Raw genomic sequence first — 57,252 nt, 5'->3', positions numbered from 1 at the left:
TGTTCCGCGATCCACGCATCGGCGCGGGGATCAACCTCGACGGCAGCATGGGCGTCGGCAAGCTCGGCGAGGTCGTGCGCCACGGCGTGGATCGGCCGTTCATGCTGGTCGGCGCCGACGGTGTGCACCCGGAGACGAAGCGTGAGTTCGAGCATTCGCACGTGGACGACATGGATCCGAGCTGGCGCGAGTTCTGGACCAATCAGCATGGCTGGAAACGGGATCTGCACTTCGACGGCGCCGCGCACAACAGCTTCACCGATTTGCAGGTCGCGGTGCCACAGTGTGCCAGCCTGCTGTCGCCGGAGACCCGGCAGCGCGAAGTCGGCACCATCCATCCGGCCCGGTCGGTGAGCGCGCAGCAGGACTACATCGCGGCCTTCTTCGACCTGCACCTGAAAGGCCTCCCCAGCGACCTGTTCGACGGGAACGATCCGCGCCACCCCGACACCCGGTTCATCCCCTGACCAGCGCCGCCGACCGGGCGGGTATCGGGGCTCACCTAAGCTCCTGGACTTATGGCCCTTCCCGCAACACTGCACAACTTCGCCGTCCAACTGGCCGACGTCGACCGCGACGTGTACCAGGACCTGGAGTTGCGGATCGCGCGCCACCCGTCCGAGACCGCCGAGTTCATGGTGACCCGCCTGCTCGCCTACTGCCTCGAATACCAGGACGGTATCGCCTTCAGCGAGGGTGGCGTCTCGTCCACCGACGAGCCCGCAGTTGTGGTGCGCGACCTCACCGGCCGCCTCACCGCCTGGATCGAGGTCGGCGCGCCCGACGCGGAACGTCTGCACCGCGGCAGCAAACTCGCTGGCCGCGCCGCCGTCTACACCCATCGCGACCCGGCCAAGGTGCTGGCCCAACTCGCAGGCAAACGCATCCATCGCGCCGAAGCCATCCCCCTCTACAGCTTCGACCGCGCCTTCATCGACGCCGCCGTCGCCGCGGTGGACCGTCGCAACACCGCAACCCTGTCGATCACCGAACGCTCCCTGTACCTGGACCTCAACGGCACCAACCTCACGTCCTCGGTCACCGAACACGCACTCGGCTGATCCCTACAGTCGCAGTGACCCGAGTACGCGCGGATCGACAAGCTGATCTCCGGTAACCGTTTGCCATGGTTCGGGGTCGGGCGCTAGCCGTTCGAACGTCACCGCACAGTGGGGATTTCAGACAATTGCGGGCTGCTTGCCAGGCAGTGGCTGATGGGCACTTGCAGATGCATTGCTGACCCGATGACCGGGGAATATCGGGCCTGTGCGGTCGAAATCACTTGTAGCCCAATGTTTTGGGTGGGCGTGTGGGGTATTCGGGTAGTGGTGCAACGTCGCGCCGCCCAGCAGCGTCAATGTTAAGGACGAGATCTTCATGAGCACACGCGACATCACTACCTTGCTGGCGCAGTTACGCGCCGTCCGCGATCTGACCAACACCGAAATCCAGGTGGCGGAGACCCGTATCGCGCAGGCGCGAACGGAGGCGGTGCGCCGCGAGTTGTCCGAGAACGCCGACAACGCCCGCGCCCGCGCCGAGGCCATCGAGTCCGCCATCCGCGAACTCGGAGGTGTCCCCGCGGTGATCGGCCCGTTCATCGGCCGGGCCGCCGCTGCGGTCAAGACCATGGGCGAACAGGCCCAGCCGTTCGACGAAGCCTTGCTCGGCGACCTCAACCTCGAGCACCAGCTCCTTGATCGGGCCCGCTACATCAAGGCCCTCGCTACCACCGCCCAGCGCACCGACGTGGTGGTGTTGGCCGAGCGTTTGATCACCGCGCACTCGGCGACCGTCACCTGGCTGACCACCGTACTGGCCGAGGAAGCCCTCGGCGGTCCGGCGGCACTGCGCCGCACCCCGCTCCAGGCGGCCAGCGGAACCGTGGTCAAGCTGGCCACCATCCCGGTCACCTGGTCCGCCCGCGGCCTGGACCGGGCGCTGGACACCTTCCGTTCCGCCCCGCCCGCGCTCAGCGAGTTGCTGGCCCGGGGTGCGCGCGTGGGCGATGTCGCGGTGAAAACCTTCACCGCCTCGCGTGACGCTGCCCTGGAAACCGCCGAGCAGGTCACCCGCCGCGAAGGTGCGGACGGCACCGCCGACACCCTGCACTCGTTCCGCACGGCCACCGGCGTCCTCGAATCTCGTGAGCTGCCCATCGGCGACTACGACGATTTGAACGTCAGCCAGGCGGTCGCGGCGATCAAGGAACTGACCGACCCCGCCGACGTGCGCGCGGTGATCGCGTACGAGGAAACGAACAAGAACCGGCATGGTGTCGTCTCGGCCGCCCAGACGCGGCTCGCGGCGATCGCCCAGGACGTCACCGGTCTCAACTGAGTCCTGCCCCGCTGGACGGCCCCGTACTCGATGGCATGAGTGCGGGGCCGTTGACGTGCGCGCCGACGATATCGGCGGCAAAATCGTTCAGGCAGTGAAGGAATGCGGACCGAAGCGGCCCCATGCGATGAAAACCGCAAGAGCGATATAGAGCAGATTCACCACCGCGAACTTGACACCACCGTGGCGCAGATGAACGATCATCGCGCCGATCATCAGCACCACCCAGCAGACGGCGGTGACCGGTACCAGGACCGGCACGATATCGAGCACGGCGGGCAGGATCAGTCCGACCGCGGCCAGGATTTCGAGGACGCCGAGCGCCTTCATGAACCCGGCGCCGAAGTCCTCGATCCATTCCCCACCGGAGGTCGCGGCCACCTTCTCCAGCGGTACGACCATCTTGATGACGCCGCTGGCGAGGGCAACCGCGGCGAGCAGTCCGGCGGCGATCCACAGTGCGAGGTTCATGGGGTTCTCCTAAGTTTTCACTGGTTCGGCCACAAGACACCGGGCGCTCGATCCTTGTGACACCAGGTGAGCCAGATCACCCCCTCCGGATAGCCTGTGCTGCCGTCCATTTCGCCCAGTAATTCGCGAAATCTCCCCACTTCCACTGGGGAGATCCGGTGCGCGTGTTTCGTGTCACTATTCACAAAGTTGTTCAGAAATGACGGCGTACCCCACGGCCGTCAGCTGGGAAACACTCTCGCACAGCGGTTCTCGGTTTTCGCTCGGCCATACCCTGCGACGCCCCACTCACTGCGAGCACATAGCAAATTCCCCAGCGTCCACCGGTCACGGGTTCGTCTGACTGTTCAGCCCATTGCCCCTGCACATCCCCTCCGAAGCGAGGCACCCCGTGAACCGCAAACGTCTTTTACCCATCGTCACCGCCTGCTTGATCCTGTCGCTCGGGACCGGCTCGGTGGCGGAGGCAGTACCGGTACCGAGCGGCGACAACGCCGACCCGGTGGCCGCCGCACCGTTCTGTTACGAAGAGCCCAACACACCGCAGGCCGATATCAGCGACCTCAAAGCGCGCTTCTCCCGGTCGAATTGGATGCCGACCCTGCAGGCCATGTACAAACGCCGCTGGCCGAGCGGGGAGAAGCTGGCGATCGCCCAGGCCAAGGACCCGTACTGGAATCAGTTCGTGGAAACGAGCAGTTTCGAGGCGTTCGCCGAGTCGATGATGGTGGCGATCCACGAGGAGACCCACATGTGGGACCTGGACGGGTCACGCACCGAATGGGACAAGTACACCGCGTCCTGGATCAATGCCTCGCAGCAGATGACCGCCATCCCGCTGCACGGCGGCTTCCCGCGCAAAGAAATCCTGCCGTTGATCACGGACAAGCTCAGCGACGACATGGACGGCATCTATCTGCGCGATCGCGAGCAGGGCAACTATCGCATGCAAGGGGTGACCGCCGAGTTGAACGCCGGCCTGATGGGCCTGCCCGCCGCCACCGTGGTGCAGGAATACATCAAGGGAATCGGTGCCAGCAACTCCCGGGATATCGCCGCGACCAATCTCCGTTATCTGCTGTTGTACTTGCGCGTAGCCAAGAGCAAGCACGCCGACTACTGGGCAAAGATCAAGAACGAGCCCAAGCTCCGCGACCTGGTGCTCACCCAATTCCTGCGCACCGCCTATTGGCTGGAGAAATCCGCACCCTACGGCAGCAAGCTCGGCAGCCCCGACGCCGATAAGATCACCGCGAAGAACTACGCCCCCGAGAACATCGCCATTCTCGAGGAGTTCACCGGCCGCAAGGTCCGCACCGACGCCCAAAAGAATTGCACTGCCTGATATTCCGGCACCCAACGGGATTGCCGCCTGCCCGGCTGCAGGCGGCGATCCCGGCACGCGCAGAGCGCTGGTGGATATGATCTTCGGCATGGGCCGACCGGGCCCGCTGAGACCGAGATTGCCGCGATGCCTGCACACCCCGATCTGGCCGATGTGATCGAGGCCCTGCACTCGGACCTTGCCGAGTGGATGGGCTCGAATGCGCCACCGAAGGTGTTCGACCGGTTCGCCAATGCGTTGGACGAGAAGTTTTCGTCGGTGACCACGGTGGGGCAGGTGATCGATCGGGACACGTTGCTGGCGGGGGTGTGGTCGGCGCGTAACGCGCAGCCGGGGTTCGACATCGCGATCACCGGCGTCGAGGAGATCGCGCAGAGCGGCAGCATTGTCACCGTTCGGTTCATCGCCGAGAACCGGTTGGGCGAGAGCCGGACTCGTCGGCTGGTCACCGCGATACTGCTCAGGACCGACCACGGGTACATGTGGCGGTCGGTCCACGAGACGGCTGCGGCGGCATGAGTTCGCCGTTGTGCCGCCGAGCTACGGCACTTTCTCGATCAGTCGCATGACGCCGGTCAACGTCGCGGCGTAGCTGGGCTCGGTGGCGTACCCGGCCGCAGCCACTTCGCGGGCGAAGGCGTAAGGGTCGGCGGTGTGCGCGAAGGCTTTGGCGTAGCGCGGCGCGAGCAGTACGCGTGCGTGTCCGTCGAACGACTCCGCCGGCGAAGCGAAGGCGCGGAACCAGGCCTTCACGACGTAGGTGTAGCGGCCGTCGGGGCGCGGCGTCACGGAGACGACCTCGGGGTAGCTCCGCACGTTCGGGGTGGCGTGCACCTCGGTGGTCGTGCAGAGTCTGCGCTGGGACTCCGGCAGGCTCGGCGCCGCCTTGATGCCGAAGAAGTTGTTTCCGCAGGCTTTTGCGCCCCAGCCGGTTTCGAGCGCGGCCTGGCCGAGGGTGACCAGCCAGGGGATGCGGCTGCGGGTTTCGTTCGCCTGCGCGTGCGGGCGGTACTTCCGTACGAACTCGACGACGTGTGCCGGGATGCGTCCCGCCGGCTTCGGAACAGGTCTCGGCACAGGGGTCGGCGTCGGTACGGGCGTCGGTGCGGCATTCCCGCCGAGGCCCGGAACCGGCCCGGCGAACAGCGGACTCGGCGTCCGTGCACCCTCCCAGCTGAGATCGACGTGGATGTGATCGGTGTGCGGATTGCTGCCCCCGTACGGCCGCCATCCTTTGGCGCGGAACTGCCAACCCCACTGCCTGCGATTCCAGATGATGTAGGCCACTTGCAGTTCCACAGCATTGGCTTGCAGCCACGAAAGGTAAGCGTCGACCTGCGCACGCTGCGTCGGGTCCGCCGCGTTCGCGTACAGATCGATCGCCCGGCCCTCCCCGTGCAGCGACGGGGTGCCGAATGTGGTGGAGCGGCAGTTGAATGTGCCTGCCTTCCGGCCGGTCAACCGCTTCCATTGATCGGCCATCGCCCGTGCTCCGGGCTGCTCGCCCGTCGCGCATTTGGTGAAGGTGCCGCGACGGACGATGCCTGCGGCACGATCGGGCGTCCGAGTCGGCGTTGGCGTAGGGACCGGCTTAGGCGTTGGTGCGCTGCGGTTTCGGCGATACTGCCGCACATGGGCAAGCGCGGCCGCATTGGCTTTGCCCGACATATAGGTCCAGGTGTCCGGCCGTCCCCGCACATCGATGTGCGCGAAATTCCCACCGACACCGAGGGCGATGTCATTGCCACAGGCGTCGATCGCGAGTTCGGCGATCTGTAGCCCGGTCAGGCCGGCAATGCTGATGTCGGCGGCTTGTCCGCTGCAATGCCTGCTGAGCGTCGGCTGTTTCCCACGAGCCCGGTACACGGCGACGTTGCTCGCCCACGAGCGGTACCCCGAGCTGATCTTCACCGGCCGCCCGGCGCGCTCGCGGATGGCCTGCAGGCAGCGCACGAGGGCGGGCGAGATACGAGCCCGGTCGGCGGGTCGTCCACCGCTGCTGACGAGTTCACCGACGGTGAAGTTCGGCGCCAGCTTCTTCTTGCGTACCTCCGGGCCGGTGTCATAGAGCGGCAGACCGGTGTTGTTCGGATCCCAATGCTCTTGACCGGCGCCCGACGGGCCGGGTCTGGCCGTGAGCACCAGCCCCGAGGGGAAGGCCTCGGCTTCGAAGAAGGCATCGGCGAAGGCTTCGTCGAACTCGTGCTGTTCGACCGCGCCGGACTCCTCGGCCGCGCCGACCACCTCGTCACCGAAATCCTCGGCATCGATGTCCTCGGAGTCCACCTCGTGGTCGTATTCGGCAGTGCCCGGATAGTTTTCGCGGACAGGCCACTCGGCATAGGTCGTCATGACTTCGCCTCCGATCGCGTCAGTAGGTGTTCTGGTAGACCACGGTGCGGCGCTGTTTGGGCCGCGCGGGTGCCGGTGCTGGGGCACGCGCCCCGAGGTCGGCCAGGGTGACCACCGCGCTTCCGCTGGTCCAGAAGTTCTTCGCCTGCCCGCGCGCCACGAGTTCCACGCATGCCGCGTGCGCGCATTGGCTCACACCCGGCCTGGCTGGATGGAATTCGTAGTAGTCGAGCATCGAGATCTCGATCCGGGTGCCTGGCTTCTTACGCCAATCCTTCGCGACGGGCGGCAGCACCCGCCACTGCACGCAGTCGATGGCGCCGTAGGCGAATTGCAGTTCGCTGTCGCGGTATTCGCTCTGCTCGATCCGGGTCACGCCGGACGAGCCGCCGCGCGCCATCGACTTGCGGATCTTCTCGCGCACGCCGGCCGACCGCTTGATCATGTCGGCGACATCGATGGTGACCTCGGTGCCGCTGGCGCCGAGGAAATGGGCGAACAGCCGCGCCGCAAGCGGGCCCGCAGCCACCACGCGCGCCATCGAGAAGATCGCCACATCGCGGGGATCACCGAATGCGCACGCACAGTCGATCGCTGATTTAGGGTCGAGGCGATGTGTGGTCAAGCTGCAACGCTTGCGGAACCGCTTCTGCATCTCGCTCCACGGTGCCTCCGGCTTGCAGTCGTCCTGCGCGGGCCTGCACTTTCCGAGGCTGCGGCGCGAGGGTTTTGCCGGGCACGGCGCTTCGGAGGACTCGCTTTCCTTGCCCCGGCAACCGCACTCGTGCGATGACGACTCACCTAGGTAATCCTCTGCTTCCCAGGCAGTTTCGCCCCAGTACTCGCCATCGCCCTCCTGCGGCGTCCACAGCTCATCGCTGCTCTCGCCGGCCAGTACTCCCCCACGCAAGTCGGCGGAGGCGTCGGCCAGCAGCTGCCAGCCGAAGCGACGAGGAATGTCGTTGTGCGGCACTCGTGTTCGCTCTACTCGGAAGTTCGGCGAAGCCGCGCCCCGGACCGCCGCTGCGACCCGCTCACTCGCCCGCGCGGTGCCCTCACCTGGGCGGTACAGCACACGCAGCACACCGGTGCCCGCCGCCATGCGCTTGCGCGCCCAGGCGATCAGCGCCTGCGGGTCGTTGTACAACGCGTCGAAGCTGTGCACCTCATCGGGATCGGTATGGCCGAGAATGGCCATCAGCGCGGCACCCCCACCGGAGTGTGCGGTCAGGATCAAACGGTTGCGTCGCACGGTGGTCCCGGTCGCGGCACCGAACCGGGCCAGGGCATCGTCGATCAATCGTTGCAGCGCACCGGGTTTGGTGAGCGCCGGGAACGTGTATCGCGCCGGATTGCCCTTCGGCTGGTGATGGCCGCGCGGCAGGATCAGCAGCGTCGGGGTAGTGCGCCCGGTGACCGACGGCTTGGCGGGGTCGGTGAAATCCAGTCCGCTGATGGGCTTCTTGTGCTTGACGATGTTCATGGCCGCACCCTGTCCGGCGTAGCCGTGCAGGTGGACGACGACGTCGACCACCGAGGGTTCGACCATGCCGTTCCACTCGACGAGCAGGTCCGGTGGCGTGCCCGCGTGAGCGCGAAGCAGCGGATGACGTTTGACGATCAACCGGCCCGGCGTCACCGGGGTCGGTGGGGCGTCCTCGTAATCGGCGTCCTCGTAATCGGCTTCCCCGTAATCGGCGTTCTCATAGTCGGCGTTCTCATAGTCCGCCTCCGCGTAGTCAGCCGCCGCATAGCCGCCGACTTCGTAGCCGGCAGACTCGTAGCCCGCGGCTTCGGAGTCGGCAATCTCGTAGCCCGAGGCTCCGGGGTCAGCGTCCTCGTACTCAGCCGCCTCGTACCCGTAACTCGCGGCTTCGGGCTCGGCGTCCTCGTAGCCCGAGTCTTCGTACCCGGTGTACTCGGACCCGGCTTCGGGATCAGTGGTCTCGTAACCGCTGGCTTCGTACCCGCCGTACTCGGAGTCCACAGCTTCTGGCTCAGCATCCTCGTAGTCAGCCGCTTCGTACCCGGCATACTCATCGCCCGCGGCTTCGAAGTCAGCATCCTCCGCCGCGCGGTCAGCAGCATCCTCGAAATAGACAACCTCATTCTCGGCTTCGAGATCCCCATCCTCCTGGCCGTAGGCGGCTTCGTAGGTAAAGCTCTCGCTGGACTCCGTGTCACCCACATCCTCGGCGAACACATCTTCGCGAGTGGGCCACCCGCCGGGATCAGGCGTCGATTCGGGCGAGGCGAAGATCGACGATTCGGCAACGGTACTCATATCAGGCTCCCTCGTTATCGCGCGGTGGCGAACGACTCGGCGTCCCAACGGCTCAGAGCCGAGGGGCGACTCGTCGATGTCCGTTCGTCACCGGGGCCGCCGGTGCGGTGGCGCCGGAAAGCACGCCTGCGGGCAGCAGTTTCGCCGGTTGCGCGGAACGGACCTGGTTCGTGCTGCGGCGCACGGTGACAGCGAGGTCCTTGACCCGCTCGCCCGTCGCCGACTGCCACAGATCGATGATTCGGTTCATCGTCTGCGCGGGGCCGGGCCCCGGCACCCCGGTGGAGCGATAGAGCAGCTCGGCTTGCGGCTGCTCGTCGAACACACCGAGCTCGATCGCCCACAGCAGCGGCGACACCAGGGACGCGAGTTCGAAGAGCTCACGCGCCTGACGAGAGGGCGCGACGCCGACCCTGGCACCGACGGTGGCGAGGCGGTCGGCGGGATTGCCGCCCGCGATGCCCGCGTTCGCGCTGAGGTCGCGCACCACCGCGCTTTCGTAGTCGACGGTGAGGTGGAACCAGTTCAGCAGGCAGGAGTAGCTGAACTCTTCGCGCGAGAGCATCCCGCCGAGGCGGCGCAGCCGCAGCATCTCCGCGAGGGTCTGGCACAGGTAGCCGATGTAGCTGGCGTCGGTCGGATTCGAGCCGGAGGTGTTGCGCTCGTTCTCGATACCGAGCCAGATCTGGCGCAGCAGTTCGTTCCAGATCTCGATGAACCGAATGTTGCTCGCGGCACCGGTATCTCGCTTCCATGCCTGACTGTCGGCACCGGGTGCGGGATGGGGCAGGTCGAGTCCGAACATGCGCCAGTAGGCATTGCGCCGGTTCACCCGGGCGTCCGGTCGCAGCTGACTGGTCAGCCCGCCCACCCGGAACAGCGGCGGATCACGGAAGAACAGTTCTTCGGTGGCCCGCACCCAGGTCATGGTCTCCACCGAGGGCGCGGGCAGTGTTTCGCCGACGACGTAGCGCCGCACCACTTCCGCGAAGATCTCGACGACGCCGGTGCTCTCCACCAGGTACGCGTAGAACATGTGGTCCCAGAGCGGCACCACCTGTGGGTCGGTGGTCGGGTTGTAGCCCAGCGGCGGAGTGAACGGCGGTGTCCCCGTAGTCGGCCCGTGCACACCGGACTTGAACGATTCCCGGATCAGGTTGTCCGGGAGCTGCGTCATCCGGACCGCGGCCGGGTCGCCGAGCGGTACCTGGGTCTGGTTGAAGACCTTGGGCCAGCTGGTGATTCCGCCTTGCGCCCAGACCTCGTCCAGCCATCGGCTCAATTGCTCGGGATGGAATGTGAAGACCGCGTCGGCCGGCGTGAGCGAGCCGGTGAGCGGGGGGAGCTTGGTAGCCAACTGTCGGAACATGGCGCTGCCTTCCTTAAATTGCTTGCGGCGAGTCGGAGTTCACGGCGACGTGGACGCCGCCACCGGTGTCGATCGGCGCGAACGTCACGAAGCTCACGAGCCGGATCCGCTCGTGGCAGTCCTGGATCTGCACGGCGAGCGCCTCGTGGGGATGTGCGAGGTCGAACGTCGTCGCCGTATCGCAATCGCCGCCGTTGCCGCCGTCCCTGCTCTCCTGGTCGTAGACGTAGTGCACCTCGGGAGCGAGGTTGCCGCGGTGGATGACCACGACCCGCTCCGCGTAGCGCGGCAGCTTCCGCTTGAAGAACAGCATCTTGCGTTGCACATCGACCTGCGCGGGCAGCGCCTGCGCCACCGGCCCTTTGGACGAGAGGTTGCGCGATTGCAACGCGTACTGCAGCTCCGAGAAGATCGACAGCGTCAAGTCGTTGCCGTCGTGGAGCGTGTTCGTCTCGGGGCGGTCGGGTTGCCGGTACTGCTGGAGTACGCCGGTGAACAACTGGATCAGCTGATCCACGTCCACCGTCGCCTTGCCTGGCTCGTTATCCATCTCGGTCTCCTATCTGTGCGTTCAGGCGGCGACGCGGTCGCCGCCACCCATCCGTCGCAGCCATGTCTCCATTTCCGATGGCGCGGTGGACGATTCGAGACCGCGCAGCACGGTCAGCGCCAGGATTCGCATCGGCTCGACCCGTTGCAGGTGGGTCGAGGTGTACAGCGAGGCCCCCGCGCGATCGGCCAGTCGAGTGAGCTCGCCCGGCGACACGCGTCGCGGGTCGGCCAGGGTCGACAACGGCACTCCGTGGAAGGCGCGCATCGGCATTCGTGTGCACACGTCGACGATCGCGGGCAGCAGCGGCATGCTGGCCGCCATGATCGCGGCGACATCCGAAGGGGCCTGCGTGAGTGGGTGTCTGGCCTGCCAGCGGGCGGCGAGCGCGTCCCACGGCCCCTGGCCGAACCAGGCCCGGCACAGCGCGGCGTTGAACTGCACGCGCAGCGCCGAGACCGGATGCGGGTCACCGAACGGCATCCGGAACACCTGGCTCGACGGACCGTCCACGACGGTCGCCAGGGCAGGTACCGGCGCGTAGCCGAGCAAGCAGAAGGCATATACGTCGGCCGCTACTTCGGACGCCCAGCTCTGCCACGCCTCAGCGGCGATCGGGCTGTGCGGGGCGAGCGCGGCGTGCAGCGCGGCCGCCAATTCCTTTGTCCAGCCGGTCAAATGGGCTACCTGGTGGCCGGTCTCGTGCACCAGTGAGGTGGGCTGCCACAAGTTGTGCCGCGTGATCTTGATGGCGGCGGCCGGCGACAGCGAAGCATCCCAGAGCCGCGCACCGGCCCGCAGGATCGACGCACCCATCCCCTTGTCGAGGTAGGTCAGCACCGAGGGCGTGTCGATACCCAACGGCCGCAACACCTGATCCATGCTGTGCACGGCCAAGGCGTCCAGCCCGCGCAGGACCGCGGCGAGGCGCGGATTCGTCCGGGTGTTCACCGCATCGCAGTAGAAGTCGACCATCGCCTCCGCGCGGCTGTACCGGCGCCGTAGCGTAAGCAGTTCCGCGCGTGCGGTCTTCAGATCGGACTGGGTCGTCGCGCCTTTGATCGTGAAGATCGTCCGGTCGGCCTGCGCGGTGAGCCTGCGTGCCTGACCGCCGAGGCTCGCCCGGACGCTGAGCCCGAGGTAGGACTCGAGCTCGCGCCAGGCCCCAGGTGACGCACTCACCTCGAGGTCACCGAGCGACGCGCAGGCGCGCCGCCAGTGCCTCGCCTCGGCGGCGAGCGCGGCTGTCTCGGTGGCGAATCGGGCGTCCATCACTTCAGTCCGGGCGTCGCGACGACTTCGGGGGCCGGGAGTTGCGCCGAGTCCGCCTGGACGCCGGTGAACGTCACCGCCAGGGTGACCCCGTCGGCCGGATCGGCTACGGCAGCGGCGAATTGGGCACCGCGTTGCGCGAGGTAGGTGGCCAGGCCGGTGCTGGTCGCGGCGGTCAGTTCGCCGGCCAGCTTGGCGGCCGCGACCGGATCGGTGACCAGTTGCGCTTTCAGCAGCCGCCGGGCGATCCGATATTGCAGGCGGGGCAGGAAGATTTCGCGCAGCGCCGACAGCACGGCGGGCAGATCACGCTGACCGGCCGGTGCGGCCCGTTGCAGGCGGGCCTGCAAACCGCGGGCTCGCCGCTCGGACAGCTTGATCACGATGCCGAGCCGCTTCGACGCGGGATCCCAGCGGACCGTCGTCAGCCTGCGCGGCCTGCGGGCCTTGCGGGCGGGCAGCTTCGCGACCCGGACCCGGAAGTACCGCTGCCCGGGCACGGGCCGGTAGGCGCCCGGCGCGGTCCCGACCTTGCGGTGACGTCCCAGCGCGGGTTCGCGGAGCAGCAGTCCGGCGGCCTCCGCGGTGAGCGGCTGGAATTCGTCGGCACCGGGATGCTCTGCGGCAGGCAGGGTTTCGTCTCGGGTGAGGTGGCCGAGCATGGTGCCGGGCAGGGTCTCGTAGAGGTCTATCTCCGCGTGCACGGGCCAGCGGTCGACGCCGCGGTCGAGCAGGTACGTCTCCAGCGTGCCGCCGTCGTTCCAGCGCACGGCCCGCGCGACCTGCCGTGGGATCGGCATCGCGAAAACCCTGGTGTACTTGCGGAATCGGTAGCGCGGCTTGGTGGAGCGCGGCATCATCACCCAGAAGCCGCCCTCCTCGGCGGTCTCGCGTTCCGGCAGGTCGGCGCGCAGCAACCGGTCCGGCAGGTAGGCGGCGGCCGACTCGGCGAACGCGCGCTGCACGGCGGCACTGACCTGCAACGGGTCGGTGAAAGCCTCGTCCGGCAGTTCGTCGAGCACCCGCGTCACGGTGGCCTCGACGGCCGAGGCCAGCGCCTCGCCGGGGATCGTATCTTCTTCTTGTCCTGCGGTTTCCAGGCCGAGCGCGGTGAACCCGACACCGACCACCGCGCGGGCGATCAGCACCGACGGGTCCTGCCCGGCGATCTTCCCGATGGTGCGCGCGGCGTCCGGACCGACCATGCCCTTGATCAGCTTGGCCAGCGGCTGCGCGATCAGATTGACCAGTTTGGCCCGGGCGCCGGTGACTTTCAGCCCCAGCTTGAGCAGTGGCCGGATCGCCAGCACCGCGGGAATGAACTGCTCGATCTCGGCGATCGGCTCCTCGGACCCCGTGTAGGCGCTCAGTTGTGCCGCGAGCCGGGCGCGGGCGTCGTCCAGCTCGGCGACCGTATTGTGTTCCGGCTCTTCGGCATCGACCTCGTCGTACTCGTCCGCGCCTGCCTCGTCGGCTTCGCCGGCTTCTTCGGCGCTGAACATCGCGAACAGCTGCTGATCGAAGGCCTCCGACATTTCGGCCGCGGTGCCGAATTCGTCGGCGCCCTCGTCGGCCTCGTCCGATGCTTCATCGGCCGCCTCACCGATGCCGAGCCGCTTGGCCAGGATCGGCACCAGCGGGCGGATCTCGGCGGGCAGGATTCGGGTCAGCGGGTTCAGCAGTTTGGCGACCACCCCTTTGAGCAGGGACAGCCCGATCTTCTTCAGTCGCGCGAGCAGGGGCCCGATCAGGTGCTTGCCGATTGTCTGCAGGCCGCTCTTGATGGTCTTCAGCCCGCTCTTGGCGATTCCGATGACGCCCTTCACCGGATTCTTCACGAACCCGATCGCCTGCCGGACCTTCTGCTTGATGACCGACTTCACCTTGCGGACGATCTTGCCGAGGAAATTCTCGAATACCTCGGACCCGAGCGCGCCGGGCGTCTCCAGGGAGTCGAGCAATTCGTCGAGTTCCTGCTCGGCGAGCCCGTGCAGATCCGCGTTCTCCAGTCCGCCGGCGAAATTGTCGATGGTGCGTTCCCACTCGGTGATCAGCGGCGCGATCCACTCCTGCAGCGACTCCCGGCATTCGGCCTCCGACGGCGTCATCGACCATTGCTGAGCGTCGGCGAGCGCACGGGCCGCGCCCTCGTCGAGCAGCTGCTCCAGCGCCTCGGTGAACTCCTCGTCGTGCAAGGCCTCCAGGAACTGGGTGGCCAGCTGCGACTGCTCGTCGGCTGCCGAATAAGCATTCTCACCGAAAGGAGATTCGGTGAACGAGTAGCTCTCGAACGGCGACTCGTCGAACTCCGCGGTCGACTGTTCGACCGCTTCATCCACCGCCTCACCGAAGGGTGAGAGCCCGGAGAAGGGCGAAACATAGTCCTCGGTAGCACCGCGAGACTCGGTGTAAGAGTCACTGCGCATTGTGGTCACCTCCGCAAACGACGGGCGTTTCGGATTACTGTGCGCGGCCACGGTGTGCGCGAGCGTCAACGCTTTGTCTCGTTGTTCGCGGGATTGTCGTGCAGCTCGGCGAGCAGCTCGCCGACGCGGGTCAGCGACGCGTCGATATCGGCGAACACCCATTCCTGTCCGGCGCCCACCTCGCCGGCACCCGTCAGTACCCGGATGATCAGTCGCCCGCGATCACGCCAGGCCCGCACCACGATGGTCTTGCTCTCGGGTCCACTCACCGGAACACCCTCGCGCGTGGCCATACCAACTCCCGTCAACGCCGCGTGGGCGGCGTTGACGCGGCGTTGACGCGTGCGCAGCATCGCGTCGGCACGCTTTCTCGACCGGCCCCAATTCGCGCCGGTGACCGAGGGAGGATTCGATGCAGCTCGCCATCTGTTTACTCGGCGGATTCGCACTGCGGGTCGACGCGAACCACGTTGCCGTGCCGCAGCATTCGCGCCGCGTGCTGGCGTATCTGGCGCTGGACCAGATCGCCGAACCCGATTGCGACCGGGGGGTACTCGCCGAGCGGCTGTGGCCCGACGCTACCGCGGATCGTTCACGGGCCAGCCTGCGCACCGCGCTGTGGCGGATCCGGCAGGCGAGCCCCGCGCTGGTGCACGGGGCGGGCGGCCGGGTGCGCCTGGGTGCCGACGTGCGGGTCGACGTGCACGAGTTCCGCGGGAACGCCGAGCGGATGCTGTCCGCACAGCAGGACTGTCCGCGCGACCGCGCCGCTTTGCTGGCGCGCACCAACGATCTGCTGCCGGGCTGGGACGAGACCTGGCTGCTGCTGGCGCGGGAACAGTTGCGGCAGATGCGGTTACATGCACTGGAGGTGGACGCACGCAAGCTCGCCGAGCGCGGACGCTACCCGGAGGCGATCGATGTAATGCTCGCCGTGGTCGCCGAGGAGCCGCTGCGTGAGTCGGCGCAAGCGGCGTTGATCGAAGCGCACCTGTGCGAAGGCAATGTGGTGGAGGCGCGCAGGCAGTTGCGCATATTCACCGACCTGCTCTGGACCGAGCTGAGCATCCGGCCCTCGCCGGAGCTGTTCGGCCGGGTGGGCATGGTTGCGCCGCCGCCACCCACGCCGCGTTCAGTCAATGGTCATGTCGCGCTGCGTAATCGACGCCTGCTCCCGCACCCGAGTGCCTGACGCCGGATGCGAGCGGCGGGCGTGTACCGACGCCAGTATCGATATCCGGGTGCCGCTCGCGGGCAGTTGTGCCGCGGGTAGGCGGGCCGACACCGTACGCCAGCGGCCCGGGGCGAGATCGAAACCTACTGTTGCGGTGTGCGCGGGGAAGAAGTCGCTGGGATAGGTGGGTGGTGTCGCCGTCGCGGTTCGCACGGTGAAGGTAACGACGAAGTGGCGGCACGGTCCGGCCTTCGCGCCGTTGCTTATGCGGGCGTGAATCCAGCTGTCCCGTCCGGCTTTCGGATTGATATGGGTGGCGATGCCGTCGGCGGCTCGCCGCACCCACAGCGCGGGGCCGGTGACGAACTCGATGCGCGCGTCGGGAGTGGGCTCGGCGAAGCCGTAGACGAACCGGTGGAATGCGTCGACAAGATCCGTTGCGCCGGACCGGGCGAGCAAATGCACTTCTAATTCGCCTGTGCTGAGCTGTGTTCCACGTCGGTAGCGGTATAACTCACCCATCAACGCGCGCAGCCGGTCGGCACCGAGTCGTTGCGCCACACCGCGGAAAAAACGACTGCCCGCGTCGTAAGCCGACGATGGCGTGGTGCGCTGAAATGGTTTGCGCGAGCACAGCTCCACCGGCGGCATCGTGAAATCGAAAGGCTCGGTCAGCGTGTCGCCATCGTCGCGGAAGCTGGTGTACGCCTCGTCCCACCAGCCGTCGGTCTGCGCTGCCGGGGTGATGCCGCGGGCGAACCAGGAGTGGAACACCTCGTGGCTCAGCGCGCCCGCGGACGTGGTTGCCGCACCGGCATATTCCATTCCGCCACCGGCGCCGTGGAAGAAGCACACGAACCGGTCGGCGAGGAATGCGCCGTAGGTGGTTTCGTTCTCCGCGAGCAGCGTGCCGATACGATTGTTCAGCGCGGGTAGATTTTCTTGCCCGCCAACAGGTTTCCACGTCTCCACCGTCACCGAGCGCCGGGAAACCGGCAGTAACACAGTCGAAGACCGGAACAGCAGCGCGTCGGACGGCCGGAGTTCGAGCAGCGACGACATGGTGGTGAACCAGTCCGGGAAGCGCACCGACCAGGCATTCACGCCGACCACGGTGGCCGAACCGTTGGTGATGAGTGAGTGCGCGGTCGTGGTGCCGGTAATCCGTAGTTCCAGCGTCCACGGAAACTGGTCGAAAGGCAGGTTGGCGGGGAACCAGGCTTCGAGATATCGGCCCGCGAATAGGTCGGACATACCGAAGGACCAGCGGATCCGTCCGTTCGACCCGTGCAGCACTGGCGGGTAGGCGCCGCCGAGGTCGGCGTCCGGAGTCGCCAGCTGGTAGGTGAGGTTGAGCCGGTGCGCCGAACCGGCCGCCTGCTCGACACCGATGAGCCGGATCGAGCTGTGCGGACCCGCGCCGACATCGTGCGGCGCGATCTTCGCGACATCGAGCTTTACCCCGTCGAGCAGGCAGGTCTGCACGGTTTGGCGCAGGTCGAAGATCGGCGATCCGGCATGCGGGCCGACTACGTAGTCGAGCGTCGCCGCAACGGTGCCGGTACCGGTCGCGGCGTCGAGCGTGACCACGGCACGCAGGTCCCGGATGTGCATCGGCACCGCGCGCAGCCCGCCGACCCTGGTCGGAGGAGGTGCGTTGGTGAAGTCGGCCGACATCGTTTCAGCATGCGCCGCAGGTGTGGTCGTCGGCGTCAAGACCGCGTAGTCGCGGCGCACACGGGCAGGCCGACGCGGTGCCCGAGCTCGGCGGACGGGCGCAGCTCGAGCTCACGCCACAGCGTGGCGGCGAACCGGTCGAACTGCCTGCGAGCCTCGGCGGCATTACCTTCGCCCAGGTGTGCCTCGATGAGAATCGCCTGGGCCGATTCGCGCAGTGGTTCCTCGGCGACAACGCGCAGGATCAGGTCGATGGCCTGCGGATACCTGCCCTGCTCGCAATACCGGCGCGCGACGGCCTCCAGCGTGTGCAGCCGCAGCAACCGCACCTGCTCGCGGCACAAGAGCAGCCAGTCCTCGTCCCAGCCGGGCAGCAGTTCGGCCGCGGTGCACAGCGTGCGCACGTGCGCTTGCGTGCCCCCGGTACCCGACAACATCGCCTCGGCACGACGCCGAAACCGATCCACGTCGACCTCGACGTAATCAGCCAGCGTCACCCGGTCGCCATCCCCCGCCAACAACTCGGGCCCGGCACGGCGGATCCGCCACAGCGCCGTCCGCAAGCTGGCCGACGACCGCTCCGGCGACGAGTTCTCCCACAACCGCTCCGCCAGCACCTGCCGTCCACACTCCTCCCCCGCCATCTTGCGCAGCGCCAGATATGCGAGCACTCGCTGCGCATGCACCGGCAGCCCCACTTTCTCACCACCCAGCCGCAGCTCGAACCCACCGAACAGCGCCAGTTGCGCAGTAGCCCGCAGCCCCTCGCCCGAACCCGTCTTCCCGCTCGCGCACACCGCTGTCCGTGGACCAGCCGAGCCAGGCTGCGCCCACCCCATAGTCGCTGATTTCGCTACCCACATATCCCACGTCTTTCGGCGAATACAATTCTTTCGCCCCCATCAGACCGCACGCCCTGTTCCCCCACATGAGTAGACCGCTACCCGAATTCGACCGAATCGGGCACATTCGGTCCACTGACTGAACCCGGCCATTCCGGTCGATCTCCAGCCCGAATGGGTGGTTCGCACTCGCAGTTGCTCACTTCGATTAGCCCATTGATCGGCATCGGCGCGTCGAACAGGGCTCGTTCCACGAGCATCCCTCAGCGGCGTAGCCCCGCCGGGCGCTCGATTAGGCCGATGTCAGTGCATGCAGAGCCGCGCGCAGGTCACGGTCACGGTTGAAACCGCGCTCGGTAATCAAATCGACAGCTTCTCCCGCCTGGCTGACATCGTCAGGGGTTGCGGACTCCAAGAGACCGCGGAGATCCGCGAGATCCTGCGGTCGCGAAACATCGTCCCGCGCCAAGAGTTTGAGGGCGATGAGGTGCCCAGTGGTCGCGACCGGCAGAGTCAGCCCGGCCACAATTTCCAGGTTCTCGGCGGCCTGCACTATCTCGGGCTCGATTCCCGAACTGGCGAATAGAATGTCGACCAGGACCGATACGCCATCGATCGCCCGTATGAGCCGGACGGTGGCCAGTCTGCCGTTGTCGTGCTCCACCGAGGCATAAAATCCGTACCCCTCCCCGATCAGCAGCCGGACCAATTCTTCTGCGCTACGGTCGTCGGCTACCGCTACGGCCACGTCGATGTCATGCGTGAACCTTGGGGCCGACCGCGCAGACACCGCGAATCCACCAACGAGTGCCCATCCGTAGCCGTGCCGACCGAGGTCCGACGCTGCCCGTCGGAGGGCGGCTTCGAGCTGATTCATGCGAACCGGGTAGATGGACGTCCGAGGGCATCACCCAGTGGTGCGCCGGGGCGGGAGAGCAGCCAATCCTGAACGGCTTCTTCGATCTCCGCCTCGGTGGCCCCTGGTCGGGTTCTGCGGATGCGGGCACGCTGCATTCGCACACCGAAGTCGTACATCTCGAACGCGAGACGCAGGCGTTGAGCTGGTGATTCTTCCGGCACAAGGTCAAGCCTACCGCTTGCGATCGTTCGGCTCCCGTCAGCGCGGCACAGTCGAAGCGCGTCGGATCATTGGCCAGGCGGAACGCGCCATCTGCCCCAGTCGACGGTGCTATCGACCCTGCAATTCGCCGAGCTGCGCATCGGCTTGATCACGCTGCGGTACCCGGTCGCCTGCGGTGGTCTTCAGGTTGTGCCATTCTTGCGCGAGCATCGCGTATACCGCGGTGTCGCTCCATTCGTTCTTGAACCACATGTCCTCCCGGTGCAGCGCTTCGCGGCGCATGCCGAGGCGCTCCAGGACGCGGGCGGATGCGGTGTTGCGGGCATCCAGTTGGGCGGTGATGCGGTGTAGTACCAGTCCTTCGAAGCCCAATCGCAAGAGTTCGGTGGCCGCTTCCGTGGCATAGCCGTGGCCCGCGGCGTCGGGAGAGAAGACGTATCCGATTTCGCCGGTACGATTTTCGGCGTTACGCCAGAACAGGACGACGTCGCCGAGCAACCGGCCGGACGCCTTCTCTTCGACGCACAGATTGAGCGACTGCCCTACTTCGGTCAATTCGGTTCTTGCCCATAACCCCGAAATCCGTTCGGCCACTTGTTCGCGCGACATGGGTTCATACGGCAAATAGCGGCAGACATCCGGCCTGGATTTGTAGGCGTGCATTTCGTCGAGATCAGCGAGAGTCGCGGGGCGGAGCAGGAGTCGCTCGGTAACAATCGGATAGTCCGGGTGCAGCACGACTTCCGACTATAGCGGCCGGTGTCGTCCAGCCCGGGTCTCACCAAGTTCCGAAGACGAAGAGCCACAACAGACTCGTCAACGAGATCGGGATCACCGCCGCCAACAGGCACACGATCGCGGCACCCACGTTGTCCACGATCCGGGCCCCGCCTTCGAGCTTCGAGGGAGGTCCGGAGAAGACCGTCAGGACGAGAGTGACGATGAACCACCGTGACCAGAACGTCGCGGTGAGCAACAGGACCAGCGCGCCACCCGCTGCCCAGGCATTGTTGTCGCATTTGGCGACCACACGGGGCCATACCTCGGTCATTCGCGTCAATCCGGCCACGATCGAGCTCGCCACTATCGCTACGGCCAGATCCCGCGCGAACTTCCTGGCCGCGGCCGTGGGATCGTCCTTTCGCCGCACCGCACTACCCCGTCCTCGAAGTGAAAGGCGCTCAGGCTGAACCCATCCGGCACCCGGCCGCGCAGTTCAGCGCTACTGAGCTATTCCGATTGTCCTCGTATCCACGGCCCACAGCGGCCGTTTGCCGTACACGCGGCCGCAGCGAGCGGGTCTCGGGCGCGGGGCTGGAAAACCGGATGACAGCGATGGGATCGGAAGGTTAGCTTCGCTCAGTGAATCGTCAGTGGATCCTCGTCGAACGCCCGGTAGGCATGGTCGGTGACAGTAGTTTCGAGCTCAGGAGTGGCCCCGTGCCGTCTCCTGGGCCGGGTGAGGCGCTCGTCAAGGTGGTCTGGCTGGCGTTCGATCCGACGCAGCGGGGCTGGCTCAACGACGGCCCGAACTACATGGATCCGGTGCCGCTGGGTGCGGTGATGCGAGGCGGTGGCGTCGGGCGGGTGGTGGTGTCCAACAGCGCCGATTACGCAGTGGGTGACTGGGTTTGCGGGATGGTCGGGTGGCAGGACTACGCGATCGCCACGGGCCAGGGGTTGCTCGGGCTGAATGTCGTTCCGCCAGGCGTGGATCCGGAGGCGATGCTCAGTATTTTCGGCGCGACCGGGTTGACCGCGTACTTCGGCATGATCGATATCGGCAAACCGGTGGCCGGAGAAACCGTGCTGGTGTCGGGCGCTGCCGGTGCGACCGGGTCCATCGCGGGTCAGATCGCGAAAGCGTTGGGGTGCAGGGTGATCGGCATCGCGGGCGGCACCGCCAAGTGCACCTGGGTCACCGAGGTCGCTCGGTTCGACGCCTGCATCGACTACAAGACCGACGACGTCGAGGCGCGGCTACGCGAACTCGCCCCCGACGGTATCGACGTGTTCTTCGACAACGTCGGTGGTGCTGTACTGGACGCCGCCCTGGCGAATATCGCCGAGCGAGCTCGAATCGTGGTGTGCGGCGGCATCTCTTCCGGCTACGAGGTAGGCGAACCACCTCCCGGACCGCGCAATTACCTGCAACTCGGACTCAAGCGAGCGCGAATGGAAGGGTTCATCTTCCTGGACTATCTCGACCGATTCCCCGAGGCCTTCGGTCGACTCCACGCATGGATGACCCAGGGCGACATCGTGTATGCCGAAGACATCCAGGAGGGCTTCGAACTCGCGCCGTCGATGCTGCGCGGGCTCTTCGAAGGACGCAATCTCGGCAAGCAGTTGCTGCGCATCGCAGCTGATCCGCTCCCGACTTCCTGACGCTACCGGCCGACGGTTCCGCCTGTTCGCGGATCTGTCATCGTGCTGTCGCGTCGCCGCCGTCGCCGTCAGCGACGCGGACCTCCGCCAAGGACAACCCCGACCCGGCCAACTTCCGCACCCACAACAGCCGGGCCACCAGCGGAAGCCGGTAGACCCGCCGCCCCGCCGAGTCGCGTTCCGGTTCGGACAGCAAGCCCTGGTGGTGGTAATCCCGAATGGTCCGGGGAACCAAGGCCCATCCTTTGATACGTCCGTGCCGAATACCCGACATTGGTTGGCGCGGACCTTTCTCGGAGCCATTCGCCGCGCACGCTTTTCCGTGGCTCCACAACCGATTGGAGTGTGGTGTGCGCAAGGTCGGATTTCTGATCGCGGGAGTCGTGGCGGCAAGCATCGGTGGCGCTGTGCTCGCCGGGCCCGCCGCCGCTGTCGACAAGGCCGTAGTTCAATGCGCCAAGTCGTCAGGGTCCTACAAGGCCTTCCAGGACTGCATCGCAGACAAAGCGGCCGAGGCGGACGCTGCCGACGGGGGCAACGAAGCGCGGAATGGCGGCAACAACGCAGGCAACCAGGCTCAAAGCCAAGGCGGAAACGCGGGCAATCAAGCCGGGGGCGCGGGCAACCAAGCCACCGATCAAGGCAACAACGCAGGTAACCAAGCGGGAAGCCAAGCCGGGAACGCAGGTAACCAGGGTGGAGGCGCAACCAACCAAAGCCAAGGCCAAAGCGGGGACAATGGAGACTGAGCATCCCGTCGTTACCCATCCGCGAATTCGGCATGCGCTCTGACGGTACCGTCCGAAATACATTACTGGACAAGCGATCACGTGGAACTGGTGCTACTCGGCTATCGACCGATGCCAGCACCAGTTCCACCTGATCAACCGACCAACCAGGTCACGGACGGCAGCCAGGTGGGCTGTCGGCACCCACGTCGACCAGCGGACCCGTGGGTGCACAATTCCGCGGTCAGTGGTGGATCACCGCACCGAGTCGTGGCAGAACGCGACGTTTCCAACCTCGCTCCGTGGCGTTGCGAATCATCTTCTGTCGACGGTCCTCGATGTCGAAACCGGTCTGCGTCAACAGAAGTCGGGTGCCCCGCCCCTGCGGCCGTATCGTCCAGTCGACAATCCACCGGGCGGGCTGCTCGGCCTGCGGATGCAGCCAGCTGTAGGTCAACTGCTCGCCCGGCCGGGCCGCCAGCACCTCGCAGAGGATCTCATCACTCGATGCTTCCGAGGCGGTGAATCGAAAGCGTGTTCCGACCGAGGCGGCGAATCCGGTCGGTCGGAGCAGCCACCGCTCCAGTAGGTCCGGCTCCGTCAACGCCCGCCACACGGCCTCCGGCGGTTGCGGGAAAAAGCTACCGAGCTCGACCGCCGCGGGATTCAACTGTGGATCAGCAATCACCGAAGTACCTCCTCTACGAGGGCAACGGCCTCAATTCTCCTGCCCTTCCTTGAACCTCGCCTCCATTTCCGCGGCGAGCCGCGGTTCTACGGCCGCCATCTTCTGCACGTAGGCGACCGCGTCGCCGACTGTTCGAAGACTTGCCAAGTCCTCATCGGGGATCTTCGCGCCGTATCGGTCCTCCAGTTGCACGGCGATCTCCACCAGTGACAGCGAGTCGATGTCCAGGTCCTCGACAAAGGACTTTTCGATCGTCACCTCGGCGGCCTCGATGCCGGTCACCTCCTCGACGATCTCCGCAATGCCTGCGACGATTTCTTCCTGCGTGGTAGCCACGAATCACCCTCTCCTCGATGCGATCACCTAACTGCGCTACGCCGCTTGTTCGACGGCAGCGGTTCCCCTACGAGGGTCGAGCGCAGTGCCAGTACGCTAAGAGCTCCACCGGGGTGGAGGTTCAACAACTCGTGACAGACGACACACAAGCCGACGTGCTGGTGAGCATCGGCGAATTGGCGCGCCGCACCGGGCTTGCGGTGCGCACGATCCGGTTCTATTGCGACGAAGGCATGCTGGAATCGCATCGCAGCCCGGGCGGGCATCGAATGTTCGCCGCGGACGGTGCCACTGAACGACTGCTGCTGGTCCGGCGCCTACGCGCGCTCGGTTTCGGGCTGAGCCCGATCATCGATGTGCTGCACGGCGAGCAGTCGATAGCCGAGGTCATCGCGGCCGAAAATGCTCGCCTGGATGTCGAATTCAGGTCGATGGCATGGCGGCGGGCATCACTGCGGGCGGTCGAGACGGCTTCCCCGACGCAGCGAGCCGGACGGCTCGCGTTGCTGGCCACCGTGCAGGACAGTGGTGCGGCGCACGAGGGCCTCCTACGGTTCTGGCGGCGCGTCCTCGCACCGGTACGTCGGTGCGATGTAGACATCTTCGTCGGCTGGAATGTCCCGCAACCGCCCGCTGATCCGTCCGTCGAGGAGGTGGTCACTTATGCCGAGCTGGCCGCGCTCGTCGCCGAACCGGACTTGCACAATGCTGTCCGACAGCAACTCTGGCGGAAACAGCCGCAGCTGATTCGAGACCGCCAAGGTCTGTACGCCGAAGTGGGCGAGGCCATGGCGGCGGTGGCGACACTGGTATCGGCAGACGTACGGCCACATGGCGGCGACGAACTCGATCGATTCGTCAACGCCCACGCCGGCGCGCGAGGCGAACGGGACTCCCCGGGTTTCCGCGAGCAATTACTGATCGACGCCACCGACACCGACCATCGGATTCACCGTTACTGGGCGCTGACCGAGCAGCTGCTGAAAACTCGTATCACCGTGGGGCAAGCGCATAACTGGATGTACGACGCACTCGCCCGCTCCACCGGCCGCGCCGATGCGCCGGCAGCCCACGCGACGTCAGGGTGAACATCCTTGTGCGCGTGAGCTGCTGACGACACCGGGCCGAACTCAGTGGGTCTGGTCTTGTCCGCCGAACACGGCGACCAAGCTTGCGGCTGTGCCGTCGAAGAGTTCTTCGAAGAATTCGGCTGCCTCGGTGGCTATCTCGGTGCTGCGCGCGAACATGGCCTGCTCGTATTCGGTCAGGGCAGCTTCGGTATCGCCGGGGTGCGCGGCGAGGGCCTTGCCGAGCTCGGCGCCGTCGAGCATGGCCAGGTTGGCGCCTTCGCCGTTGGGGGCGGCGAGGTGGGCGGCGTCGCCGAGCAGGGTAACCCCTGGCACCCGGTCCCATCGGTGGCCGCGCGGCAGCGCGTAGTTCGGGCGCCAGACCGGCGCTGTGTCGGTGTCGGTGATCAGTGCGGTGAGCTCCGGGGCCCAACCGTCGAACTCCGCGGCGATCCGCGCGGTGGCTGCCGCCGTATCGGTGAAATCGATGCCGGCGAACCAGTCCAGCGACTCGGCGAGCACCACGTAGGCGTGCAGCGTCGCGCCTCTTTCTCGGTGGGCGTGGATCTGTCTGCCGGGTGCGGGCGCCATCAGCGATCCGCCGCCGACCGTTGCGGCTACGGCGGGGTGGCGGGTGTCGGCGTCGAAGAGGTAGGTCTCGATGAACGACTCACCGACGTATTCGGGGGGTGTGACGGTGGACAGCAGTGGGCGGACGCGTGACCACGCACCGTCGGCGCCGACCAGCAGGGTGGTGACGACGGTGCCGCCATCGGCGAAGTTCACCTCGTGCCTGCCCTGGCCGAGAGTACGAACGCCACTGACCTTGTGGCCCCACTGGACCGTGCCTGCGGGTAGTGAGTCGAGCAGCAGCTGGCGCAGCTCGCCGCGCTGCACCTCGGGACGGCCACCGGTACCGTCATCGGCCTTGTCGAGCAGGACGGTCCCGTCCCGGTCCAGGATCCGCATCGCTTGGCGGCCCGGCAGGATGAGTCCTCGGAACTCGTCCATCAGATCGGCTGCCGCAACGGCGAGTTGCCCGTTGTAGTCGTGGATGTCGAGCATTCCGCCCTGCGAGCGCGCCGTCGGCGAGGGCTCGGCCTCGTAGACCGTGGCCGCAATGCCGTGCAGGTGCAGCACGCGAGCGAGCGTGAGTCCGCCGAGTCCGGCGCCGACGATCGTGACGGGAGTGTGCGTGGCGGCTCCTCGTTCCGGGAGGTTCGAGTGCGCATCGAATGTTTCGGTCATGGCTTCACTCTCCGTGCGTCCGATTGCACGCCCCTTGCACAACCCTTGCGCCGCCCTGCCGTCAGCACGGACGGCGCGAACCGGCCCGACAATCCAGCTGTGACCTGGCCTGACGCCATGTCAGTAGACGTGTCAGGCCGCTGTCAGGCCGGTATCAGCCGGGCTCGCGACAGTACTCCCATGAACAGCACAGCAACCGAGGGACGGCGGAAGCCCACCTCGGCACTGTGCACCAACTGACCGAATCCTCCGAAATCCGTTCCGCACCAAAGGAGTACAACCATGTCCACCTTCCAGACCCCCGCCCCCATCGCCGTCACCATCGACGTGCTCAGCGGCGATGTCACGGTCATCGCCTCCGACCGCACCGACACCGTCGTCGAGGTCCGACCGGCCGATCCGGCCAAGAAGGGCGACGTGCGCGCCGCCGAGCAAACCCAGGTCGAGTTCACCGCAGGCACCCTGACCGTGAAAACGCCGAAGCAGTGGCGGACCTACACCCCGTTCGGCGGCAACCCGTCGATCACGGTCACCATCGAGGTTCCCACCGGCTCCCAGTTGAAGGCCACCGCCGGGGTGGGTCGCCTGCTTGGCGCCGGCGAACTCGGCGAGTGCGACCTGGCGATAGCGGCGGGCGACATCACCGTCGAACGCCCCGGCGATTCGGTGACCGCGAAAGTCGCCAAGGGCGACATCCGCATCGGCGAAGCCGCACGCGGCGTGCTGCGACTGGAGACGGCCGTCGGCGAGCTGGAAGTAGGAATCCACCCGGGCAGCGCGGTGCGGCTGGAGACCAACGCCCTGCACGGCACCGTACAGAACGCGATGGGGCCGATCCGCCAGCTGGAGGAGGCGGAAACCGTGCAGGTGTTCGCGCGTAACTCGTTCGGCAACATCACCATTCGCCACGCCGCGTAAACACCGACCCCGTACACCCCTTCGCCCGACACGCAGCAGAGAGAAGCAGAGCAATGAACATCCCAGCCATCGCGCAGGACCGTCCGGAACTCCAGAAGCTCATCCAGCAGATGGTCGACTCCGGTTTCACCGGTGTCGAGTTGCGCGTACACGACGAGCAGGGCGAGTGGCTCGGCAGCGGCGGCGTGCGCGAACTGGGCGGAACCGCGCAGCCGCCGACCAACGGCCACATCCGAATCGGCAGCAACACAAAGACTTTCATCGCGACCCTGGTCCTGCAGTTGGTGGCCGAAGGCAAGATCGACCTCGACACCGTGGCGGTCGACTACCTCCCGGAGTTCGAGCTGGACCCCCGGATCACGGTGCGAATGCTGTTGCAGCACACCAGCGGAGTCTTCAACTTCACCGGCGAGCTACTCGAGGACGGTACGTTCGTGCCGGGCATCGCCTGGTCCGGCAAGGAGTGGGTCGACAACCGTTTCAAGACCTACCGCCCCGAGGAGCTGGTACACCTGGCCTTGTCCAAGCCGGCCCGGTTCGAACCCGGAACGGATTGGAGCTACGCCAACACCAACTACGTGCTGGCCAGGCTCCTGATCGAGCAGGTCACCGGTCGCTCGTACGCCGAGGAAATGCAGCGGCTGATCCTGGGACCGCTCGAGCTGCACGACACCGTCGCGCCGACCACCGAGTCGGAGATCCCCGAGCCACACGCCCACGCCTACTACCGCTACGCGGACGGCGGCGAACAGCAGACGGTCGACGTCACCAGCCAGAACCCGTCCTGGATCTCCAGCGGCGGTGACATGATCTCCACGACCCAGGACTTGCAGACGTTCATCTCCGCCCTGGTGACCGGCGAGCTGCTGCCCGCGCCCCTACTGGCCGAGATGTGCACGCCGCATCCCAAAGTCGGCTACGGCCTTGGCGTGTTCGTGCAGGACACCGGCTGCGGCGGCACCGTGATCACGCACAACGGCGGCATCTCGGGCCACGCCGCGCTCATGTACAGCACGCCCGACGGCAGCAAGACCCTGACCGCCGCGCTGAACTACGTGGACGACCCCGACCTGTCACTGGCCGCGCCGTTCCAGGAAGCGACGAAGCTCCTCGTCCAGGAGGTGTTCTGCGGCGGGCAAACCACTCTCAGCGAGCAAGCGTAGTTGCGACCAGTTCGCGCCAATCGGCTTGTGCCCCATCCTCCGTCGCCTCGGTGAAGCGTGCTTCGCCGAGGCGACGTCGTGCTGTCTGCTCGATCCGGACCGCATCCGGTTGGGAATGATCAGGCAGCCCGCGCACCGCGGCACTCGCGGTGAGCAGTCGCACCGCCTGCTCGTCCTGCTCGTGGCGAAGCGCCAGATCTGCTATCCCAACGAGTATTTGGGCGATGAGCGGGGCGAATCCCGCAGCCGATGCCGCATCGAAGGCCGCCGCGTGCAGCTCGCGGGCGTCATCGAGATCGTCAGCGAGGAAGCCGCGCATATTGTGGATCAACGCGCTGATATACCCCTGCTCCGCATCGCTGCCCAATAACGTTGTCGCGGCGTCGATTTGCCGGTACGCCTCGACCCTGTCGCCACGCCAACGAGCCAACTCCGCTCGCGCCAAGGCGAGTTCGGCCAGTGCGTTCGGCCAAGCGGACTGATCCGCGAACCGCTGCGCCTCGGCCATCGCGGTCGCGCTCGCCGCCGCATCCCCCAGCAGCCAGTAGAGCTGAGCTTGCCGCGCCCGCATCAGCAGCACGTCCTCGATCGCCCCGACCTCGGTGACGACCGCGATCGCCTGGTCGAGATGCGCACACGCACCGGCGAATTCGCCGCGCATGGCGATCCGATTCGCCAGCTCGGTCAGCGCGAACGACATGCCCCAGCGCTCACCGATGGCTCGGAACTCGGCTAGGGCGGTCTCGAGATAGACGTCCGCCTCCCGCCCCGGCTGGCCGAGCACGATCCGCATCTTGCCCAGTTGCAGCCGGGCCAGCGCCCGCACCCAGGGATCGTCATCGGTGAGCAGCGGTTCGAACGCGGGCAGCAGCGAATCCGGTCCTTGCAGCATGTGTTCCAGCGCGTCCACGAACCGCAGCAACGGGTTGCGGGCCTGACTGTTCCGACTGAATCGGTAGGCCTTGTGGATCCATTCCTCCACCTGGCTATCGTCGCTCGGCCCAGAGCTCATGAAATGCACGACCAGCGCGTACACCATCGCCCGGGTCGCGTCGTCCACCTCGCCCGGTAGGTCGGCGGCGGCGGTGATCAGCTCCATGCCCTCGGCCTTGTGCCCGCTGAGCCACCAGTACCAGCCTGCCGCCGCCGCGAGCCGCATCGCCCCGGCCGCGTCGCCGGCCGCGAGCGCACCCCGCATCGCGACAGCGAGGTTGTGGTGCTCGACCTCGAGCGTGGCGAGCCACGTCAACTGCTCGGCGCGGCGCAGATGCGACTCGGCGGTGTCGGCGAGCCCGGTGAAGTACGCGAGATGCGCCTGGCGCGCCGCGTCCGCCTCCCCCGACTCCACGAGCCGGTCCGCGGCGTACTGCTTGATCGTGTCGAGCATCCGATAGCGCGGACCGCTGTCCCCGGCGACGACCAGCAGCGATTTCTCGATCAGCGCGGTGAGCAGATCGAGCACCTCCCACCGCTCGACCGCCTCGTCGCCCGCGCAAACCTGTTCGGCCGCTTCCAGACTCGCGCCGCCGGCGAACACCGCGAGCCTGCGCAACACCAACCGTTCGGCGTCGGTGAGCAGCTCCCAGCTCCAGTCGACCACCGCACGCAACGTCCGATGGTGCGGCAGCGCAGTACGGCTACCGCCGGTCAGCAGGCGGAACCGATCATCGAGGCGGTTGGCGAGCTGATCGAGGGACATGGTGCGCAACCGTGCTGCGGCCAACTCGATCGCCAGGGGAATTCCATCCAGCGCGCGGCAGACGCGCGCCATGGTCGCCAATGCGTTCGCGTCGGCCGCGAGGTCTGTCCGCACCGCGCCGGCCCGGTCGCGCAGCAGCTGAACCGCCGGGGAGGACTCGATCGCACCGGGATCCGCGTCCTCGGCGGGCAGCGCCAGCGGCACGACCTGCCAGAGCGCCTCACCCGTGATGCCGAGCGGTTCCCTGCTCGTTGCCAGAATGCGCAACCGGCGACACTCGCCGAGCATCCGGTGGGCGAACGCCGCCGCGGACTCGATCAGGTGCTCACAGTTGTCCAGGATCAACAGCGTTTCGCGCTCGCGGATCGCGGCGATCAGCCGGTCTATCGGTTCCGCGTCCGGTGCGCCGCCGAGCAGCGCGTCGCGGAGCCCGAGCGCGGCGAGCGCCGATTGCGCCACGTCACCGTTCGCGCCGACGGACGCCAGTTCCACCAGCCAGGCGCCTTCCGGCAGATCGTCGAGCAGGGTCCGCGCGGTTTCCACAGCCAGCCGGGTTTTTCCGGAGCCGCCGGGCCCGGTCAGCGTGGTGAGCCGGTGCTGCGCGACGAGTTCGCGCACCGCGGCGACGTCGCCGTATTTGCCGACGAAGGTGGTCAACTCGGCCCGCAGGTTCGTCTTGCGATCGTGGTCCTGTGCACCGAACTCGCCGCGCAACAGCGCGACGTGCAGTGCGGCCAGCTCCGCCGACGGGTCGACGCCCAGTTCGTCGGCGAGGGTTTCCCGTGCCCGCTGGTACACGCCGAGAGCCTCATTGCTGCGACCTGCGGCACCAAGAGCCCGCATCAACGCGGCGACGAGCCTTTCTCGCACCGGATACCGGGCGACCAGTTCGGTGAGCTCGGTGATCAGTTCGGTACCCCGTCCGAGCCGGATCTCCGCTTCGTAGCAGTCCTCCAGCGCGGCGAGGCGCAGCCCTTCCAGGCGCGTCACCACCGCGTCGGCCGCGCCGCTGTCCTGCACGCCGACGTCCTGCATCGGCGCACCACGCCACAGCCCGAAAGCCTCCCGCAACAGCTTGGCCTGGTGCGCGTCCTCCGCGCCGCGCGCCTGGTCGAGCAGCTGTTCGAACCGGATCGCGTCGACAGCGCGCGGCTCCACCGCCAATCGGTAACCGCCCGGCTGCCCGTCCAGCGCCCCCTCCGGCAGCACCCGCCGCAGCCGGGACACCAACGCCTGCAAGGAATTCGCCGCGTCGGCGGGCAGCTGCTCGCCCCAAATCCAATCGACCAGGGTCGATTTCGGAACCACGCGCCCGGGTTCGAGCGCGAGGGCAACCATCAGCGTCCGCAATCGAGCACCTGGTATCTCGATCAATCCGCCATCTTCTTCTCGGATCTCGAGCGGTCCAAGCATCCCGATCTGCACCGCACCATTCTGCCGTGGGCGGTGCCGGCCCTGCGTCCTCGACCCTGCCCAACCCGGATCGAGCGCGCCGAGTGGCGTCGTTCGCGCGGTTGTCGGTAGGTATCGGTAGCGTCAGGGACTGTGGAAATCGGTGAACGTATCCAAGAGCTCGCGGATCGCATTGTGGCGCTGCGCGATGCCTATTACCAGGGGTCGCCGCTGGTCGCGGACGCCGAGTACGACGTGATTGAGGACGAGCTACGCGGCCTGATCGAGGCGCACCCCGAGCTCACGCCGGACCCGAATCCGCTGGAGCAGGTCGGCGCGCCCGCGGTGCTGCACGCCCCGATCCGGCATTCGCGTCCGATGCTGTCACTCGAGAAGGCGACCAAGCCCGAACAGGTGGCGGCGTTCTTCGACCGCTTCCCCGGTCAGTCGGTGGTGGTGATGCCGAAGCTCGACGGATTGTCGCTGGCCCTGGTCTTCGAGGACGGGCGGCTGGCGCGGGCGGTGACCCGCGGCGACGGCACCACCGGTGACGACGTGACCATGCTGGTCCGTGCGCTGGTCGACGGTATTCCGGAGCACATCGACGCCTCGGGTCGAGTGGAAGTCCGTGGCGAGGCGGTGATGCTGCGTTCGACCTTCGTCGCCTACAACACCGCGCATCCGGACAAGCCGCTGATCAACCCACGCAACGCCGCGGCGGGCACGCTGCGCGCGAAGGACCCGGCCACGGTCGCCGAACGCCGCCTGCGGTTCTTCGGCTTCGACTTGGATACCTCCGACGGCGGCGCTGCGGTCGACCTCGAGGAGGGGTTACGCGCGCTGGGCATCGCCGGCGCGCAGATGCGGCACTGTGCCGACGCCGAGCAGGCGCAGGCGGCGATCACCGCGATCGAGCAGGGCCGCAACGAGCTGGACTACGACCTCGACGGCGCGGTACTGCGACTGGCCGACCGAGCGGCTTACGCGGCGGCCGGAACTCGGTCGAACTCCCCGCGTGGCGCGCTCGCGTTCAAGTTCGCCGCCGAGGAGAAGACCACGCTGCTGCGCGAGGTGATCTGGGACGTCGGCAAGACCGGCAAGATCGTCCCGGTCGCGTGGCTGGAGCCGGTGTTCGTCGGCGGCACGACGGTCACGAAGGCCACGCTGGCCAACCAGGAGGTCATCCGCGCCCGCGACATCAAGGTCGGTGACACGGTGTTGGTGCGCCGCGCCGGCGACGTGATCCCGTTCGTGGCGGGCGTGCTCGACGCTGCCAAACGCACCGGCGAGGAGCAGGAGATCGTGCCGCCCACGGTCTGCCCCTCCTGCGAGCAGCCGGTGACCGAGCAAGGCAACAGCCGGGAGCTGTTCTGCACCAACGTCTCCTGTCCCGCGCAGACGGTGCGCAGGTTGATCCATTGGGCCTCGCGGGCGGCGGCCGACATCGACGCCATCGGGCAGAAGTGGATCGAACGCCTCGCCGAGGCGGGCATCCTGGAGAGTCCCGCTGACTTTTACACGCTGACCAAGGAGCGTCTGCTCGAGTTCGACCGCATCGGCGAGGTCTCGGCCGCGCGCATGATCGAATCGATCGATGCCAGCCGCCGAGTCGGCCTGCGCCGCGCGCTGATCGGCCTGGCGATCCCGATGGCCTCCGACGGCACTGCCGCGCGCCTGGCCCGCGCGGGCTTCGGCTCCCTCGAGGAGGTCGCCGACGCGGGCGAGGAACGGCTCGTCGCGGTGGAGGACATCGGACCGAAGGTCGCCGCCTCCCTGGTCGTGCACCTCACCCGGCTGCGCCCGGAACTGGAGCGGCTCCGACAGGCGGGCGTATCACTGGACGTGCGCGAGGAGGACCTGCCACCGGTCATCGCGGCCGGCGCGCCGCTGGCCGGCAAGACGGTGGTGATCACCGGTGCGATCAGCGACCCGCGGTCCGGCGAAAAGGTCGCTCGCCCAACGTTTCAGCGCCTGTGTGAGAAGGCGGGAGCGACGGCGGCGTCCTCGGTATCGGCGAGCACCGACATGCTGATCACCGGTGCGGGAGTCGGCGAGAGCAAGCTGACCAAGGCGGAGAAGCTCGGTGTCGAGGTCGTCGACCAGGGTGAGATCTGGAGCCTGCTGATCGCCGCCAAGGTCGTCTAGATCCCGGTCAACCGTTCAGGGCGGCAGTGCCGTTCCCTGGTTGAACCAGGTGGTGGCGGACACCACTATGACGTGCGTAGGGACCGAGGGCTGTCGTATTGTGGATGAGATCCTGTCCCGAAGATCCCTTCGACGGCAGCTCAGACTTTCTGTTCCTTCTGTAGAGGATTCGAGGTGGTGACTTATATCCCAGGCCATGTAGTCGTCCGCATTTCCCCCACGTTCTGATTCTTCGAACGTACAAAGGGGCGGACGTCGCACTGGCCTGAGTTGTGTCACCCATCCCCCAGAAGACCCGGGTGCAGCTCTGCCGACTGCCCCGGGTTTCGTGTTGTACGGCCTTGGTGTGGTCACGGCGAGCTCCCCTATTCCTGGACCAGGAGTCCTGCCATGAATTCCAATGCGCTCGACAAGGAACCCGAGCACACCCCGTTGCCCGCAACCCATGCCGCATCCGGCACGGCGTCGAAGATGACGACGGCGGCCAGGATCGCTCTCGCGGTCTTGCTGACCGGCGAACTCATGAACATCCTGGACGATTCGATCGTCCTGACGGCGGTGCCTACGCTCCAGCAGTCACTCGGCACCGGGCCGGCCGTGGTGCAGTGGCTGACCGCGGGCTACGCGCTGACCTTCGCGCTCGGACTGATCACCGGTGGCAGGCTCGGCGACATCTACGGCCGCCGCAAGGTCTTCCTCCTTGGCACCGTCGGGTTCACCCTGGCCTCGCTGCTGTGCGGCATCGCGGTCGACCCTGGCATGCTGATCGCCGCCCGCGTGCTCCAAGGCGGGGCCGCCGCGGTGATGATCCCGCAGGTCCTGGCCACCCTGCACGTCACCTTCGACGGCGAAACCCGCAGCAGGGCCTTCGGCCTCTACGGAGCCATCCTGGCGATGGGCAACGTCGCGGGTCCGGTGCTCGGCGGCGTGCTCACCGAGGCAGACCTGTTCGGGTTGTCCTGGCGGCCGATCTTCTTGATCAACGTGCCGATCGGACTCGCCGTGATCATCCTTGGACGCAAGTTCATCGCCGAGTCGACCGAGGCGGCGGCCGACCGTCTCGACCTGCTCGGCGTGCTGCTGTCCGCGATCGCGATGGTGCTGATCGTCTTCCCGCTCACCGAGGGCCACGCCCACGGCTGGCCGCTGTGGTGCTTCGCCATGCTCGTTGGCGGTCTGCTCGTGCTCGGCGTCTTCCTTCGCCACCAACAACGCCGTAAGAACGATGCTCCGCTGGTGGCCCTGTCGCTGTTCAAGAGCAAACAGTTCTCCGGCGGTCTGTCCACGCAGCTGACACTGGCCGTGCTGTGTGGGCTGTTCTTCGTGACCTGGAGCCTGTACCTCCAGCATGGCCTCGGCATGAGCCCGCTGATGGCAGCGCTGGCCTTCGTGACGCTCGCCCTCGGCGAGTTGGCCGGTGCGATGACCGCGACGAAGACCGCTGGACGCTTCGCGCGTCGCCTGCCGCAAACCGGCGCTCTGGTCGCCCTCGCCGCGATCGTGGCTTACGCGCTGCAGCTGAACAGCGGGCAGGCCGAGGTAACCCTGCTCGCGATGACGGTGCCCGTTCTGCTGCTGGGGTTCGGCCTCGGCATGATCGGCGGACCGATCGCCGACCTGACGCTGGCGAAGGTTCCGCGCGAAAGCGCCGGTTCGGCCTCCGGCCTGTTCAACACCGCGCTTCAGCTGGGCTATGCCTTCGGTATCGCACTGACCGGCCCGGTGTTCTTCGCCGCCACCGGCGAAGCACCTGACAGCGCGGTCAACCGCGGCGCGTTCACCGGCGTGCTGTGGTGGGTCGGCGGCGCCTTGGCAGTGATGTGGGCCGTGATGTTCTTCCTGCCGAAGCAGCCGAACAGCCAGGCCGACTGAATCAATTTCGCGGTGGCGGCACCCGACCCGGTGCCGCCACCTTCCTGAATGCGCTGAGCGAGTCTCGGCAGCGGGTCACGCGAAGATCGCGTGTACCTGATCGATGGCCTCGGTTCCGTAGGCGACCGAACCCACCGGAACCGCGCCCTGCACAGCCTCGATCACCCGCGCGGTCCATACCGGCCCGAACCCACCACACAATTCGATCAGCTGAGCACCACCGGCGACGAGGCGGCGCGCCACGGCCACAGCCTGCTCCGGATGATCCACGCCGACGAAAACCGAACGGCAGCTGGGTGTTTCGACGACCGTCTCCCGGTCCGGGTCACTGCCGCTCGCGGTGTAGATGAATCCCCATGCGGTGAGCGCCATTCGCCAACCTCTCCTCAGCCGATTTCGGCCGCACCGATGACTCGATGTGGCCCTATCCGCTTCCAGCAGAACCGATCACCGGCGACCCTGTCCACGAGGCAGCACCGCATGCGTGTGCGGCGTTGCCGTAGCCACCAGGTCAGCGGCGATCGAACGGTATCGAGCGGCAGCGGAATCGGCGGCATTCCATACCAGGGCATACCGGATCCGTGGAGCGTCGGCGGCGAACGGCAACCAAACCAACCCGTCATCCGGCCGCACATCCCAGGCCGGTCGTAGCGCGACGATATCCCCGCCGTGTGCGAGTTCGGCACCGAAAAGTACCCTGCGCGGCGCACTTTCCCGCACAGTCACTGGATGCCAACCCGCCCGAAGCCACGTCTCGCGAATCGCGTCGTAGTAGCCCGGCGCCCACGAACGCGCGAACCACGACAAGGAGCAGCCGTCGAGATCGTCCCACCGCACCACCTTTCGGTCGGCCAGCCGATGGTCCCGCGCCACCACGACGCCCAGTTCGGTGTCCTCGATCGTGACCGCCTGCAAACCCGGCAAGTCGGCAGGCAACAGCAACACACCGGCATCGAGCGCACCGTCGCGCAGCCGAGTCAGCTGCTCGGCGGTCTGCATGTCCGCGACCTCGGGCACCAATTCACCGGCCGCACGCCACAATGCCGACGCACACCACGGTGGCGCGCCGGGTGTCACGGCCAGCCGCAATCCCGAACGCTGCTGGATCGACTCCCGCGCCCGTCGCGCCGACTCCACCACCGTCCGGGCATGCCCCACCAGCCGCGCACCGGCCTGCGTCGGCGTCATCCCCGCCGAACTACGCACGAACAACGCCGCACCGAGCTCCCGTTCGAGCGCGATGATCTGCTGACTCAACGACGTCGGCCGGATCCCCACTGCCTCCGCGGCGCGCGTGAGATTCCGTTCCTCGGCGACGGCGAGGAAGTACCGCAACTGTCGCAGTTCCATCCGCCAACGCTAGCGAATCGCACCTCGAAGCCTGTGCGGCCCCGATGAGCGGGGACCCGAGGTCAGTTGTTCAATTGCCAGACACTGAAGTTCAACGCCGCCGCGAAGGTGGTCCACATCAAATAGGGCACCAGCAGGGCGGCGGCAAACCTGCTGTGCCGCCGGAAGATCGCCATGGTCGCGATGATGGCGACGAGCAGCACCAGGATCTCCGCCAATGCGAGGCCGCGCAGATCCGCCCCGAAGAACAACGGCGTCCACAGCGCGTTGAGCACCAGCTGGCCGACGAACATGGCCAGCGCCCACCGAACTCGCTGCCACGGCTCGCCCCGCCAGATCCACCACGCCGACAACGCCATCAACGCGTACAGCAAGGTCCACACCGGCCCGAACACCCACGAGGGTGGGGCCCATCCCGGCTGGTCCAACTGGTTGTACTGCTCGGCCGACGACTGGGCCGCCAGGTTCCCGGTGGCCGCTGCGGCCACGACGAGCAGTAGCACTACCGCTCCCCCGCCGACTTGCACACCGGTACCGTACGGCGAAGACGTGAATCGGCTGCCGGTCGAATCTGCTCGACCCGTCGTGCTTTTCATCATCACTCCGTCCTGTCACCGTCGTTCGTGTCGACGCGGCAACCACTCGCCGTTGTCATCGGGTATGGACTGATTCCCGATCCGCCGGACGCTCTCGAACTTCGGATACTCCTGGCTCATCGACTCCGGCCAACGGGCTCGGCCACCAGATCCGCGGGCCGACCAACCGGAACATCGCCGGAATGATCACTGTGCGCACCACCAGCGTGTCGAGCATGATGCCGAGGCCGACCACGATGCCGAGCTGGGTCAAGGTGATCAGCGGCAGCACCCCGAGCACGCAGAACACCGCGGCGAGCACCACTCCGGCGCTGGTGATCACGGCGCCGGTCGAGGACACCGCGCGGACGATGCCCCGCGTGACGCCGTGCCCCGGCGTCTCCTCCTTGGCTCGGGTCACCAGGAAGATCGTGTAGTCGACGCCCAGTGCGACCAGGAAAAGAAAAGCGAACAGCGGCACATTCGTATCGATCGCGGGAAAGCCGAACACGTGCACGCTCATCCAACTGCCCAGGCCGAGCGCGGCCAGCGCACTCGCCACCGTCACACCGACCAGGAGCAGCGCCGCGGGTACCGCACGTAGTAGCGCGAGCAGGATCAAGCACACGACGAGAAGAACAAGCGGAATGATCACCAGCCGGTCCCGGCTCGCGGCGTTTCGGATATCCAACGCCTCTGCGTCGCCGCCGCCGACCAGCGCATCCGCGCCGACCACTCGACCCAAATCCGACCGTATCGCCTCGATCACGGCGAACGCACGGTCGGATCCGGGCTCGGCATCGAGAACCACCGCCCACCGTGTCACGCCAGCGGGCGAGGTGCCGGTGCCGGTCGCCCGCACCACGCCGGGCCGGGCTGTGAGCGCTTCTTCGACGCGCGGGGCGAGCGCCGTCGCGGCAACCACCACGGTTGGGTCGGCCGCGCCGGACGGGAAATGTGCTGCGAGCGTATCGAATCCGGCTACCGACTCGGCCCGTACCCGAAACTGTTCGGTCTGCGACAAACCGATGTCTACCGTCCACAGCCCGGCCGCGCAGACCCCGAGCAGCGCGGACGCGGCCACCGTCACGCGCACCGGCCTGCCGACCACCCAGGTGGCGATGGTGTGCCAGATCCCCTGCTCGGCGGCGTCCCGACCATCCGGACGAGGCACGAAGGGCCAGAACACATTTCGCCCACCCAGCGCCAAAGCCGCAGGCAGGCCGACCAGCACGAACAACAATGCCACCAGCAGCCCGGCCGCGGCCAGGGCGCCGAGGCTTCTAGTGCTCGGGACCGACCCCAGCAACAACACCAGCAGTGCCATGACCACAGTCAGATTGCTCGCCAGAATCGCCGGTCCGGCGCGACCTACCGCGCGGCGCAATGCCAGCCGATGGTCCTGCTCGTGATGCAGTTCGTCGCGGTATCGGGAGACGAGCAGCAGTGCGTAATTGGTGCCCGCACCGAATACCAGCACGCTGGTGATGCCTGCGGTGGAGCCGTCGAAAGTCAGTCCGGTCAGCCGGGCCACTCCGGTGCCGGCACCGGTGGCCGCTCGATCCGCCGCACCGATGATCAGCAGCGGTACCAGCCACAGCACCGGCGATCGATAGGTCAGTATCAGCAACAACGCGACGACCACGGCGGTGACCGCCAGCAGGGTCGTGTTCGCACCGGAGAACGAATCGGAGATGTCCGCCGCGAAGGCGGGACCGCCGGTGACTTGCAGCACCAGCTCTCCAGGAAGGCCATCGGCGGCAGCCTGCCGCAACCGGTCGATCTCCTCGGTCAGCGCGGTTCCGCTCAGGTCCGTGGACACCGGGACCTGGGCAAGCACCGCCGCCCCGTCGGGTGCCCTCGCGAGACTCGGCTCGGATCCCGCCGCACGCGTGACCGCCGCGGCCGCCGCGGCACGGTCGGGTTCACCGAGGACCGCACCGTCGGCGCGACTGACCACCACGATCACCGGGGCCACCCGCGAGTCGGGGAACTGCGCCAACACCTGCTCGATGCGGGCCGATTCCGCAGTGTCCGGCAGCGACCTCGGTGATTCTCCCGACGCGTCGTTCCCACCGACGCCTGCGATCAACAGCCCGGCAACAGCCATGAGAACCACCAGCAGAACCCACGACCATCGAGCGGTGACCACAGCTGCATACCGATCCCAGATGCTCACTCGAAGAACTATCTCAGATTCTTAACTATTAAACAAGTGAGAGAGTTCTGGAGGTTAAGCTGACCTGCGTGATCGAAGGCGACAGCACAGCAGAACGCGCAGCTCCAGCGGACGAGCGCGCGCGGCTGGAGACCGAGATCGGTGCCGACCTGCGCGCACTGACCGCCATCTCCGAGCAGCTCGGTCATGTCTTCGCCCGGTCGAACAACCTGCGGCCCAACGATTTCCGTGCGCTACTGCACGTCGCGACCGCCGAATTCGCGGGCCGCCCGCTCAGCCCGGGTCAGCTGGGCAAGTTGATGGGGATGTCCTCGGCCGCGGTTACCTACCTGGTCGAGCGGATGATCGAATCCGGCCATCTTCGTCGCGGCACCGACGAAGGTGACCGGCGCCGGGTGATCCTGTATCACGACGAACCGGGCCGGGCGGCCGCCGAAAACTTCTTCATCCCACTCGGTCAACGCACCCGCGCGGCCATGGCGGAGTTCCCCGACGCCGACCTGCTCGCCGCGCATCGCGTGCTGACCGCAGTGGTCGACGCACTGCGCGAACACTTCGACGCCGTCACGCAACCCGAGTAGCTCGATTCGGCCGGCCTGCAACGCTATCCAGCCGCCTGCTCGTAGTCGGCGAGAACCAACTCGCGCGTCGCCTTGGCATATGCGACATGCGAACCGGGCCACACGGCGAAAACCTTGCCGGAGTCGGTGTGGTACCACCCCGGGCACCCGGAGGTGAATACCGTTGCGTGCGCACGCTTCTGGAGCTTCTCGTTGAACCGCTCCTGCACCTCGGGTCGCACGTCCAACCATCCGCCGGCGCGCTCGAGATGTTGCAGCGCCAACCGGATGTAGCGGGCCTGCTTCTCCAGCAGGAAGGTGATGGTGTTGGTGAGCGAGCCGGTGTTGGGCCCGTACATCATGAACAGGTTCGGGTAGCCGGCCGCGCATATGCCGAGATAGGCCTGCGGTCCGTCCTTCCATTCGGTGTGCAGCGCCCGGCCGTCGCGCCCGGTGATCTCGATCGGCGCCAGATACTCGTTCGGCGTGAAGCCGGTGCACCAGACGATGACGTCCACATCGATCTCGGTGCCGTCGGTCAAGACGAGTCCACCCGGACCTACCTGCTGGACGCCCTCCGCGTACACGCCGACATGCGAACGATCCAGCGCCGGATACCAATCATTGGACAGCAGAACGCGATTGCAGCCGACCTTGTAGTGCGGCGTAACCATCTTGCGCAGCAGCGGATCTCGGATCTCCCGGCGGATCTTGGCCCGCAACAGCGCATGGTAGATGTGGCGCAGCGGGTCGGCGCGGTTGAAGATCATCGGGACTCGCAGTTCGTACCACAGCCATTCGGCATTGTGCTGCAGGCGGGCCAGGCCGGGGATCCGGTGCACCAGCCGATGCATCAGTCCGTCACCGCGATGGTTGTACTTGTTGCCGACCCAGTACGGCGACCGCTGCACCACATGCAGTTCGGCCACCTCGTCGACGATCGCGGGCACCAGTTGCACGGCACTGGCGCCACTACCGACCACGGCGACCCGCTTGCCGCTCAGCTGTACCGAATGATCCCACTCGGCCGAATGGAACTGGTTGCCCGCGAAGGTGTCCAGCCCCGGCAGCTCCGGAATCTTCGGCCTGGACAGTTGGCCGGTGGCACAGATCAGCGCGTCGAATTCCTGACTGTCGCCGTCGGCGAACGTCAGCCGCCAACGCCCGTCCACGAACGCCGCCGCCGTGACCTCGGTATCGAAGCTGATCTTGGGCGTGACCCCGTACTTGTCCGCGCAGCGCTGCAGGTATCGGTGAATCTCGGGCTGCGAGCCGTAGCGCGCCGACCATTCGGTCTCGAGCTCATAGGAGAAACAGTAGGCCGGAGACGGCACGTCGCAGGCCGCGCCCGGATAGGTGTTGGCTCGCCACACCCCGCCCGCCGAGTCGCCCCGCTCGAAGACGCGATAGCTGTGAATGCCATTGCGGCCCAGCTCGATAGCGGCGGCAAGCCCGCCGAAGCCCGCGCCGATAATGGCTACCGTCGGTGTTGATCCGGTCATGTTCGCAACGATAGGAACGCGACCGCACACGCCCCAGGTCCGTGGCGGACAAGGTTGTTGTCCGTTTCGGACATTCAGCGTTCGATCCGATCAGCAGGCAGGCGTCGGGCTCGCCTTCAGTCAGCCTGGCAGCGTCGAGCGCGTCCTCAGTCAACCGGGCAGCGTCTTCAGTCAGCCGGGCAGGCGTCGGCCGCGCCTTCAGTCAGCCGGGCAACGTCGTGCATGTCCTCACTCAACCGGGCAGCCGTCGAGCGCGACCCGGCGTCTGCCCGGTCCACCTGCGGTAAGCCCGGGAGAATCCGGCGGCGTCGTGAAAGCCCAGCCGGGTGGCGACCGCGGCCACGGGCAGCCCGGTGCCGAGCAGCTCTGCCGCGAGCGCCGCGCGCACCTCGTCGGCCAGTTCCCGAAACGAGGTGCCCTCAGCCGCCAGGTTGCGCCGCAGCGTCCGCGGGTCGACGTGCAGCCGGGCAGCGATCAGGTCCATCCCCGGCGCGGAGTCGAGGTCGGCGAGCAACAGCGCGCGCACCCGAGCGGCCAACGCACCACGCCCGCGCCGCAGGTCCAGCAGGCGCAGGCATTCGCGCTCCAACTCGCTGGTGACCAGCGGGTCCGCGTTCGGCAGCGGCAGGTCGAGCACATCGCGATCCAGCACGATGCGATGGTGCCGACAGCCCGACCGCAGCTCGATATCGCCGATCCGCGACCGCACGGCGTCGGCTCGCGCTCCGGTCAATCCGGTTTCGACCCGCACACCGACGCTCGGTCCCAGCGCGATCGGGACCAAATGAGCGATCTTGACCAGCTCACGTTCGACGAAGAACGCGCGGACATCGACGGGGATGTCCGCGTCGTCGCAGACCACCGCGACCTCGCGGTCTGCCTCCACCAGCCGTACCCGCACGAACGCGAAGGACAGTTCGACATAGCGGATGCCGAGCAGGATGGCGTCACGCAGCGTCGGGCTCGACATCATCGCGTAGCCCCAGACGCCGAGGCTGCCGATGGTGTGCCTGCTGCCTGCCTCCGCGCCGAGGCCGGGCCGGTCGCCCAGCTCCCGAATGAGGTTGCGTGCCACCGACAATTCCTGCGCGGCCTGCACCACCGTCGTCGGGTCGGTGAGATCTTCGGATCGAAGCCCGCTGCCGATCAGGCAGGTGGTCGCCGACATCCCGTGCGCCACCCCGACCTCGACGAGCACGCGCACCGCTGCCGACCCACGTGGGTGATCCCAAGTGGGCGCCGCTTTACCGATATCGCCTGCCATCATGACCTGAGCGGACGATACCGGGCGCACCGACCGCCGCGGGACGGCGGGCACGATCACCCGGCAGCGAAGCGCCTTGACTGTGCCGCGGCGCCATGGTGTTGACTGGCGCCCGTGTACTTGCCACTGACACCCGATGGTCAGACCCCGGTCCGCGTGCTCACCATCGGCGGGACCGATTCCGGCGGCAGCGCAGGCGTCCAAGCCGATTCCCGCTCCATGGCCCTGCTGGGCGTACATGCCTGTGTGGCGGTCACCGCGGTCACCGTGCAGAACTCATTGCGCGTCAGTGACATTCACGTGATTCCGCCGCAGACGGTCGCCGACCAGGTGCGAGTTGTGGTGAGCGACATCGGAATCGGTGCCGCCAAGACCGGCATGCTGGCCACCGAGGCCACCATCGAAGCGGTCGCGCAGGTGTGCACCGAGGTGGGCATCGGGCAGGACGGGCCGATCCCGTTGGTGGTCGATCCGGTCTCGGCCTCGATACACGGTGATCCACTATTGCCCGACTCCGCCTTGGATGCATTGCGGCACACGCTCATTCCGCTGGCCACGGTGCTGACCCCCAATCTGGACGAGGTCCGGTTACTCGTCGGCATCGACGTCACCGACGATCGCAGCGCGCGCCGGGCGGCCGAGGCCCTGCACAAGTTCGGCCAGCGCTGGACGATCGTGAAGGGCGGACATCTGCGCTCCTCCGCCTTCAGCAGTGACCTGCTCTACGACGGGGAGCGATTCCACGAGTTGTCCGCGCCTCGCGTCGGCACGGACCACGATCACGGCGCGGGCGACACCTTGGCGACCGCAACCGCCTGCGCTCTCGCACACGGCTACGACGTACCCGCGGCCATCGCGTTTGCGAAGGAATGGACCACCCGCTCCCTGAAGGCGTCCTACCCGCTCGGCGCGGGGCATGGTCCGGTATCGGCGCTGTGGCGGTTACGCGAGCATTGAACGACCGAATCGTCCAAGGCAGCAATGTCTCTGGCGGTTCATTCGCGCTATGCGGTTTCGAGCGGATCTCGGTCGCTGCCGACCTACTCGATCAGGTCGGTCTGGTGGGCGACAGCGCTGCGGATCAGGGCATCGACCGCCGCGGGAGACTCGAGGGCCTGCTCCACCGTGAGCTCACGGACGTAGCGTGCCGACCCGCTCAGAAGCCCGGCGGGGTCGTTCAGTAGTGCGCCCTTGTGAAAGACGAGTCGTACGCCCTTCTTGGCGGCCGCGATCGCGCACAGCCAGTCGTGCCAGCTGTTGTCGATGGTGAAGGTGATGCGACCCCACTTCACAGCCTGCTGAAGGCGCGGGTCCGCAGCACTGACCACTGCTACAAGCGCCTCAGCGCGACCCCGCTGGTTTTCGTCGAGTCCGGCGAGCCATGCCTGGATGCCTGTTGCGTGCTCATCGGTCATGGCAGTTATCTCCTTTCCGATAGCGCCATGGTCTCGCAGGGGTACGACAGGAGCGTGCGTCCTCGTCGTATGTCGGCGCGGGAATAAGGCGGACACAAGTATTGTTGGCCTGGTCATGGCCAACGAATCCGCAGAACTCAGCCCCACCGATTGGGTGCAGGACCAGACGAAGCAGATCCTCGAGACCGGGACCACCGAGGGCATCGATGTGCTCGGGTCGCCGGTGGTGTTGCTGACCCTGCGCGGCGCGAAGACCGGCAAGCTGCGCTATACCCCCGTGATGCGCGTCGAGCACGACGGCAAGTACGCGGTGGTGGCGTCCAAGGGCGGCGCCCCCGAGCACCCCACCTGGTACTACAACATCAAGGCGTACCCGGAGTTCCCGTTGCAAGACGGCACCGTGACGAAGGACTACGTCGCGCGTGAGGTCGAGGGCCCTGAGCGAGCCGAGTGGTGGGAGCGAGCGGTAGCCGCCTACCCGCCCTACGCCGAGTATCAGGAGAAGACCGACCGGCTGATCCCGGTGTTCGTGCTCGAACCGAAGTAGCCGGTACGGCCCTGATCCGCGTCGCGCCGAATAGGGTTGTCGCATGACCGCTCTCGACTCTCCGATTCCGAGATTTCATTTGGCGATGCCGGTCGACGACCTCGACGCCGCGCGCCATTTCTACGGCGCGGTGCTCGGCCTGCCCCAGGGGCGCAGCGCGGAGACCTGGGTGGACTGGAATCTGCACGGCCACCAATTCGTCACCCACCTCGCACCGGACCGCCCGCAGCGGATCCACAACCCGGTCGACGGCCATGACGTACCGGTCCCCCACTTCGGCCTGATCCTGCCGATCCCGCAGTTCCATCAGCTCGCCGAGCGCCTTCGAGCCGCAGGCACCCAGTTCGTGATCGAGCCATACGTGCGGTTCGAAGGACAGCCCGGCGAGCAGTGGACGATGTTCCTGCTCGACCCCGCGGGTAATGCCTTGGAGTTCAAGGCCTTCGCCGACGACTCCCAGGTATTCGCCGGCTGACCCAGCGCACCCGGGTCTCGTCGGCCAGCCTTGCCCAGCAGCGGGCCGTGATCGATAGCGTCCGGGCATGCGGGACGATGGTGGCGTGAACGCTCCTGCGCCCGGGCCTATTTTCGATGTGATCGCCGTGTTGAACGGCATGGTGGATCTGCGGTCCTATCCACGCAGGCACCTCGTGCTGAGCTCCCCGCAGACCGGCGGCTTCCTGCTCGGCTCCGCCGACTACCAGCGCGCGATCTTCGAACCGGTCGTGCACCTGGTCAACGGCATCGAACTGCTCGAATCGCAGGGTTGGGAGCTGGTGAGCGTGGTCGAGAGAAACATCGAAAACGTTTACTACACAATAGCGTTCATGCGCCGCACCTGAATTGGGCGATGCTTCCGCGATCTATGCTCGTCTGGTGATCGGATAAGTTCGCTAGGAAGGCGAGCCGCCGGTCGGCGTCCGCGGCGATGCGGGTGAGCTCGTCGCCAAGGCCTCGAGGACACTCCAGCCAGAGGAACGCCGCAACCGAGCGGGCCACGCTTTCCGCGAAGCCCGCCCGGCGCGGTTGCGGCGAAACCCTAGCGGCGCGAACCCGGGCGACCGGCCTGCGGCCAACTCTGTTGCAGCACGGGCCGGCGCGGGCCGGCACTCGAATTGCGCCGCCGCTCCTTCTGGCCACGCGGATCCATTGCTCGTGCCGCCGCGCCGAGTAACAGCAGTACGAGGAGTGCGGCGCCTACGATGGTTGCCCAGAACAGCATCTGATCTCCGAATTCTTAAGCCTTGGGACGAAGCGGCGCTGCTGCCATCCGCATTCCGATAGTCAACTGGCACAGATGTTTTCATGCGACGCCAAACTCCGCGAGTCGACGGCGAACAACGGGTGAACATTTGGTTGTGGCACAACGAGACCCGCCCGCCACTGGAGGTCCTCACAGCCACCGATCTATGGTTTGCGCTGTGGCCCTGCTAGTACACCTGACACCGGAGAAGAACGCTCGGCGAATCCGCCGAGCGGGCATCACCGCGCCCGGCTTCGAGCGCGGCGTCTTCTGCATGCCGATGCTTGCCTCGTATGTGCTGTCGCATCAATGGTTACGCGAGCTACGGCGCGGCGGTCAGCGGCTGTTCATCGCAGTACATTTCCGGATACCCGACGACGAACCGGTCCTCGTCGGTCACTACTCCGACGCCGGCACGGAAATGACCGCCGCCGAAGCTGTTTCGCTGATCATGCACGCCGAGGACGCCCGCGGCTACCAGGTCGTCGTACCCCGTTCCATCGCCCCCACCGAACTCCACCGGGTCCGGCACGTAGGCCAGGTGACGGGATGGCGCTACCATCCGGACGCCCACGGCCGCCGTCCCTGCGTCTGCCCCGCCTGCCTGGGCCGCGGCGAATTCAAGTCCGCCGACCTGCGCCGCCGGTTCGCCACCGAAGACCCGGAACCAACGAAACCTCAACTGCTGGAACAGTTACGAAACGCGGACAACGAAGACGACCTGATCCTCGCCCTCTACGGTCTCGGCAGTCGCAGCCGCGGCGACGTCAGCGACATCGCTCACCTCATCGACCACGCCAATTCCGAAGTCCGCTACGCCCTCGCGTACGCACTGCACAACTATCGCGGCGCCGAGGCCCGCCGCTTATTGGCCCGCTTGACCACCGATCCCGACCCCGAAGTACGCGACGAGGCAGCGAAGCGACGATAACCATCGGTATCTCTGTTCAACAGGACTCGAGGCCGACCCCGGACCTGCCGGTCGCCTGTATAGTTCGCCTCAACTCCAAACGGGGGAATCCATTGCTAGAGAAAGCAATTCAACATGCATAGATCCAACAGGGCAGCCGCCACCGCCGTGGCGACGCTCAGCGTACTGGCCGCAGCGATCGCGTTCGCCGCACCGCAGGCGGGGGCAACCGTCACGAGCGTCCGCGTCGAGAATGGACAGAGCTTCGGCAGCTCGGCGGACGCCCGCGGCACCGGCTGCTCCTACGCGGTCACCGTGATCACCGACCCCGGCAAGGAGGTGGTCGTGCTCGACCAGATCGGCGACGACCCGAACACCGCGGACTACAAGCAATTCCAGCCGTATGAATTGGTTGCGGATGCGTCCGGAGCCGCGCGCACCACGTGGACCCCCGACCGGAAGGGTCCGCACAAGATCGTCGTCCTCGAACTCGCGGACGGTGACGACTTCGATATCTACCTCCCCCGCAATGCAATGAACGTCGGAACCGGCATCAATCTCGGCCCTGCCTGCGCCGTACTGCCCTGAGTGCTCGCCGCAGACCGGCGTGTCGCCCTCAGCTCCATGCTCGGCGACACCTGGTCTGCGGAGCCACACTGACGACCAGGGTGGCTGTCAGCAGCCTCGAGCCAAGCAGGAGCCGGGGCTGTGACGGACACCGTCGCCTTCGTCTGCAGCTACTCGCGATGTTCACCGTGTTCGTCGCGGGATTGGCCGGCGACCTGGACCGTTATCTGTCCCGCGAAGAGATCGCGCCCAAGCGCGGCGGCATCGCGTTCCGTCAATCCGCGGTGTTGCTCTCCGATGCGGAATTCACCGAGTTCGTCACCGCGCTGGGCGAACTGCTGCCCCGATTCGCCGGCAACGAAGCCACGCCAGACCGGACCAGACGGATCGTATCCACCGTGCTGATGCCTGACGGATGAGTGCAGTCATCGTGGCCGTACCGCACGCACGCTCGTGCCGCTGGGCGCGGTTCGGTTGGGCGACAGGCGATCTCGTGAACGCGCGCACATGCCGATGAGCGCTGGATCAGACGGCCTCTAGAAACGGAAAGTTGGCTCGGACGGCGGACGCATGTACCGAGCGGGCAGGGACGCAAAAGCGCCACACGCGTAGGGGCTGGACAGGATCGGCCGCTCGGGCGCTTGATGGGCCTGGATGACTTTCAGAAAGGGGTCCGGGCTATGGCTGACGTGGCAGATGTTCTGCTCAAGCAGATGGAGTCGGAGCGAGCTCAAGCGATGCATTCCGAGACACAGAGATCTGTGCTCTCCAACATGATTCTCGTGCTGTCAGCCGCCGGTCTAGGCTTCTTGTCGCAACGTGGCCTGCGGCCATCCGCTCTGGTCATAACACTCCCCCTACTCGGCATCGGACTGTATGGCGCACTGGCGACAGCGAAATTCTACGAACGGTTCTTGTTCCACTACCGCCAGGAGTGCGCAATGCGGTCCCGGCTCGATGCGTTGCTTCCTGAGCTTGGTCTAGTAGATACCGTTCGGCAGGTGGAAGCCGACCACGACGATCGCAATCCGATCAGCAGAAAGGTTCGGATCCATGTTCTGTGGGAGTCGCTCCACCTGTCGATAGCGGCGATAGGACTCGCTCTCACCATAGTTTCCGTGCTCTAGATCCTTGCGGCACATATGAACTGGTGCATCTGCACGGAACGGCGCAGACTTCAAGCGGTGAAGATTGCCGCAGAGCGCGCGCCGACCAACGCGCGGTATTGCCGATTGCACGGCGTGGAAGTAGCGTGGTCGGCCCGCGGCATCAGCGGTGAAATCAGACAATGCGACGATCTCTTCATGGATGTCTTCGCGAGCACACGTACCTTCGAGGTCCGGCGCTGGGGGTAGGACATTCCGGACTGCTGCTGCGTAGTTGGAAAGGCTCCGCAGGCGACCCACGTATCGAGATCCTGTTCAAGCCGGCCGACTTCGTGTGCCTGCCGAACTTGTTGAGAGGCATCACCATTGCCGTGGTGACCGATGGTGAGGTGTACGCGACCGCCCTCGAGGTTGTCGGTCGAGATCTGGGGCAGGATGAGAACTTGTTCGTTGTGACGTCGGACAACGTGTCGGGGTGGGTGGTCGGTGGTTCGGCGAACGGACGCAGCGGTCCGGAATCGACATCTCGTAAGCCGATGTTCGATGGGTGGGCGGCTACGGAGCCGATCACGGATCTATTCACACTTGGCGCCGCGCCGTGCTGACGACCCGCAGATCTGCCGAGAGCGTACTTTTCTGCCGCTTAAAAGGCTGTTCGGACCGGTCGGCCGCGGTCGTCCTAACGCACGGATCTGCCGATTCCAGGGCATTCCGGATGTGGAAAATGCCCTGGAATCGGGGTTGGTCAGTCGACGGTGGCGGCCCATTCGGTGAGGACCTTGATGTAGAGCTCGGGCTCGGGCTCGTGCATGGTGTGCGGGGCGTCGAGCAGGGTGTAGGTGACCGACTGTCCGGTGGATTCGAGCAGACGGCGGGCCTGCTTGGCCTGGATGTCGGTCATCGCGCCCATGAGTTGGCCGGTGTCGGGGTCGGTCATGTGGAAATGGTGGGTGAGCAGGGTGGGGACCTTGTTCTGCGACAGCATGGTGGCGTGGTCGCAGCCGGAGTTGGCGGTGTCGGTGGCCCATGCACGGCCCCATTCCGGGTCGTATTCCTTTAGATGTTGCGGCGGGGTGGCCGCGGCGCGGTCGCTGGTGCCGTCGCCCATCATGAACCCGATACCAGGGTGTAGGAACTCGGGCAGCTCGCGGGGCGCGGCCTCGACCATGCCATCCCAGTCCCCGATCGACCATTGCGGGCCGAGCCATTTCGCCCATAACACGAAGATCGGCCCGAGGGTCTGCATCATGCCGGGACCGTAGGGTGGGGCCGCCTGCGAGGCGAACAGCGGCGGATCCTCCAAGTAGGCGCCACGGATGAGTCCGGACTTGGCGTAGGCGGCCAGCCAGGCGGCGATGATGCCGCCGGAGGAGTTGCCCGCGACCAGGGTCGGGCGGCCGATTACGAGGTCGATGAACCGCTCGACGTCGCCGCCCCAGGTGTTGAGGGTGTAGCGGCCGGGTGTCCAGGTGGAGCGGCCCTGCCCGCGCAGGTCGATCGCGAATACACGGAACTGCGATGCCAGCAATCCGATGGCGGCCTCGTATCCCCACCAGGATTCGCCCTGGGCGGGGATCAGCAGCAGCGGCGGTGCGGTGGAGTCGCCCTCGGCGACATAGTTCATGCGGATCTCCCCGAGATCCACGATGTGCTCGTCGAACTTGTGCGCGACGAAAGTGTCGGCGCGGTCGGCGGCTTCGGAGATGCCCATGATCGTCGATCCTTTCCTGAGCGAGCGGACCGGCAGTGGAACAGCCTTAACGCTAGTGGTTGGCTAACTGCTGGTGATCATCTGTGTGACACCCACCGTAGGAACCAGCTAGGACAGATTCGGCCCTAGCTCATAGGCTGGTCTATATATCACTCGCCATAGCCAGAGGCGCTCATTCGCCGCAAGGCGCGCTGTTCGGATCGGCCACATGGCGTCCCTGAAAGTCGACGGGCCGAGACCATCCCGGCCCGTCGAACGCACTGAAATGCCGCGTGCCGCGCATTGGTCGAGCGTCCAGATCGGTTGGTAGTGAGGGCTTCTCAACGCGCGTAAATGCCGCATTCAGCGCGAACCGATCGCGTTGACGGCATCCACTGATCGGTTGGCCGTCAACGTCTCCAAAACATCTGTACTGGTTGGCAAAATAGCCGACCTTTATAGGTCCAATGCCGCGCGAGCTCAGCTGATCCGTAGGCAGGGGCGGCCACGAATGATCGTGCCACCTTTGACTTGTTCATGGCCTTCGACGCACAGCAGCGTGCCAGTATTGAACTTCATCCCGACGGGCGTAGAGATCTTGTTGCTGAAGCTCATTTCGTCGGTGACGGTGGTGCTCATAAAGGAATCGTCGCTAGAAGATATGTAGAAGTGGCCGAAGAAATCGCCACCTTGCGTTGTGTACGTGGTCACCTGCATGACGTTCGTCCCACTACGATCGATGCCGACGCAGACCCTGCGGTCACACACGATTGTGTCGGCAAACGCCGGCGGCTCACCGGCGGCAGTCACTATGCCGACGCCGATCGCACTCGCCGCTATCCGTGCCAGCCACCGCCCTTTCACACCGGCAACGTACATGCACACTTCCTCTCGAGTCGATCACCCTCTCCGGTCCATCAAGACGCGGTCAACGTACACGATCAACCCCCTACCGGTCGGCATCCGACGCGTCGGCGAGGTAGTCGGCGCAGCCCGATCGGGCGCGTATCTCGCCGACACGCGCAGGACGAGTCCAGCCGCATATCAGGAGGGGACAGATCCCCGAGCCATTGGCCATCCAAAACGCGCGATCTGGCCGCTGAGTGCACGGCCGCACGGTAGAGATCCGCTGCGGCTCAGGACGTTCGCACATACCGATCATCGTGCGTGGGGCGAAGTCCATATCGCTGGTTTGTGAAGCCGAGAACCCATCCTCGCCCTGATCGGCATCGAATGCTTGTCAGGGGGCTGTCCCCTCAACCGACTGCGAGGTCGAGTGCGGCCCTGTTGTTCGGCGAGAGACTGTGTACCAGCCCTTTGACGCCTGTGCCCTCCACATTCAGGCGGGTCTACAGAAGAAAGGTCTCCATGTGACGTAGCTGAGTGTCGAGGAGTGAAGACGATCGACACGCTTACAGAGATGCGGTCAATGCCGGGCCGGTTGAGTAGCCTAGGAATCTAGGCGATCTAAATATTCCTCCTTCCCTCGTTGGCGTTCCGTTGTCGTTCTTCGCCCTCAACGTGCGTGAGTTCTCCACATCGGTTCTCGACTATAGGAGGTTTGTTATTAGTACTACTGGTTCCCGGACCGTTGATTCATATCGGTTACGGGTCATGGCCCGAGGTGTCACGCCGGTAATGGCCCTAGCTGTCGTGGCCTCGATACCCGTATGTTTCTCCGCGTCGGCGGCTGCCGCTGACAAGCCTTGTGAATCGAATACTTCCACCAGCGGCACCCTCACTTGTACGGTTCCAGAAGGTATGACGCACATGGACGTCGTTGTGGCGGGCGGCAGTGGCGGGGGTGGCGGTGGCGGTGGCTGGAATTCGCACATTGGCGGCGGTGGCGGCGGTGGTGGTGGCGGCGCCGCTGCTGTCTGTACGGTGGCGGTCACTGCGGGGCAGGTCGTGACATTGACCGTGGGCAAGGGAGGGCGTGGCGGAAAGGCCGGTAAGGGCAGCGACAGCGGAACGGCTACAGCCGGTGGTCCGGGCGATGACGGTCAACGTTCTTCTATCACCGTCGATGGGACAGAGGTGGCCGCTGCCGAGGGCGGGTTCGGCGGGGATGGCGGAACTGCCGGTTCGGACCAAGCTGAGGGTACGAGCGGAGCCGGCGGAGTCGGTGGCCCTAAGGAAGGTTCCTTCTGCACCGGTGACTCCGCGACCATCACCGCCGGAGGGACCGCGGAAACAAACGCTGGTTCGGGCGCCACGCTAGGTGGACAAGCAGGCCGTTGCGACGGCCGGGGTGGTATCGGCAGGTTGGGCGGCATGAAACCCCAGAGCGCATCCAGTAGTCGCCCTTCGACGACCGGGGAGGGTTTGCCGGGCTCTTACGGCGATAAGGGTTGCGCAAAGTTGACGTTCAAGGCCTGACAGGCCATTACGGCTGCCGGTGAAGCCCTGCTTTATCGGCAGCCAGCTCTGGCCGCCTCCCACACCGCAACCTCACGGGAGCAAGCGGCAAGAAGGCCGGCACGGATCATGGTCGGGTCGGTGCGACTGGGCGCTAGAGCGGATCCAGTCCGGTGAGTGCCGAACTGGCGGCCCACAGTTCGGCGGCAGTGTCGGGGTCGGTCAGGTGTGGGCGGGGTGCTTCCCGATGGGGCCGACCGCGGAGACCGAAAACCCTTGGCCCCCAGAGTTGTCCGCCGGTGATCTCCGGATCCAGGACGGTTCGGACAATGGTTTCGGCAGCTGCGTGTTTGCCGTGCAGCACTAGTCCTGCGGGTAGCCCGCGCAGGCGCTGGGTGGTGGTGCGGACGAAAAGTGGTGGGCGCGAGGGGGTCAGGGAGTCCAGTGCGCCGCCGGGATGGGCGACGATGCTGGCGATATCGGAACCGTGGGAGCGTAGGCGGCGGTCCAGTTCGAAGCCGAAAAGCATTTGAGCCAGCTTCGATCGCCCGTAGGTGCGCTTGGCTCGATAGTCGTGCTCGGAGTGCAGATCGGCGAGGTCCAACCGTTCCGACCGGGCGGCGAAACTGCCCACGGTGATCACCCGGCTGTGCGCGGTGGCGGTCAAGATCGGCGCGAGATGAGCGACCAGCGCGAAGTGCCCCAGGTAATTGGTCGCAAACATCAATTCGTGCCCCTGCGCATTCACCCGCCGATCGGGACCCGACAACAGAATCCCGGCATTGAGGACGACCGCGTCCAATCGATCGGCATCGAGCGCGTCCACGGTGGCGGGCAGCGAGGACAGATCCGACAGATCCATGCGCACCCCTCGCAGTCGGGCGCCAGGCACTCGAACCTTGATGGCGCGCATCGCGAGGTCTGCCTTGGCGGTATCACGACAGCCCAGCACCACGTCGGCGCCGCTGGCCGCGAGTTGCTCGGCCACGAAATATCCGATGCCTGCGTTGGCACCGGTAACCAGAATCGTCTTCCCCTCGGCCTGCCGGCCGGTATGCCACGTCATGCCAACGACCTTGGCAGTCTGGTCTTGCACCGCCCTCACACGCCGCTGGCGTGCAGCCCAACACCGGTCGAGAGACCGGACCCAGCAGGTCGGCCAGATCACTTCGCGAGGCGGGCGTGGCTCACTCCAGGTTGGAGAAGCGCACGTCGTGGGCGGTGGCGGTCACCTGGAGGCCGTCGGCGCTCGGTTGGATGGCCGTCAGTCGCGCACCGAGCGGCAACCGCTGGAGCGGCACGGTGAAGGTGAGGGCTCGGCGCAGCATTGCCAGCGAAATCGTCGGTCCACCGGCCGCGTGTTGCACCGAGACCGGAGTGACCTCGATACCGTTGTCGGTGGGCGCGACCGTGACGATGACCGTCGCGGGCACCCGGATACCCTCCACCGAGAATGTCCCGGCGACGCGCAGACCGTCCGGGCTGTAGGAGATCGACTCCACTCCCGAAGGCGCGAAGCCCTGCACGGCGGCGTAGGGAACCACGGCTGTCGCTGTGGCCACGGCCGCGACCAGGTTCGACGTGCGCTTCTGCAGCAGATCACTCAGCGGCGCGGCGACGTTCGTCAGCGTGACATCGAGATTGTGGACCGTGAGGCCCTGACCGCTCCAGTCGCCGACCCGGATGTCGATGTCGCGATAGTTGCCGTCGACGGCCTGCGTCAGGAACGGGAAGCCGCCGATGTCGACGCTCGGCTGCTGCGCAAGGTTGTAGTCGGCGGCGACCTTGCGGCCGATCTCGTTCTGCGCCATCGCGACTGCGACCCGGTCGCCGACGATCAGTGCGATCGCCAGCACGACGATCAATATCAGAAATGCGCGCATGCGCTCACCCGCTCGGACATCCCACCATCATGCTGGGATTGTCGCCGGGCTGCCGCCGTCGCCCCCGGCGTGCCTCAAGATCGCCGGCCGGTCGATGGCCGTGGATGTGGTCGCCGAGGCATAGGCGAGTCGCCGGACGGAAAGATCATCGGCCGCTAGGCTGCTGTTTCGGCGTCCGTCACATCCACCAGTGTTCGGGGAGGTCGATATCGATGAATCTGTTGCGCTCCTAAGAAATTCATGCCTCGCGATATACATTTTATGCGTCGGCGCGGCGCTGACCGTCGCCGCTCCCCCGGCCGCCGCAAGCAATTTCTGCCAGGCGTTGAGTAACGGCCAATCGAGATACCAGGCCGGGTCAGCGAGGACAGTTGTCTTCGCGATCGCCGACGATTACGGCACCGCCGAGGTGAATGTTGTCGCCTGTGTCCGGCGTGGCGCCGCCTGGCAGCCAACCCTGTCCACCGCCGGGTACATCGGCAGCAACGGGTTCGCCGAACCGAACGCCAAACGTGAGGGCGACGGCAAGTCGCCCACCGGTTCCTACCCGCTGACCGAGGCGTTCGGCGAGGTGAATCCCGGCACCGAACTGCCCTATCGCACGCTGCGCCGCGGCGGCGCGTGCTGGGGTTCCACCGGCGGCGACCACCGCTACAACACCTACTACTCGGGCACCTGCCTGCCCGCCGACGAAGACCTCACCGAGCTGATGAACGACGGCCCTTACAAACAGGTCGTAGTCATCGACTACAACCGGCCTCCGGAGTCGCCGATCGTCCATGGCAGCGGTTCGGCAATCTTCCTGCACGCCGGCTCGGGCCCCACTGCGGGCTGCGTCGCTCTCGCGCGTCCGGAACTGGAAACCCTCATCAAGACTCTGCGCCCGCACGATCGGATCATCATGGGCCCCAGGCAGGTCCTGCTCCGGTAACGCGGCCGCCGCAGTCCGGCATGGGCACGGATCCGATCGACGCGCTCACCGCAGAGTCAGGTACCGATCGACGAGCTTCGCGAATTCGTCCAGCTGGTGCAGACTTTCGGATTCCGGACGGGTCGGCAGCGAGATCGTGACGCGCTGCACCCCGGCCTCGGCATACGCGTCGAGGACCGCGGGGTCGGGCGCCACACCCACGACAGAGACAGGCAGATCATTACCGTCGAAGTGAGCCAACTGCGCCGGAATCGCGGCAGGATCGGTCAGCGCGATGGGGATCCACCCGACGCCGTGCCGCACCGCGCGCTTGGCCGCGGCCTCGCCACCACCGATGAAGATGGGCGGATGCGGTTGCTGGACGGGCTTCGGCCAGGCGTACATCGGATCGAAATCGATGAAGCGGCCATGGTATTCGGCGAGGTCCTTGGTCCAGATCTCCCGGAGCGCCGCTAGTTGCTCATCGAGCAGTTCGCCGCGGGTGCGGGGATCGGTACCGTGATCGGCCATCTCTTCCCGATTCCAACCGACACCTACGCCGAATACGAAGCGGCCATTGGAAATTCGGTCCAGCGTGGCGACCTCTTTGGCCGTGTGGATGACGTCGCGTTGGATCAGCAGCGTCACCCCGGAGCCGAGGATCAGCTTCTCGGTCACTGCCGCGACAGCACCGAGAGTGACGAACGGATCCAACACGCGGTAGTACATCCGGGGCAGCTCACCGCCGCCCGGGTACGAGGATTCCCGACTGGCGGGGATGTGCGAGTGCTCGGCCAAGAAGAGCGATTCGAACCCCCGCTCTTCCAGCGCCTGGCCGAGCTTCGGACCGCTTATCCCCTCGTCGGTGACGAAGGTGTTGATACCGATCTGCATGCGGCAGTTCAACCCTCATCCCACCGTCGAATATTCCACGCCTGCCCATCGGGCGCCCCAGCTATGCCTACCGCAGCACAACGTGATCGATAGCGAATTGCCATAGCCTTTCCCGGACGGCGATCGCGTCCGGGGTTCGGTCAGCGGTCCGAGATCTTCCGCGCCGACGCAGGCCGAGCCATCCTCAGGCGGCAGAGCCGGATGCGTTCGGCCACACATAGGACTGTGCCAGGGGGTTGATGACAGTGCAGCCCGCTCCCCAGCGGCGAACCTTCGGACCCGAGCTTTCGGTCATCGACGGAACCGGCTCGACGTTGTCCGGAACGCACCGGTTGACCGTGGTGCTCGCCGACGATCACGCCGTGGTGCGGGCCGGATTGCGGTCGCTGCTCGGCTCCGTCGACTGGATCACCGTCGTCGCCGAGACCACGACCGACGGCGCGTTGCGTGAGGCGGTGTTGAACCGGCCGGACGTTTTGATCCTCGGTCAGTGGCGGCAACCCGAAAGTGGTGCTGTCATCGGTGAATTGGCGCGCTCCGCACCGGATGTCGCGGTGCTCGTGTTCAGCGTCGCCGAGGACGACGAGTCGGTGTTCGCCGCCCTGCGCGCCGGTGCGGGCGGCTATCTGCGCAACGCCGCGGAGCGCGACGACATCCTGCGCGCGATCTGCGCGGTCTCCGCCGGTTGGGTGGTGCTCAGCCCGCACATCGGGGCAAGGCTCGCCACGCTGCTGGCCAACTCCAACCAGCGCACCCGGCCCTTTCCGGAGCTGACCACCAGGGAGTTCGACGTGCTCAGCCTGGTGGCCGCGGGATTGTCGAATGCCTCGATCGCGGCCGAACTCGAGCTGGCGCCGAAGACGATCAGCAACTACCTTTCCCGCATCTTCACCAAACTGGGCGTGCCCGATCGGGCCAATGCGATCGTCCGCGCCAGGGATGCAGGACTCGGTCTGAATCCCTGAATTTCCCAGGGTTGCCGGACAGCTGCACCGACTCGTCTCTCATAGACCTGCTATGACTACTTGTGCCGTAGTCGTGTCGGGGCGCGGACTCGGCGACCCCGTCAGCCGCATGGACCAGTACGAACCCGAACTGAACCGCGACCCGCCCGGCGACGACCGCGACACCACCACGCCCCGCGCCATCGCCGCCGACTACCAGCAGTTGATCCTCGGCTCCGCCCTGCCCGAAGACAAACGCACCATCCTGACCGATTGGCTCGTCCGAAACGTGACCGGCGCCAAGCGAATCGCCGCCGCGGCACCCGCGGGCTGGACCATCGCGGACAAAACCGGCACCGGCGACTACGGCCGAGCCAACGACATAGCCATCGTCTGGCCGACCGCCCACCCGCCCCTCGTCCTCGCGATCATGTCCGACCGCACCGGCGGCTACGACGCCGAACCCAGCAGCGAACTGATCGCCGAAGCCGCACGGCACATCTTCAGCACGCTGGTCTGATGCGAACG

General features: G+C 66.4%; 55 protein-coding genes and 1 pseudogene (1 of these 56 running past the window's edge). 25 read left to right on the top strand and 31 right to left on the bottom strand.

Going from position 1 to position 57,252, the window contains the following annotated elements; all coding sequences use genetic code 11:
- The 3 genes from DMB37_RS35040 to DMB37_RS35030 all read left to right on the top strand — a co-directional run.
- A protein-coding gene (locus DMB37_RS35040) for a hypothetical protein (RefSeq protein ID WP_206055077.1) crosses the window boundary here: on the top strand, positions 1–467 show its final stretch. The gene continues 781 nt to the left of window position 1, outside the view; only the last 467 of its 1,248 coding nucleotides appear in the window; the start codon falls outside the window, past its left edge; it ends in the stop codon at positions 465–467.
- A 51-nt stretch (positions 468–518) separates the two neighbouring features.
- On the top strand, positions 519–1,061 hold the full coding sequence (locus DMB37_RS35035; protein WP_135236355.1) for a YaeQ family protein: 543 nt from the start codon (positions 519–521) through the stop codon (positions 1,059–1,061).
- Positions 1,062–1,377: 316 nt separating this feature from the next.
- Positions 1,378–2,340: a ferritin-like domain-containing protein gene (locus DMB37_RS35030; protein ID WP_135236354.1), complete on the top strand. Its 963-nt coding sequence runs from the start codon at positions 1,378–1,380 to the stop codon at positions 2,338–2,340.
- A gap of 87 nt (positions 2,341–2,427) precedes the next feature.
- Here DMB37_RS35030 and DMB37_RS35025 read toward each other — a convergent pair whose 3' ends face one another.
- Entirely contained in the window at positions 2,428–2,811 is a 384-nt protein-coding gene (locus tag DMB37_RS35025; protein WP_135236353.1) for a DoxX family protein, read from the bottom strand.
- A 391-nt stretch (positions 2,812–3,202) separates the two neighbouring features.
- Between DMB37_RS35025 and DMB37_RS35020 the strand changes: the two genes are divergently transcribed.
- Together DMB37_RS35020 and DMB37_RS35015 are read left to right on the top strand one after the other, a co-directional pair.
- Positions 3,203–4,156 carry a hypothetical protein gene (locus DMB37_RS35020; protein ID WP_206055076.1) on the top strand — a complete coding sequence of 318 codons (954 nt, stop codon included), beginning with the start codon at positions 3,203–3,205 and terminating at the stop codon, positions 4,154–4,156.
- Positions 4,157–4,282: 126 nt separating this feature from the next.
- Positions 4,283–4,675 carry a hypothetical protein gene (locus tag DMB37_RS35015; RefSeq protein WP_135236352.1) on the top strand — a complete coding sequence of 131 codons (393 nt, stop codon included), beginning with the start codon at positions 4,283–4,285 and terminating at the stop codon, positions 4,673–4,675.
- 21 nt (positions 4,676–4,696) lie between these two features.
- Here the strand turns inward: DMB37_RS35015 and DMB37_RS35010 are convergent, their stop codons facing one another.
- The 7 genes from DMB37_RS35010 to DMB37_RS34980 all read right to left on the bottom strand — a co-directional run bounded on the left by DMB37_RS35010 (position 4,697) and on the right by DMB37_RS34980 (position 14,678).
- Complete coding sequence (locus DMB37_RS35010) at positions 4,697–6,508, bottom strand: glucosaminidase domain-containing protein (protein ID WP_135236351.1); 1,812 nt, start codon at positions 6,506–6,508, stop codon at positions 4,697–4,699.
- 19 nt (positions 6,509–6,527) lie between these two features.
- The gene (locus tag DMB37_RS35005; RefSeq protein WP_135236350.1) at positions 6,528–8,792 is read right to left on the bottom strand and encodes a hypothetical protein; all 2,265 of its coding nucleotides are present in this window, start codon (positions 8,790–8,792) and stop codon (positions 6,528–6,530) included.
- A 52-nt stretch (positions 8,793–8,844) separates the two neighbouring features.
- Entirely contained in the window at positions 8,845–10,161 is a 1,317-nt protein-coding gene (locus tag DMB37_RS35000; protein WP_135236349.1) for a hypothetical protein, read from the bottom strand.
- A gap of 13 nt (positions 10,162–10,174) precedes the next feature.
- The gene (locus tag DMB37_RS34995; RefSeq protein ID WP_135236348.1) at positions 10,175–10,711 is read right to left on the bottom strand and encodes a hypothetical protein; all 537 of its coding nucleotides are present in this window, start codon (positions 10,709–10,711) and stop codon (positions 10,175–10,177) included.
- A gap of 21 nt (positions 10,712–10,732) precedes the next feature.
- Entirely contained in the window at positions 10,733–11,983 is a 1,251-nt protein-coding gene (locus DMB37_RS34990) for a hypothetical protein (RefSeq protein WP_135236347.1), read from the bottom strand.
- A complete protein-coding gene (locus DMB37_RS34985) occupies positions 11,983–14,409 on the bottom strand; it encodes a hypothetical protein (protein ID WP_240771794.1) in 2,427 nt (808 codons plus the stop codon). The genes DMB37_RS34990 and DMB37_RS34985 overlap by 1 nt, the downstream gene beginning before the upstream one ends.
- A 65-nt stretch (positions 14,410–14,474) precedes the next feature.
- Positions 14,475–14,678, bottom strand: coding sequence for a hypothetical protein (locus tag DMB37_RS34980; RefSeq protein WP_135236345.1), 204 nt, complete (start codon positions 14,676–14,678; stop codon positions 14,475–14,477).
- Between the two features lie 143 nt (positions 14,679–14,821).
- Here DMB37_RS34980 and DMB37_RS34975 point away from each other — a divergent pair, with 143 nt between their 5' ends.
- Complete coding sequence (locus DMB37_RS34975; RefSeq protein ID WP_167769029.1) at positions 14,822–15,601, top strand: BTAD domain-containing putative transcriptional regulator; 780 nt, start codon at positions 14,822–14,824, stop codon at positions 15,599–15,601.
- On the opposite strand, the gene DMB37_RS34970 is transcribed toward DMB37_RS34975, so the two are convergent.
- The 6 genes from DMB37_RS34970 to DMB37_RS34950 all read right to left on the bottom strand — a co-directional run bounded on the left by DMB37_RS34970 (position 15,542) and on the right by DMB37_RS34950 (position 20,333).
- Positions 15,542–17,260, bottom strand: a complete 1,719-nt coding sequence (locus DMB37_RS34970) for a hypothetical protein (RefSeq protein WP_135236344.1) — start codon at positions 17,258–17,260, stop codon at positions 15,542–15,544. The genes DMB37_RS34975 and DMB37_RS34970 overlap by 60 nt on opposite strands.
- 35 nt (positions 17,261–17,295) lie before the next feature.
- A complete protein-coding gene (locus tag DMB37_RS34965; protein ID WP_240771793.1) occupies positions 17,296–18,057 on the bottom strand; it encodes a BTAD domain-containing putative transcriptional regulator in 762 nt (253 codons plus the stop codon).
- A gap of 337 nt (positions 18,058–18,394) precedes the next feature.
- On the bottom strand, positions 18,395–18,979 hold the full coding sequence (locus DMB37_RS34960) for a nucleotidyl transferase AbiEii/AbiGii toxin family protein (RefSeq protein ID WP_135236342.1): 585 nt from the start codon (positions 18,977–18,979) through the stop codon (positions 18,395–18,397).
- Positions 18,976–19,182, bottom strand: coding sequence for a hypothetical protein (locus tag DMB37_RS42050; RefSeq protein ID WP_370465258.1), 207 nt, complete (start codon positions 19,180–19,182; stop codon positions 18,976–18,978). The genes DMB37_RS34960 and DMB37_RS42050 overlap by 4 nt, the downstream gene beginning before the upstream one ends.
- Before the next feature lie 109 nt (positions 19,183–19,291).
- Positions 19,292–19,921, bottom strand: coding sequence for a GNAT family N-acetyltransferase (locus tag DMB37_RS34955; protein WP_135236341.1), 630 nt, complete (start codon positions 19,919–19,921; stop codon positions 19,292–19,294).
- Positions 19,922–19,961: 40 nt separating this feature from the next.
- Complete coding sequence (locus DMB37_RS34950; protein ID WP_135236340.1) at positions 19,962–20,333, bottom strand: hypothetical protein; 372 nt, start codon at positions 20,331–20,333, stop codon at positions 19,962–19,964.
- A 212-nt stretch (positions 20,334–20,545) separates the two neighbouring features.
- Between DMB37_RS34950 and DMB37_RS34945 the strand changes: the two genes are divergently transcribed.
- Complete coding sequence (locus DMB37_RS34945; RefSeq protein ID WP_255508329.1) at positions 20,546–21,571, top strand: NADP-dependent oxidoreductase; 1,026 nt, start codon at positions 20,546–20,548, stop codon at positions 21,569–21,571.
- Positions 21,572–21,608: 37 nt separating this feature from the next.
- Here DMB37_RS34945 and DMB37_RS40820 read toward each other — a convergent pair whose 3' ends face one another.
- Positions 21,609–21,806, bottom strand: coding sequence for a MerR family transcriptional regulator (locus DMB37_RS40820; protein WP_167769028.1), 198 nt, complete (start codon positions 21,804–21,806; stop codon positions 21,609–21,611).
- Between the two features lie 115 nt (positions 21,807–21,921).
- Between DMB37_RS40820 and DMB37_RS40815 the strand changes: the two genes are divergently transcribed.
- Positions 21,922–22,320, top strand: a complete 399-nt coding sequence (locus DMB37_RS40815; RefSeq protein ID WP_167769027.1) for a hypothetical protein — start codon at positions 21,922–21,924, stop codon at positions 22,318–22,320.
- A gap of 223 nt (positions 22,321–22,543) precedes the next feature.
- On the opposite strand, the gene DMB37_RS34930 is transcribed toward DMB37_RS40815, so the two are convergent.
- Both DMB37_RS34930 and acpM read right to left on the bottom strand, forming a co-directional pair.
- Entirely contained in the window at positions 22,544–22,987 is a 444-nt protein-coding gene (locus DMB37_RS34930; protein WP_135236337.1) for an SRPBCC domain-containing protein, read from the bottom strand.
- Between the two features lie 30 nt (positions 22,988–23,017).
- Entirely contained in the window at positions 23,018–23,323 is a 306-nt protein-coding gene (gene acpM / locus DMB37_RS34925) for a meromycolate extension acyl carrier protein AcpM (RefSeq protein ID WP_135236336.1), read from the bottom strand.
- 131 nt (positions 23,324–23,454) lie between these two features.
- On the opposite strand from acpM, the gene DMB37_RS34920 reads away from it, so the two are divergent.
- Positions 23,455–24,411 (top strand): MerR family transcriptional regulator, encoded by a 957-nt coding sequence (locus DMB37_RS34920; RefSeq protein ID WP_206055075.1) that lies wholly within the window; start codon positions 23,455–23,457, stop codon positions 24,409–24,411.
- Positions 24,412–24,453: 42 nt separating this feature from the next.
- On the opposite strand, the gene DMB37_RS34915 is transcribed toward DMB37_RS34920, so the two are convergent.
- Positions 24,454–25,638 carry an NAD(P)/FAD-dependent oxidoreductase gene (locus tag DMB37_RS34915; RefSeq protein ID WP_135236334.1) on the bottom strand — a complete coding sequence of 395 codons (1,185 nt, stop codon included), beginning with the start codon at positions 25,636–25,638 and terminating at the stop codon, positions 24,454–24,456.
- Between the two features lie 282 nt (positions 25,639–25,920).
- Here DMB37_RS34915 and DMB37_RS34910 point away from each other — a divergent pair, with 282 nt between their 5' ends.
- Together DMB37_RS34910 and DMB37_RS34905 are read left to right on the top strand one after the other, a co-directional pair.
- A complete protein-coding gene (locus DMB37_RS34910; RefSeq protein ID WP_135236333.1) occupies positions 25,921–26,556 on the top strand; it encodes a DUF4097 family beta strand repeat-containing protein in 636 nt (211 codons plus the stop codon).
- A 53-nt stretch (positions 26,557–26,609) separates the two neighbouring features.
- Complete coding sequence (locus tag DMB37_RS34905; protein WP_135236332.1) at positions 26,610–27,719, top strand: serine hydrolase; 1,110 nt, start codon at positions 26,610–26,612, stop codon at positions 27,717–27,719.
- Here DMB37_RS34905 and DMB37_RS34900 read toward each other — a convergent pair.
- On the bottom strand, positions 27,703–30,792 hold the full coding sequence (locus DMB37_RS34900; protein WP_240771792.1) for a BTAD domain-containing putative transcriptional regulator: 3,090 nt from the start codon (positions 30,790–30,792) through the stop codon (positions 27,703–27,705). The genes DMB37_RS34905 and DMB37_RS34900 overlap by 17 nt on opposite strands.
- 171 nt (positions 30,793–30,963) lie before the next feature.
- Here DMB37_RS34900 and ligA point away from each other — a divergent pair, with 171 nt between their 5' ends.
- Both ligA and DMB37_RS34890 read left to right on the top strand, forming a co-directional pair.
- Positions 30,964–32,955: an NAD-dependent DNA ligase LigA gene (gene ligA, locus DMB37_RS34895; protein WP_135236330.1), complete on the top strand. Its 1,992-nt coding sequence runs from the start codon at positions 30,964–30,966 to the stop codon at positions 32,953–32,955.
- A gap of 390 nt (positions 32,956–33,345) precedes the next feature.
- Positions 33,346–34,827 carry an MFS transporter gene (locus DMB37_RS34890; protein WP_135236329.1) on the top strand — a complete coding sequence of 494 codons (1,482 nt, stop codon included), beginning with the start codon at positions 33,346–33,348 and terminating at the stop codon, positions 34,825–34,827.
- A gap of 75 nt (positions 34,828–34,902) precedes the next feature.
- Here the strand turns inward: DMB37_RS34890 and DMB37_RS34885 are convergent, their stop codons facing one another.
- From DMB37_RS34885 to DMB37_RS34870, 4 genes are all read right to left on the bottom strand, one after another.
- Complete coding sequence (locus DMB37_RS34885) at positions 34,903–35,199, bottom strand: DUF6506 family protein (RefSeq protein WP_135236328.1); 297 nt, start codon at positions 35,197–35,199, stop codon at positions 34,903–34,905.
- Positions 35,200–35,274: 75 nt separating this feature from the next.
- Positions 35,275–36,177, bottom strand: a complete 903-nt coding sequence (locus tag DMB37_RS34880; protein ID WP_135236327.1) for a LysR family transcriptional regulator — start codon at positions 36,175–36,177, stop codon at positions 35,275–35,277.
- A 62-nt stretch (positions 36,178–36,239) separates the two neighbouring features.
- Positions 36,240–36,680, bottom strand: coding sequence for a TspO/MBR family protein (locus DMB37_RS34875; RefSeq protein WP_240771791.1), 441 nt, complete (start codon positions 36,678–36,680; stop codon positions 36,240–36,242).
- 148 nt (positions 36,681–36,828) lie between these two features.
- Positions 36,829–38,862 carry an MMPL family transporter gene (locus tag DMB37_RS34870; protein WP_135236325.1) on the bottom strand — a complete coding sequence of 678 codons (2,034 nt, stop codon included), beginning with the start codon at positions 38,860–38,862 and terminating at the stop codon, positions 36,829–36,831.
- A 140-nt stretch (positions 38,863–39,002) separates the two neighbouring features.
- Here DMB37_RS34870 and DMB37_RS34865 point away from each other — a divergent pair, with 140 nt between their 5' ends.
- Complete coding sequence (locus DMB37_RS34865; protein WP_135238004.1) at positions 39,003–39,512, top strand: MarR family winged helix-turn-helix transcriptional regulator; 510 nt, start codon at positions 39,003–39,005, stop codon at positions 39,510–39,512.
- 23 nt (positions 39,513–39,535) lie between these two features.
- Here DMB37_RS34865 and DMB37_RS34860 read toward each other — a convergent pair whose 3' ends face one another.
- Both DMB37_RS34860 and DMB37_RS34855 read right to left on the bottom strand, forming a co-directional pair.
- Positions 39,536–40,993, bottom strand: a complete 1,458-nt coding sequence (locus tag DMB37_RS34860; protein ID WP_135236324.1) for an NAD(P)/FAD-dependent oxidoreductase — start codon at positions 40,991–40,993, stop codon at positions 39,536–39,538.
- A 232-nt stretch (positions 40,994–41,225) separates the two neighbouring features.
- Positions 41,226–42,260: an AraC family transcriptional regulator gene (locus tag DMB37_RS34855; protein ID WP_135236323.1), complete on the bottom strand. Its 1,035-nt coding sequence runs from the start codon at positions 42,258–42,260 to the stop codon at positions 41,226–41,228.
- Positions 42,261–42,371: 111 nt separating this feature from the next.
- Here DMB37_RS34855 and thiD point away from each other — a divergent pair, with 111 nt between their 5' ends.
- Positions 42,372–43,214 carry a bifunctional hydroxymethylpyrimidine kinase/phosphomethylpyrimidine kinase gene (gene thiD, locus DMB37_RS34850; RefSeq protein WP_135236322.1) on the top strand — a complete coding sequence of 281 codons (843 nt, stop codon included), beginning with the start codon at positions 42,372–42,374 and terminating at the stop codon, positions 43,212–43,214.
- An 83-nt stretch (positions 43,215–43,297) separates the two neighbouring features.
- Here the strand turns inward: thiD and DMB37_RS40810 are convergent, their stop codons facing one another.
- Positions 43,298–43,672: a DUF1801 domain-containing protein gene (locus tag DMB37_RS40810; protein WP_167769026.1), complete on the bottom strand. Its 375-nt coding sequence runs from the start codon at positions 43,670–43,672 to the stop codon at positions 43,298–43,300.
- A gap of 115 nt (positions 43,673–43,787) precedes the next feature.
- Here DMB37_RS40810 and DMB37_RS34840 point away from each other — a divergent pair, with 115 nt between their 5' ends.
- The 7 genes from DMB37_RS34840 (at position 43,788) to DMB37_RS34810 (ending at position 48,066) form a co-directional block, all read left to right on the top strand.
- Entirely contained in the window at positions 43,788–44,219 is a 432-nt protein-coding gene (locus DMB37_RS34840; RefSeq protein ID WP_135236320.1) for a nitroreductase family deazaflavin-dependent oxidoreductase, read from the top strand.
- A 43-nt stretch (positions 44,220–44,262) separates the two neighbouring features.
- Positions 44,263–44,694 carry a VOC family protein gene (locus tag DMB37_RS34835; RefSeq protein WP_135236319.1) on the top strand — a complete coding sequence of 144 codons (432 nt, stop codon included), beginning with the start codon at positions 44,263–44,265 and terminating at the stop codon, positions 44,692–44,694.
- Positions 44,695–44,761: 67 nt separating this feature from the next.
- Entirely contained in the window at positions 44,762–45,061 is a 300-nt protein-coding gene (locus DMB37_RS34830) for a hypothetical protein (RefSeq protein ID WP_135236318.1), read from the top strand.
- 579 nt (positions 45,062–45,640) lie between these two features.
- Complete coding sequence (locus tag DMB37_RS34825; protein ID WP_167769025.1) at positions 45,641–46,393, top strand: HEAT repeat domain-containing protein; 753 nt, start codon at positions 45,641–45,643, stop codon at positions 46,391–46,393.
- Between the two features lie 114 nt (positions 46,394–46,507).
- Positions 46,508–46,960, top strand: coding sequence for a hypothetical protein (locus DMB37_RS34820; protein ID WP_135236316.1), 453 nt, complete (start codon positions 46,508–46,510; stop codon positions 46,958–46,960).
- 167 nt (positions 46,961–47,127) lie between these two features.
- Positions 47,128–47,358, top strand: a complete 231-nt coding sequence (locus DMB37_RS34815) for a hypothetical protein (protein WP_135236315.1) — start codon at positions 47,128–47,130, stop codon at positions 47,356–47,358.
- 261 nt (positions 47,359–47,619) lie between these two features.
- Positions 47,620–48,066: a hypothetical protein gene (locus DMB37_RS34810; RefSeq protein ID WP_135236314.1), complete on the top strand. Its 447-nt coding sequence runs from the start codon at positions 47,620–47,622 to the stop codon at positions 48,064–48,066.
- A gap of 724 nt (positions 48,067–48,790) precedes the next feature.
- Here the strand turns inward: DMB37_RS34810 and DMB37_RS34805 are convergent.
- The 4 genes from DMB37_RS34805 to DMB37_RS34785 all read right to left on the bottom strand — a co-directional run bounded on the left by DMB37_RS34805 (position 48,791) and on the right by DMB37_RS34785 (position 53,976).
- Positions 48,791–49,756: an alpha/beta hydrolase gene (locus tag DMB37_RS34805; RefSeq protein ID WP_135236313.1), complete on the bottom strand. Its 966-nt coding sequence runs from the start codon at positions 49,754–49,756 to the stop codon at positions 48,791–48,793.
- 459 nt (positions 49,757–50,215) lie between these two features.
- Positions 50,216–50,614 carry a hypothetical protein gene (locus DMB37_RS34800; RefSeq protein ID WP_135236312.1) on the bottom strand — a complete coding sequence of 133 codons (399 nt, stop codon included), beginning with the start codon at positions 50,612–50,614 and terminating at the stop codon, positions 50,216–50,218.
- 1,633 nt (positions 50,615–52,247) lie between these two features.
- Positions 52,248–53,159: an SDR family NAD(P)-dependent oxidoreductase gene (locus DMB37_RS34790; RefSeq protein WP_135236310.1), complete on the bottom strand. Its 912-nt coding sequence runs from the start codon at positions 53,157–53,159 to the stop codon at positions 52,248–52,250.
- 121 nt (positions 53,160–53,280) lie between these two features.
- A complete protein-coding gene (locus tag DMB37_RS34785; protein ID WP_135236309.1) occupies positions 53,281–53,976 on the bottom strand; it encodes a DUF2993 domain-containing protein in 696 nt (231 codons plus the stop codon).
- A 325-nt stretch (positions 53,977–54,301) separates the two neighbouring features.
- Between DMB37_RS34785 and DMB37_RS34780 the strand changes: the two genes are divergently transcribed.
- Entirely contained in the window at positions 54,302–54,907 is a 606-nt protein-coding gene (locus tag DMB37_RS34780) for a L,D-transpeptidase family protein (protein ID WP_167769024.1), read from the top strand.
- A gap of 45 nt (positions 54,908–54,952) precedes the next feature.
- On the opposite strand, the gene DMB37_RS34775 is transcribed toward DMB37_RS34780, so the two are convergent.
- Positions 54,953–55,780, bottom strand: coding sequence for an LLM class F420-dependent oxidoreductase (locus DMB37_RS34775; protein WP_135236307.1), 828 nt, complete (start codon positions 55,778–55,780; stop codon positions 54,953–54,955).
- A 239-nt stretch (positions 55,781–56,019) separates the two neighbouring features.
- Between DMB37_RS34775 and DMB37_RS34770 the strand changes: the two genes are divergently transcribed.
- Both DMB37_RS34770 and DMB37_RS34765 read left to right on the top strand, forming a co-directional pair.
- Entirely contained in the window at positions 56,020–56,745 is a 726-nt protein-coding gene (locus DMB37_RS34770) for a response regulator transcription factor (protein WP_135236306.1), read from the top strand.
- Positions 56,746–56,791: 46 nt separating this feature from the next.
- Positions 56,792–57,244: pseudogene (locus DMB37_RS34765) on the top strand (serine hydrolase); the annotation flags it as partial.
- Positions 57,245–57,252: the final 8 nt, after the last annotated feature.

The organism is Nocardia sp. CS682 (assembly GCF_004634405.1).
GTDB lineage: Bacteria > Actinomycetota > Actinomycetes > Mycobacteriales > Mycobacteriaceae > Nocardia > Nocardia ninae.
Note: the sequence above shows the minus strand (reverse complement) of the source record. Positions and strands in the feature narration are given on the sequence as shown.

Bases quoted from the DNA above. Each gene is read 5' to 3' on its own strand.
- DMB37_RS35035 (WP_135236355.1), top strand. From the start codon at position 519: ATGGCCCTTCCCGCAACACTGCACAACTTCGCCGTCCAACTGGCCGAC.
- DMB37_RS35030 (WP_135236354.1), top strand. From the start codon at position 1,378: ATGAGCACACGCGACATCACTACCTTGCTGGCGCAGTTACGCGCCGTC.
- DMB37_RS35025 (WP_135236353.1), bottom strand. From the start codon at position 2,811: ATGAACCTCGCACTGTGGATCGCCGCCGGACTGCTCGCCGCGGTTGCC.
- DMB37_RS35015 (WP_135236352.1), top strand. From the start codon at position 4,283: ATGCCTGCACACCCCGATCTGGCCGATGTGATCGAGGCCCTGCACTCG.
- DMB37_RS35010 (WP_135236351.1), bottom strand. From the start codon at position 6,508: ATGACGACCTATGCCGAGTGGCCTGTCCGCGAAAACTATCCGGGCACT.
- DMB37_RS35005 (WP_135236350.1), bottom strand. From the start codon at position 8,792: ATGAGTACCGTTGCCGAATCGTCGATCTTCGCCTCGCCCGAATCGACG.
- DMB37_RS35000 (WP_135236349.1), bottom strand. From the start codon at position 10,161: ATGTTCCGACAGTTGGCTACCAAGCTCCCCCCGCTCACCGGCTCGCTC.
- DMB37_RS34995 (WP_135236348.1), bottom strand. From the start codon at position 10,711: ATGGATAACGAGCCAGGCAAGGCGACGGTGGACGTGGATCAGCTGATC.
- DMB37_RS34990 (WP_135236347.1), bottom strand. From the start codon at position 11,983: ATGGACGCCCGATTCGCCACCGAGACAGCCGCGCTCGCCGCCGAGGCG.
- DMB37_RS34985 (WP_240771794.1), bottom strand. From the start codon at position 14,409: ATGCGCAGTGACTCTTACACCGAGTCTCGCGGTGCTACCGAGGACTAT.
- DMB37_RS34975 (WP_167769029.1), top strand. From the start codon at position 14,822: ATGCAGCTCGCCATCTGTTTACTCGGCGGATTCGCACTGCGGGTCGAC.
- DMB37_RS34970 (WP_135236344.1), bottom strand. From the start codon at position 17,260: ATGTCGGCCGACTTCACCAACGCACCTCCTCCGACCAGGGTCGGCGGG.
- DMB37_RS34960 (WP_135236342.1), bottom strand. From the start codon at position 18,979: ATGAATCAGCTCGAAGCCGCCCTCCGACGGGCAGCGTCGGACCTCGGT.
- DMB37_RS34915 (WP_135236334.1), bottom strand. From the start codon at position 25,638: ATGACCGAAACATTCGATGCGCACTCGAACCTCCCGGAACGAGGAGCC.
- DMB37_RS34910 (WP_135236333.1), top strand. From the start codon at position 25,921: ATGTCCACCTTCCAGACCCCCGCCCCCATCGCCGTCACCATCGACGTG.
- DMB37_RS34905 (WP_135236332.1), top strand. From the start codon at position 26,610: ATGAACATCCCAGCCATCGCGCAGGACCGTCCGGAACTCCAGAAGCTC.
- DMB37_RS34890 (WP_135236329.1), top strand. From the start codon at position 33,346: ATGAATTCCAATGCGCTCGACAAGGAACCCGAGCACACCCCGTTGCCC.
- DMB37_RS34885 (WP_135236328.1), bottom strand. From the start codon at position 35,199: ATGGCGCTCACCGCATGGGGATTCATCTACACCGCGAGCGGCAGTGAC.
- DMB37_RS34880 (WP_135236327.1), bottom strand. From the start codon at position 36,177: ATGGAACTGCGACAGTTGCGGTACTTCCTCGCCGTCGCCGAGGAACGG.
- DMB37_RS34870 (WP_135236325.1), bottom strand. From the start codon at position 38,862: ATGGCTGTTGCCGGGCTGTTGATCGCAGGCGTCGGTGGGAACGACGCG.
- DMB37_RS34860 (WP_135236324.1), bottom strand. From the start codon at position 40,993: ATGACCGGATCAACACCGACGGTAGCCATTATCGGCGCGGGCTTCGGC.
- DMB37_RS34855 (WP_135236323.1), bottom strand. From the start codon at position 42,260: ATGATGGCAGGCGATATCGGTAAAGCGGCGCCCACTTGGGATCACCCA.
- DMB37_RS40810 (WP_167769026.1), bottom strand. From the start codon at position 43,672: ATGACCGATGAGCACGCAACAGGCATCCAGGCATGGCTCGCCGGACTC.
- DMB37_RS34840 (WP_135236320.1), top strand. From the start codon at position 43,788: ATGGCCAACGAATCCGCAGAACTCAGCCCCACCGATTGGGTGCAGGAC.
- DMB37_RS34835 (WP_135236319.1), top strand. From the start codon at position 44,263: ATGACCGCTCTCGACTCTCCGATTCCGAGATTTCATTTGGCGATGCCG.
- DMB37_RS34830 (WP_135236318.1), top strand. From the start codon at position 44,762: ATGCGGGACGATGGTGGCGTGAACGCTCCTGCGCCCGGGCCTATTTTC.
- DMB37_RS34820 (WP_135236316.1), top strand. From the start codon at position 46,508: ATGCATAGATCCAACAGGGCAGCCGCCACCGCCGTGGCGACGCTCAGC.
- DMB37_RS34810 (WP_135236314.1), top strand. From the start codon at position 47,620: ATGGCTGACGTGGCAGATGTTCTGCTCAAGCAGATGGAGTCGGAGCGA.
- DMB37_RS34805 (WP_135236313.1), bottom strand. From the start codon at position 49,756: ATGGGCATCTCCGAAGCCGCCGACCGCGCCGACACTTTCGTCGCGCAC.
- DMB37_RS34800 (WP_135236312.1), bottom strand. From the start codon at position 50,614: ATGTACGTTGCCGGTGTGAAAGGGCGGTGGCTGGCACGGATAGCGGCG.
- DMB37_RS34790 (WP_135236310.1), bottom strand. From the start codon at position 53,159: ATGACGTGGCATACCGGCCGGCAGGCCGAGGGGAAGACGATTCTGGTT.
- DMB37_RS34785 (WP_135236309.1), bottom strand. From the start codon at position 53,976: ATGCGCGCATTTCTGATATTGATCGTCGTGCTGGCGATCGCACTGATC.
- DMB37_RS34775 (WP_135236307.1), bottom strand. From the start codon at position 55,780: ATGCAGATCGGTATCAACACCTTCGTCACCGACGAGGGGATAAGCGGT.
- DMB37_RS34770 (WP_135236306.1), top strand. From the start codon at position 56,020: ATGACAGTGCAGCCCGCTCCCCAGCGGCGAACCTTCGGACCCGAGCTT.